At 59.4% G+C, this 57119-nt stretch carries 54 protein-coding genes (1 of these 54 running past the window's edge); 16 read left to right on the top strand and 38 right to left on the bottom strand.

The features are described from left to right. From HA052_RS08895 to HA052_RS08905, 3 genes are all read right to left on the bottom strand, one after another. Positions 1-3646: non-ribosomal peptide synthetase (locus tag HA052_RS08895; RefSeq protein ID WP_166451656.1), on the bottom strand; the 3646-nt coding region annotated here is incomplete at its 3' end. Positions 3647-3851: 205 nt separating this feature from the next. Next, entirely contained in the window at positions 3852-4076 is a 225-nt protein-coding gene (locus HA052_RS08900; RefSeq protein ID WP_081548319.1) for an MbtH family protein, read from the bottom strand. Positions 4077-4368: 292 nt separating this feature from the next. Continuing rightward, a complete protein-coding gene (locus HA052_RS08905) occupies positions 4369-7086 on the bottom strand; it encodes an MHYT domain-containing protein (RefSeq protein WP_166451657.1) in 2718 nt (905 codons plus the stop codon). A 322-nt stretch (positions 7087-7408) separates the two neighbouring features. Here HA052_RS08905 and HA052_RS08910 point away from each other — a divergent pair, with 322 nt between their 5' ends. Next, the gene (locus HA052_RS08910) at positions 7409-10762 is read left to right on the top strand and encodes an EAL domain-containing protein (protein WP_439823235.1); all 3354 of its coding nucleotides are present in this window, start codon (positions 7409-7411) and stop codon (positions 10760-10762) included. 144 nt (positions 10763-10906) lie between these two features. On the opposite strand, the gene groL is transcribed toward HA052_RS08910, so the two are convergent. From groL to HA052_RS08975, 13 genes are all read right to left on the bottom strand, one after another. After that, positions 10907-12523, bottom strand: a complete 1617-nt coding sequence (groL, locus tag HA052_RS08915; protein ID WP_166451658.1) for a chaperonin GroEL — start codon at positions 12521-12523, stop codon at positions 10907-10909. A 29-nt stretch (positions 12524-12552) separates the two neighbouring features. Continuing rightward, positions 12553-12870 carry a co-chaperone GroES gene (locus HA052_RS08920; protein WP_166451659.1) on the bottom strand — a complete coding sequence of 106 codons (318 nt, stop codon included), beginning with the start codon at positions 12868-12870 and terminating at the stop codon, positions 12553-12555. 166 nt (positions 12871-13036) lie between these two features. Beyond that, complete coding sequence (locus tag HA052_RS08925) at positions 13037-13663, bottom strand: diguanylate cyclase (RefSeq protein WP_166451660.1); 627 nt, start codon at positions 13661-13663, stop codon at positions 13037-13039. 97 nt (positions 13664-13760) lie between these two features. After that, positions 13761-13988, bottom strand: a complete 228-nt coding sequence (locus tag HA052_RS08930) for a TIGR02450 family Trp-rich protein (protein ID WP_166451661.1) — start codon at positions 13986-13988, stop codon at positions 13761-13763. Continuing rightward, positions 13975-14511, bottom strand: coding sequence for a lipocalin family protein (locus HA052_RS08935; protein ID WP_166451662.1), 537 nt, complete (start codon positions 14509-14511; stop codon positions 13975-13977). The genes HA052_RS08930 and HA052_RS08935 overlap by 14 nt, the downstream gene beginning before the upstream one ends. Positions 14512-14518: 7 nt before the next feature. Continuing rightward, on the bottom strand, positions 14519-16048 hold the full coding sequence (locus HA052_RS08940; protein WP_206118838.1) for a cryptochrome/photolyase family protein: 1530 nt from the start codon (positions 16046-16048) through the stop codon (positions 14519-14521). After that, complete coding sequence (locus HA052_RS28150) at positions 16045-16203, bottom strand: DUF2256 domain-containing protein (RefSeq protein WP_166451664.1); 159 nt, start codon at positions 16201-16203, stop codon at positions 16045-16047. The genes HA052_RS08940 and HA052_RS28150 overlap by 4 nt, the downstream gene beginning before the upstream one ends. Beyond that, positions 16203-16637, bottom strand: a complete 435-nt coding sequence (locus tag HA052_RS08950; RefSeq protein WP_166451665.1) for a nuclear transport factor 2 family protein — start codon at positions 16635-16637, stop codon at positions 16203-16205. The genes HA052_RS28150 and HA052_RS08950 overlap by 1 nt, the downstream gene beginning before the upstream one ends. Further along, positions 16634-17413 (bottom strand): SDR family NAD(P)-dependent oxidoreductase, encoded by a 780-nt coding sequence (locus HA052_RS08955; protein WP_166451666.1) that lies wholly within the window; start codon positions 17411-17413, stop codon positions 16634-16636. Before HA052_RS08955 ends, HA052_RS08950 begins: the two co-directional genes overlap by 4 nt. Then, on the bottom strand, positions 17410-17943 hold the full coding sequence (locus HA052_RS08960; RefSeq protein ID WP_166451667.1) for a DUF3833 domain-containing protein: 534 nt from the start codon (positions 17941-17943) through the stop codon (positions 17410-17412). Before HA052_RS08960 ends, HA052_RS08955 begins: the two co-directional genes overlap by 4 nt. 2 nt (positions 17944-17945) lie before the next feature. Continuing rightward, complete coding sequence (locus HA052_RS08965) at positions 17946-19148, bottom strand: SAM-dependent methyltransferase (RefSeq protein ID WP_166451668.1); 1203 nt, start codon at positions 19146-19148, stop codon at positions 17946-17948. Next, on the bottom strand, positions 19145-19921 hold the full coding sequence (locus HA052_RS08970; protein WP_166451669.1) for a DUF1365 domain-containing protein: 777 nt from the start codon (positions 19919-19921) through the stop codon (positions 19145-19147). Before HA052_RS08970 ends, HA052_RS08965 begins: the two co-directional genes overlap by 4 nt. Next, entirely contained in the window at positions 19918-21201 is a 1284-nt protein-coding gene (locus HA052_RS08975; RefSeq protein WP_166451670.1) for an FAD-dependent oxidoreductase, read from the bottom strand. The genes HA052_RS08970 and HA052_RS08975 overlap by 4 nt, the downstream gene beginning before the upstream one ends. 120 nt (positions 21202-21321) lie before the next feature. Between HA052_RS08975 and HA052_RS08980 the strand changes: the two genes are divergently transcribed. After that, entirely contained in the window at positions 21322-21957 is a 636-nt protein-coding gene (locus tag HA052_RS08980) for a TetR/AcrR family transcriptional regulator (RefSeq protein WP_166451671.1), read from the top strand. A 530-nt stretch (positions 21958-22487) separates the two neighbouring features. Next, positions 22488-23234, top strand: a complete 747-nt coding sequence (locus HA052_RS08985) for a hypothetical protein (protein WP_206118839.1) — start codon at positions 22488-22490, stop codon at positions 23232-23234. Positions 23235-23296: 62 nt separating this feature from the next. Here HA052_RS08985 and HA052_RS08990 read toward each other — a convergent pair whose 3' ends face one another. From HA052_RS08990 to licT, 5 genes are all read right to left on the bottom strand, one after another. Then, a complete protein-coding gene (locus tag HA052_RS08990; protein ID WP_166451672.1) occupies positions 23297-23605 on the bottom strand; it encodes a DUF1484 family protein in 309 nt (102 codons plus the stop codon). A 68-nt stretch (positions 23606-23673) separates the two neighbouring features. Next, positions 23674-25014, bottom strand: coding sequence for a carbohydrate porin (locus HA052_RS08995; protein WP_206118840.1), 1341 nt, complete (start codon positions 25012-25014; stop codon positions 23674-23676). A 179-nt stretch (positions 25015-25193) separates the two neighbouring features. After that, a complete protein-coding gene (locus tag HA052_RS09000) occupies positions 25194-26591 on the bottom strand; it encodes a glycoside hydrolase family 1 protein (RefSeq protein WP_166451674.1) in 1398 nt (465 codons plus the stop codon). Between the two features lie 22 nt (positions 26592-26613). Continuing rightward, positions 26614-28482: a PTS beta-glucoside transporter subunit IIABC gene (bglF, locus tag HA052_RS09005; RefSeq protein WP_166451675.1), complete on the bottom strand. Its 1869-nt coding sequence runs from the start codon at positions 28480-28482 to the stop codon at positions 26614-26616. A 154-nt stretch (positions 28483-28636) separates the two neighbouring features. After that, positions 28637-29455: a BglG family transcription antiterminator LicT gene (gene licT / locus HA052_RS09010; protein WP_166451676.1), complete on the bottom strand. Its 819-nt coding sequence runs from the start codon at positions 29453-29455 to the stop codon at positions 28637-28639. Between the two features lie 701 nt (positions 29456-30156). Between licT and HA052_RS09015 the strand changes: the two genes are divergently transcribed. The 7 genes from HA052_RS09015 (at position 30157) to HA052_RS09045 (ending at position 35548) form a co-directional block, all read left to right on the top strand. After that, the gene (locus HA052_RS09015) at positions 30157-30732 is read left to right on the top strand and encodes a PAAR domain-containing protein (protein ID WP_166451677.1); all 576 of its coding nucleotides are present in this window, start codon (positions 30157-30159) and stop codon (positions 30730-30732) included. 3 nt (positions 30733-30735) lie between these two features. Beyond that, positions 30736-31581 carry a hypothetical protein gene (locus HA052_RS09020; RefSeq protein WP_206118841.1) on the top strand — a complete coding sequence of 282 codons (846 nt, stop codon included), beginning with the start codon at positions 30736-30738 and terminating at the stop codon, positions 31579-31581. Next, positions 31566-32030 (top strand): hypothetical protein, encoded by a 465-nt coding sequence (locus HA052_RS09025; RefSeq protein ID WP_166451678.1) that lies wholly within the window; start codon positions 31566-31568, stop codon positions 32028-32030. Before HA052_RS09020 ends, HA052_RS09025 begins: the two co-directional genes overlap by 16 nt. Positions 32031-32097: 67 nt before the next feature. Then, entirely contained in the window at positions 32098-32562 is a 465-nt protein-coding gene (locus HA052_RS09030) for a hypothetical protein (RefSeq protein ID WP_166451679.1), read from the top strand. A 43-nt stretch (positions 32563-32605) separates the two neighbouring features. Then, a complete protein-coding gene (locus tag HA052_RS09035) occupies positions 32606-32977 on the top strand; it encodes a hypothetical protein (RefSeq protein WP_166451680.1) in 372 nt (123 codons plus the stop codon). A 78-nt stretch (positions 32978-33055) separates the two neighbouring features. Next, on the top strand, positions 33056-33712 hold the full coding sequence (locus HA052_RS09040; protein WP_166451681.1) for a hypothetical protein: 657 nt from the start codon (positions 33056-33058) through the stop codon (positions 33710-33712). A 591-nt stretch (positions 33713-34303) separates the two neighbouring features. Further along, positions 34304-35548: a peroxidase, FMP-type gene (locus HA052_RS09045; RefSeq protein ID WP_166451682.1), complete on the top strand. Its 1245-nt coding sequence runs from the start codon at positions 34304-34306 to the stop codon at positions 35546-35548. A 172-nt stretch (positions 35549-35720) separates the two neighbouring features. On the opposite strand, the gene HA052_RS09050 is transcribed toward HA052_RS09045, so the two are convergent. The 8 genes from HA052_RS09050 to HA052_RS09080 all read right to left on the bottom strand — a co-directional run bounded on the left by HA052_RS09050 (position 35721) and on the right by HA052_RS09080 (position 40648). Next, the gene (locus HA052_RS09050; protein ID WP_166451683.1) at positions 35721-35969 is read right to left on the bottom strand and encodes a hypothetical protein; all 249 of its coding nucleotides are present in this window, start codon (positions 35967-35969) and stop codon (positions 35721-35723) included. A 294-nt stretch (positions 35970-36263) separates the two neighbouring features. Further along, positions 36264-36629: a DUF1484 family protein gene (locus HA052_RS09055; protein WP_166451684.1), complete on the bottom strand. Its 366-nt coding sequence runs from the start codon at positions 36627-36629 to the stop codon at positions 36264-36266. Beyond that, on the bottom strand, positions 36626-36763 hold the full coding sequence (locus HA052_RS27365) for a DUF2848 family protein (protein ID WP_206118842.1): 138 nt from the start codon (positions 36761-36763) through the stop codon (positions 36626-36628). Before HA052_RS27365 ends, HA052_RS09055 begins: the two co-directional genes overlap by 4 nt. Then, on the bottom strand, positions 36735-37304 hold the full coding sequence (locus HA052_RS09060) for a DUF2848 family protein (RefSeq protein WP_206118843.1): 570 nt from the start codon (positions 37302-37304) through the stop codon (positions 36735-36737). Before HA052_RS09060 ends, HA052_RS27365 begins: the two co-directional genes overlap by 29 nt. A gap of 5 nt (positions 37305-37309) precedes the next feature. Then, positions 37310-38629, bottom strand: coding sequence for an MFS transporter (locus HA052_RS09065; protein WP_166451685.1), 1320 nt, complete (start codon positions 38627-38629; stop codon positions 37310-37312). Beyond that, positions 38626-39282, bottom strand: coding sequence for a DUF4286 family protein (locus HA052_RS09070; protein ID WP_166451686.1), 657 nt, complete (start codon positions 39280-39282; stop codon positions 38626-38628). Before HA052_RS09070 ends, HA052_RS09065 begins: the two co-directional genes overlap by 4 nt. 86 nt (positions 39283-39368) lie before the next feature. Then, positions 39369-40328, bottom strand: coding sequence for a LysR family transcriptional regulator (locus HA052_RS09075; RefSeq protein ID WP_166451687.1), 960 nt, complete (start codon positions 40326-40328; stop codon positions 39369-39371). A gap of 29 nt (positions 40329-40357) precedes the next feature. Beyond that, on the bottom strand, positions 40358-40648 hold the full coding sequence (locus tag HA052_RS09080; RefSeq protein WP_166451688.1) for a hypothetical protein: 291 nt from the start codon (positions 40646-40648) through the stop codon (positions 40358-40360). 400 nt (positions 40649-41048) lie between these two features. Between HA052_RS09080 and HA052_RS09085 the strand changes: the two genes are divergently transcribed. Genes HA052_RS09085 through HA052_RS09095 form a run of 3 tightly spaced genes read left to right on the top strand, consistent with a single transcriptional unit; the run spans position 41049 to position 42922 of the window. Then, complete coding sequence (locus tag HA052_RS09085; protein ID WP_166451689.1) at positions 41049-41621, top strand: PAAR domain-containing protein; 573 nt, start codon at positions 41049-41051, stop codon at positions 41619-41621. Positions 41622-41624: 3 nt separating this feature from the next. Then, complete coding sequence (locus HA052_RS09090; RefSeq protein WP_206118844.1) at positions 41625-42473, top strand: hypothetical protein; 849 nt, start codon at positions 41625-41627, stop codon at positions 42471-42473. Next, the gene (locus HA052_RS09095; RefSeq protein WP_166451690.1) at positions 42458-42922 is read left to right on the top strand and encodes a hypothetical protein; all 465 of its coding nucleotides are present in this window, start codon (positions 42458-42460) and stop codon (positions 42920-42922) included. Before HA052_RS09090 ends, HA052_RS09095 begins: the two co-directional genes overlap by 16 nt. A 110-nt stretch (positions 42923-43032) precedes the next feature. Here HA052_RS09095 and HA052_RS09100 read toward each other — a convergent pair whose 3' ends face one another. The 8 genes from HA052_RS09100 to rluD form a co-directional block, all read right to left on the bottom strand. Continuing rightward, the gene (locus tag HA052_RS09100; protein ID WP_206118845.1) at positions 43033-45309 is read right to left on the bottom strand and encodes an nSTAND3 domain-containing NTPase; all 2277 of its coding nucleotides are present in this window, start codon (positions 45307-45309) and stop codon (positions 43033-43035) included. A gap of 298 nt (positions 45310-45607) precedes the next feature. After that, positions 45608-46687 carry a ribonucleotide-diphosphate reductase subunit beta gene (locus tag HA052_RS09105; RefSeq protein ID WP_048410338.1) on the bottom strand — a complete coding sequence of 360 codons (1080 nt, stop codon included), beginning with the start codon at positions 46685-46687 and terminating at the stop codon, positions 45608-45610. A gap of 19 nt (positions 46688-46706) precedes the next feature. Continuing rightward, a complete protein-coding gene (locus HA052_RS09110) occupies positions 46707-46931 on the bottom strand; it encodes a hypothetical protein (RefSeq protein ID WP_019102820.1) in 225 nt (74 codons plus the stop codon). Positions 46932-46944: 13 nt separating this feature from the next. Further along, entirely contained in the window at positions 46945-47331 is a 387-nt protein-coding gene (locus tag HA052_RS09115) for a hypothetical protein (RefSeq protein ID WP_043631350.1), read from the bottom strand. Between the two features lie 185 nt (positions 47332-47516). After that, the gene (locus HA052_RS09120) at positions 47517-47897 is read right to left on the bottom strand and encodes a DUF6841 family protein (protein ID WP_166451691.1); all 381 of its coding nucleotides are present in this window, start codon (positions 47895-47897) and stop codon (positions 47517-47519) included. A 248-nt stretch (positions 47898-48145) separates the two neighbouring features. Beyond that, positions 48146-51001, bottom strand: a complete 2856-nt coding sequence (locus HA052_RS09125; protein ID WP_166451692.1) for a ribonucleoside-diphosphate reductase subunit alpha — start codon at positions 50999-51001, stop codon at positions 48146-48148. Between the two features lie 631 nt (positions 51002-51632). Then, positions 51633-52388, bottom strand: coding sequence for a peptidoglycan editing factor PgeF (gene pgeF / locus HA052_RS09130; protein WP_166451693.1), 756 nt, complete (start codon positions 52386-52388; stop codon positions 51633-51635). Next, positions 52378-53481, bottom strand: a complete 1104-nt coding sequence (rluD, locus tag HA052_RS09135; protein ID WP_166451694.1) for a 23S rRNA pseudouridine(1911/1915/1917) synthase RluD — start codon at positions 53479-53481, stop codon at positions 52378-52380. Before rluD ends, pgeF begins: the two co-directional genes overlap by 11 nt. On the opposite strand from rluD, the gene HA052_RS09140 reads away from it, so the two are divergent. Beyond that, entirely contained in the window at positions 53480-54271 is a 792-nt protein-coding gene (locus tag HA052_RS09140; protein ID WP_081550604.1) for an outer membrane protein assembly factor BamD, read from the top strand. The two genes, rluD and HA052_RS09140, sit on opposite strands and share 2 nt — an antisense overlap. A gap of 142 nt (positions 54272-54413) precedes the next feature. Continuing rightward, on the top strand, positions 54414-55940 hold the full coding sequence (locus tag HA052_RS09145) for a hypothetical protein (RefSeq protein ID WP_166451695.1): 1527 nt from the start codon (positions 54414-54416) through the stop codon (positions 55938-55940). A 60-nt stretch (positions 55941-56000) separates the two neighbouring features. Here HA052_RS09145 and HA052_RS09150 read toward each other — a convergent pair whose 3' ends face one another. After that, positions 56001-56339 carry a P-II family nitrogen regulator gene (locus HA052_RS09150; protein ID WP_019100167.1) on the bottom strand — a complete coding sequence of 113 codons (339 nt, stop codon included), beginning with the start codon at positions 56337-56339 and terminating at the stop codon, positions 56001-56003. A 148-nt stretch (positions 56340-56487) separates the two neighbouring features. On the opposite strand from HA052_RS09150, the gene purL reads away from it, so the two are divergent. Further along, positions 56488-57119, top strand: the 5' end (the start) of a protein-coding gene (gene purL, locus HA052_RS09155) for a phosphoribosylformylglycinamidine synthase (protein ID WP_166451696.1). 3328 nt of this gene lie beyond the right edge of the window; only the first 632 of its 3960 coding nucleotides appear in the window; it begins with the start codon at positions 56488-56490; the stop codon falls past the right edge of the window.

A 57119-nucleotide genomic window follows, 5' to 3' on the forward strand; every position in this document is an offset into this window, starting at 1 on the left:
AGCCGGAGGTGTAGATGACGTAGGCCGGATGCCTGTCGTCGCCGGCGAGGTCCAGCGGCGCGTCGGATAGGGTCTCGAGCGCATCGTTGATCTGGTCCAGGCACAGTGCGCGTTCGACCGGCAGGCCGGCCAGCAGCTCGGAACGGGACAGGACCACGGCGGGCTGGGCGTCGGCCAGCATGAAGGCGATGCGCTCGGCCGGATAGTCGAGATCAAGCGGCAGATAAGCGCCGCCGGCCTTGAGCACGGCGAGCAGGGCCACGACCAGATCGATGGAACGGGGCAGCGCGACGGCGACCAGGGTTTCCGGGCTGACGCCGTCGGCGCGCAGGCGGCGGGCGAGGCGGTTGGCGCGTTGGTGCAGCTGGCGGTAGCTGAGGGCGACATCGTCGAAGCGCAGCGCCTCGGCGTCGGGGCTGAGTTCCGCCTGGCGTTCCAGCAACTGGGTCAGGGTGGCGGCGGGCAGCGCGGCGTCGGTGCGGTTCCAGGCGGCCAGCGCGTCTTGCTGGGCCGGGGTGGCCGGCGGGATGCGTGCAAGCGGCAGCTCGGGCTGTTCGGCGATCAGGCGCAGCAGTTCCAGCAATTGCCGGGCGATGCCGTCGACGGCGTCGGCGGAGAAGAGATCGGGCCGGTAGCCGAAGCGCAGCTCGAGCGCGGGTCCGGGGACGGCGCACAGGTTGAGCGGATAGTGCGAGGTGTCCACGCCCTGGCCGCCCAGGTAGCCGATGGACAGTGTGTCGTCCACGCGGCGATCGTCATCGGCGATCGGGTAGTTTTCAAAGACCAGCAGGGTGTCGAACAAGTCGCCAAGGCCGGCGGCCTGCTGGATTTCGGCGAGGCTGAGGTGCTGATGCTCGATCAACGCGGCCTGCTGGGTTTGCAAGCGTTGCAGCAGGGCGGCCAGGGTTTCCTCGGGCTGCAGGCGCAGGCGCAGGGGGACGGTGTTGATCAGCAGGCCGACCATGCGTTCGACGCCGGGGAGCTCCGGCGGGCGTCCGGAGACGGTGACGCCGAAGACGACGTCGTCGGCGGCGGTGAGCCGGGCGAGCAGGATGGCCCAAGCCGCTTGCAGCAAGGTGTTGAGGGTGAGGCCTTGCCGGCGGGCCAGCCGCTCCAGCGCGGCGTAGACCGCCGGGTCCGCCGTCACATTGTGGTTGCGCGGCAGCTGCCGGCTTTTTTGCGCGCTGGGCGCCAGGCGCGCCGGCTGCTCCAGCCCGGCCAGATGCTTGATCCATTGGCGTTTGGCGGCGTCGCGGTCGCGGTTGTGCAGCCAGGCCAGGTAGTCGCGGTAGGGAATGGCGGGCGGCAGCGTGTCGCCGCGGTAGAGGGCGAACAGTTCGCGCAGCAGCACCGGCACCGACCAGCCGTCGAACAACAGGTGGTGGAAGCTCCACAGCAGCTGGTGGCGCTCCGCGTCCAGCTTGACCAGGGTAAAACGCAGCAGCGGCGCGCGCGCCGGGTCCACGCCGGCGGCGTAGTCGTCCTCGCGCAGCCGCTCGAGGACGCGCTGCTGTTCATCGGCCTGATGCGCCGACAGGTCCAGCTCGCGCCAAGGCGTCTCCACGCGCTCCAGTACGATTTGAGCCGGCTGTTCCAGCCCGTCCGCGGCGAAGGCGGCGCGCAGATGGTGATGGCGTTGCAGCAAGCCTTCGGTGGCCGCCCGCAGCTTGTCCGCGTCCAGCGGGCCGTCCAGCTGGAAGCCCATCTGTATCAGGTAGACGTCGCTTTGACCCTCGTCGTACAACAGATGGAACAGCAGGCCCCGCTGCAGCGGCGACAAGGGCAGCACCGCGCTGACCGCCGGATAGCGGGCGCGGATGCTTTCCAGGTCCGCGGCGCTGGCCGGCGGCAATTCGCCCGCCGCCGCGTCGGGCTCCGCCGGGCGGACCCGGAGCGCCAGACGCTCGATGCCGGGATGGTCGAAAACATCCTGCGGGCTGAATTGCAGGCCGTGGGCGCGGGCGCGGCTGACCAGCAGAATGGCGCTGATGCTGTCGCCGCCCAGGTCGAAGAAGCCCTGGCCCAGACCCACCCTGGATAGCCCCAGCACTTCCGCGTACAGCTTGGCCAGCGTTTTCTCCAGCCAGTCCCGCGCCTCGCCGGCGTCGGCATTTTCGAAATCCGGCGCGGGCAGCGCCTGTTTGTCCACCTTGCCGTTGGGGGTCAGCGGCAGGCGCTCCAGCGGCACCACCGCCGCCGGCACCATGTAATCCGGCAGTTGCTCGGCCAGCGCCGCGCGCAAGGCCGCGCCGTCGGCTTGCAGGCCGGCGCGGGAAACGACGTAGGCGATCAGCTGCTTGATGCCGGGCAGGTCTTCGCGCAGGCGGACCACGGCCTGGCTCACGCCGGCTTGTTGCGTCAGCAGGTGTTCGATCTCGCCGGGCTCGATGCGGTAGCCGCGCAGCTTGAGCTGTTCGTCCGCCCGTCCTAGGTAGTCCAGCGAGCCGTCGGCGCGCAGCCGCGCCAGGTCGCCGCTGCGGTACAGGCGGCTGCCGGCGGGGCCGAAGGGATTGGCGACGAAGCGCTCGGCGCTCAGCGCCGGCCGGCCCAGATAGCCGCGGGCCAGCCCGTCGCCGGCGAGATACAGCTCCCCCTCCACCCCCGGCGGCAGCGGTTGCAGGGCTTCGTCCAGCACGTAAGCCTGGACGCCGGGCAGCGGCGCGCCGATATCGGCGGGCTCGTCGTCCCGCATCTGGCCGCTCATCGTTGCGCATACGGTGGCCTCGGTGGGGCCGTAGGCGTTCAGCATGGTCCGGCCGGCTGACCAGCGCCGCACCTGGGCCGCCGGGCAGGCCTCGCCGGCGACGATCAGGCCGCAATGGGGAGGGATGCCGCCGTCCGGCATGAGGGCCAGCGCGCTGGGTGGCAGCGTCAGATGGCTGATTTTTTGACGGACCAGCAAGTCCGCCAGCGCCGCGCCCGGCGTCAGTTCCGCCGCCGGCGCGGTGACCAGGCAGGCGCCGGAAAGCAGGGTCATGGCGATTTCGGAGAAGGCCGCGTCAAAACTGGAAGACGCGAATTGCAGCACGCGGGCGCCGGGGCGGATGCCGAAGCGCCGGCTCTGGGCGCGCGCCAGAGCGCTTATGCCGCGGTGAGTCACCGCCACGCCCTTGGGCTGTCCGGTGGAGCCCGAGGTGTAGATCAGATAAGCCAGCTGGTCCGGGGAATCTAGAAGCGGAAGCGCCTGTTCCGGCTGCGCCTGCCACATCGGCTGTTCGGTGTCCAGTTCCACCACCCGCGCCCAGTGGACCGGCAGTTGCTCGGTCAGCGCGGCCCGCGTCAGCAGCGCGGCCGGCATGGCGTCGTTGAGAATGTAGGCCAGCCTTTCCCGCGGGTAGTCGGGGTCCAGCGGCAAATAGGCGCCGCCGGCCTTGAAAATGGCCAGCATGGCGATGATTTGTTCGGGCGAGCGGTCCAGGCACAGTCCCACCGGCGTTTCGCGGTCTATGCCCAGTTCCCGCAGATAATGGGCCAGACGATTGGCCTGGCCGTCCAGCTCGCGGTAGCTGAGCGCGCGCGCGCCGTGTCGCAGCGCGATGGCGTCGGGATGGTCCGTCGCGCTTCGGGCGAACAGGGCGGCGAAGGTTTCGGCGGGAGCGGCCGCGGTGTGCGGATTGCGGGAGGGGAAAACGGCGTTGTCGTTCATGTCGCACCTTGGATGGCTTGCGGTACAGGCGTGAGGCCGCAACCTTCCGCGCATGCGCGGCCGGCCGGCGATTTTTTCGGTGTGGAGCGGGATGACTGTCGAGGGGCCGCGGCGAGCGCGCCGCCGCAATACGGGAAGAGAAGCGCCGCGCTTTGTCTTCAAAGCGGGCGCGTCCCGGCATGGCCCCCTTGAGCCGGGGCGGGAATCAGCCGGTGGAGAGCAAGGCGTCCTGAGCGCGAGCCAGACTGGCGGGCCGCATGTCTATCCAGTTTTGTTCGATATGCTCAAGGCAGGACTGGCGGTCGGAGGGGCCGAAACAGGCTTGCCAACCCTCCGGAACAGGAGCGAACTCGGGCCAGAGCGAGTACTGGCCCTCATCGTTGATCAGGGCGAAAAAAACGCCTTCCTTATTGTCGAACGGGTTCGCCATGACACTTCTCCCTGTGACTGTCTTATGAGATTTGTCTGCATCAAAGTGCAGAAATATCCTATAAGCATATCAATACAAAATGAATATGTCATTAAATAAATATGGTTTTATCGCAATAAATGAACTATGGCGAGGTGGAACCAGCAAAAACGAAAGGGGCCGACGGCTCACATCCTGCAAGCGGTTCAAAGTCCGGCGAGCCGGTGCGAGGAAGGATGTAAAGCCCTGGGGGAGCGGAAAGCGCACGCGGCGCAGAGGGTTCGAAGCGGCGCTCATCGTGCAATGCCGGCGGCTAGCCCGCCATGCGCTTCATCACGCGTTCGATTTCATCCTGCAGCCGGACAACGTCTATGGGTTTGGTCATGAACCCATCCATGCCGGCGGCCATGGCCGCTTCGCGATCCTCCTGAAACGCTCCGGCCGTCAAAGCGATGATGGGCGTGGCGCGCTTGTCGCTGTCGGGGTCCACCTGACGGATGAACTTGCAGGCGGTGATGCCGTCCATCACCGGCATCTGAATATCCATCAAGATGAGGTCTATATCATGGTGCTGCCACGCGTTGATCACTTCTTTCCCGTTGGAAGCGGTGTAGATCCGGTGCCCGTATTTTTTGAGCAGAATGGTGACGATGTCCAAATTGATTAAATCGTCATCGGCCACCAGGATGTTCAAGGGAGACAGGGGGGCGGACGTGCGTTCCGCATCGGGCGGCTCCAGGCAGGGTAAGGCGTCAAGCGGCGCAGGGCGCAAGGGAAGGTAAACCTGAAAGACGGAGCCTTTGTTGAGGGTGCTTTGCACCTCGATCCGGCCGCCCATTTTCTGGGTCAGTTGCAAGGCGATGGTGGTGCCCAGGCCGGTACCGCCAAAGCGGCGGGTGGTTGAGGCGTCCGCTTGGGAAAAGGGTTCGAACAATTTGGCCAGGGTGTCCTGGCTCATGCCAATGCCGCTGTCCCGGATAATGACGACCACGTATTCTTCCGCGGACAGCACCGTCAGCCAGACCCCGCCCTGGGCGGTGAACTTGATGGCGTTGCCCACCAGGTTCATCAAGATCTGCCGCACCCGGAAAGCGTCGCCGATAAAGGCCTGCTGGATAATGGCCGGGTATTTCAGCTGCAAGGTGATGCCTTTTTTACTGGCGCTCAACCGCAGGATGTCGATCACGTGCTCCGCCACCTCGCGCAATGAAAAGGGCGCTTCCTCCAGTTCCAAGGCGTTTTGTTCGAGCTTCGCGGTGTCGAGGACATCGTTGAGCAGGCCCAGCAAGCTTTTGGCGGAGTGGTTGACGGTTTTGAGCATGCTTTTTTGCTTGTCGTCCAGCTCCGTGTCTTGCAGCAAATCGGTATAGCCGATGATGGCGTTCATCGGCGTTCTGATTTCATGGCTCATATTGGCCAGGAAGGCGCTTTTGGATTTAACGGCCGAAAGCGCGCGGTTTTTGGCTTCAATCAAAGCGAACTCCGCCGCTTTTTTCTCCGAAATATCCAGGATCACCCCGTCTATCAAGCGCAGCGCGCCGTTGTCGTCGTATACGCCGCGGGCGCTTTCCAATACCCAGCATTCTTCCTGATTCAGGCAGAGCAGGCGGTATTCGACGACATAAAGCTGATGCTGCTCCAAAGCGTAGCGGATGGTTTCGCGCACCCTTTCCTTGTCTTCCGGATGAATGATGTCCAGTAGCTGAATACGGCCGTCCAGGAAAGATTTGGCGGGCCAGCCGCATAGTTTTTCTATGTCTTCGCTGATGAAGATGGTTTTCCACGGTTCCTGGGAATGGCTGCGAAAGGCGACGCCGGGGATGTTGTCGATCAAGCTGCGAAACTGGCTTTCACGCTCTTCCAGCTCCTTTTGGATGCGGTGGCGCGCGCTGATGTCGCCGATGAAGCCGACATAAATCACTTGCTCGGGCAGCAGCACCTTGCCTATCGATAGGCGGATGGGAAACTGGCTGCCGTCCTTTTTGAGCGCCACCTCCTCGCGTTCCCTGCCTACCAATTTCTCGATCTGGGTTTCCATATAATCGGCAAGAAAGCGATCGTGTTTGGAGTGGTGCGGCTCCGGCATCAACAAATTGATGTTCTTGCCCAGCAACTCCTCCACCTTCCAGCCAAACAGCCGCTCCACCGCGGGGTTGGCGCTCAAAATGCGGCCCTTCTCATCAATGGTGATGATGCCGTCCAGCGAAGTGTTGAACGTGGCTTGCAGCTTCAGCTCGTTGCTCAGCGTTCTTTGATACAAGGGGCGGTAGCGCAACAACACATTGCCCACAAAGACGATATTGCCGAGCAGGAGCACCGTGATGGCGATGGCGACGGCCAGGTTTTCATTGTCTTCAAAGGCGCTGCGGAAAGCCGGGTCCGGCGTGCCGATGAAACGGGCGGCCTCCATGCCGAAATAATGCATGCCCGCAATGGCGACCCCCATGACCCCGCCGCTGAGCAGCGTCATCCCTCCCTTGCCCATTTTCTTTTTGTCCAGACCAAAACGTATCCATAGCGACAAGGTGCTTAGCAGCACGGCGAGCAGGATGGAAACGGCGAACCACGAGGGATCGTAGCGCAGCAGCGGCGTCATGCGCATGGCCGCCATGCCGGAGTAGTGCATGGTGCCGATGCCGCTCCCCACCAGCACCCCGCTGATCAACAGCTGTTTTCCGTCGATTTTGGGCTGAGACAGCAAGTGCAGGGCAATCAGCGAGGCGGCGACGGCGGGTAGCATGGACAGGAGGGTGGGAAGCAACGCGTATTGGATTGTGCTGCAAACGCTGAAGGCCAGCATGCCGACAAAGTGCATGGCCCAGATGCCGCCGCCCATCGCGCAAGAGCCAGTGGCAAGGGCGACCCGGCGCAGCCAGCGATCGCTGGCCTCGCGAGCCAGGCCGGCTATCTGCAGCGCCAGACAAGAGGTGAAAACGGCGACCAGCAAGGAGAGCGCCACCAGCCACAAGTTGTATCTGGTTGGCAAAAACAAATAGGACTGGTAAGCGTCAATGAAAAACGAGCTGAGCATGACCTCCCCATTTTCAATAGCTTCTTCACGCTGTGCCAATTAGCCGCAGGGGCTTTCCTCCGGTATAGACAATGGAGACATTGTCGCGCCAGCGTTGTGCAGGAAGGTTATTCCAGCCGCCACCCCGCGCAATGCGGGAATCTAGCGCTGCCTTGGCAACTGCAGCGACTAGATTTTGCCCGCGGAGAGTGAATATCGCCAAGACCGATATCTGAGGTGCCTACGGAAGCCGGAGCAGTCCAAAACCTCTACCCGAAGTCTTGTTTTACCGGGGCGGACTTTACTATCTATAGAAGATATCGATGGGTGTACGTATGCCGGGGTGGATATCTTGCCAGACCGATTTGAAGCCAAGTTGCGAGTAGCCATTGCCGTTTCCATGGTGTTTGTAGCCGTGCTGTCGCTTTCCATCTGGAAGGTTGTCGACAGCGCTAAGCAAGCAGCACACTGGCTGACGAACAGCGTGATGGTCGCGGACCAGTTGGCGCACATCCGCGGTTTTACCGTGCATGCGGAAATCAGCACCCAGAACTTTCGCCTGACGGGTGATGAAGCCAATCTGAAGGAGCGCGATAGGGCAATTGAGGCACGCGAGGCATTGCTGACGCAGATCCGCACACGAATCGGCGACAACCCCAGGCAGCTTGATCGCTGGATGGCCCTGCGCCGGGTCGTCACTCAGCGGGTGGCAATCTCTCGCGAGGTGGAGCGCTTGTACCGTCAGTATGGTGGAGCCGCGGCCAGCGCCTACGTCACGAGCGCACCGCTACGCGCCACCCGCACGCAGGTGTATAGCTTACTGGACGAAATGGACCATGAAGAGCACCGCGTGCTTGAGGGGCGGCTGGTCGATTACGAGCATTCGCAGCAGTGGCAAATATGGTGGAACAGCCTGAGCGGTATCACGCTCTTCTTGCTGCTGGGCGGGACTTATTTCATGGTGCGGCGGCAATGGCGGGCGCTGAGCGTCAGCCAAGGGGCCCTTGTGTCCAGCGAGGAAAATCTGGCCGCCACGCTGCATTCGATTGGGGACGCGGTAGTCTCCGTCAACGCCAATGGCTTGATTACTCGTTGCAACCGGGTGGCCGAATTCCTCACCGGTTGGCCTGCCGCCGAGGCTGTCGGCTTGCCGTTGTCACAGATATTGACCGTGAGGCGGGATAAAGACGATCAGCCTATCGATTTGTTTGCATGCGGTACAAGAATGGTCGCGCAGGCCCAGCACATCCCGGAGTCCTGGCATGGGGAACTGGTGGCGCGCGATGGCCAGCAGTGTCCGATCAGCTACACCGTCGCCCCGATTATTGCCGGTAGCGGTCTGCTGAACGGCGTGGTGGTCGTATTCCGCGATACCACTGCCGAGCGGGACGTCCGACTGACCATCCTTGCGCAAAATGCCCTGCTTACCGAAAGAGTCCAGGACCGGTCCTTGCGTTTGCTGGAAAGCGAGGCGCACTTGGACGCCATTCTCAGCGCAGTGCCGGTGCTGATTGCCTATGTCAATGTTGATCGCCTTTACGTGTATGTCAATGAGCAGTATCGGCTACGCTTTGCGCCTGATCATGCGAACATCACCGGCTACGCCGTGAGCGAGATACTAGGGACGGAGCGCTACGCCATAGCCTGTCCGTACATTGACAAAGTGTTGGCCGGCGAGCCGCTGAATTATGATTGGCAGCCTTTCCCTGGGGTTTGGCAGAACATCCGCTATGTGCCCAAGCGCAACGAACTGGAGGAGGTGATCGGTTATTACGTGCTGGGCATCGACGTCACCGAGCGCAAGGCGGCGGAAGAGCATATCCAGTTGCTTAACAGCGAACTGTCTCAGCAAGTGCGTGAGCTAGAGCATGTTTCCCGCGCTCTGCGTACCCTGAGCGCCGGGAATCGCGCCATGTTGCGCGCAAGGGATGAGCGGCAATTGCTGGATAGCAGCTGCCGGGCCATTGTTGAGGCCGGCGGTTATAACACGGCGGTGATTTGGTATGGCGACGGGGATGCGCAAGAACTAAAGCCGATGGCTCAATGCGGCTTTGCCGGTGAGCTGAGCGAGCTGGCAGATATCGTTCTGGGCAGGGCGGACGCCGCCGGCGGCATCAGCATCACGCCCACTGCCGTGCGTACCGGCAAGGTGCAACTGGCGCGCGATATGCAAAGCGACAGCCGGTATGAGGCGCTGCGGACCATGCTGCATGGGGCGGCATCCGGCTTGGCTTGCCCGTTGCAGGTGGATGGCCGCGTTATCGGCGCATTGGCCATTTACGACAGGCAGGCGAATACCTTTGACGACGACGAGATTGATTTGCTGATCGAGGCCAGTGCCGACCTGGCATTCGGCATCGGCTCCTTGCGGGCACAGAGGGAACGAGAGCAGGCCCGCGTCGCCATGCAGCAAATGCTGCGCCATGATCAACTGACTGGCTTGCCCAATATGTTGCAGTTTGAAGAGGCGCTGACGTTGGAGCTGGTGCACGCAAGCCAGGAGGACCGCACGCTGGCCGTGCTGCAGTTCAATATCGAGCGTTTGGGAGAAATCAACGAGGTGCTTGGCTTTGCGCAGGGAGACCAAGTATTGCGGGAGTTTGGCGCTCGCCTGACGGCCTGCCTGCCGACTGCCGCGTTGGCCGCGCGCGTGCGAGGCGACGAATTTGCGGTACTGCTTCCCGGTGCGGACGGACAGGAGGCATTGGTGCTGGTCACTGCGGTCAATTGGGCGATGACCACGGTTTTTGAAGTGGCGGGGCTGACGCTGGATGTCGCCGTAAGAGTGGGCATGGTGCTGTTCCCCCAACATGGGAGGAACGTACACGATTTGTTGCGCCACTTGGACAAGGCTACACAGCAGGCCAAGCAGCGAGGGGTGGCGTATTACTTGTACGAGCCGGGCAAAGCCGAGACGCAAGCCGAGCGGCTGGTGCTGGCCAGAGAGCTACGCCATGCCATAGCGCAGGGCGAGCTGCGGCTATACCTGCAGCCCAAGGTCAGCCTGGCCGATGGCAAGATCTGCGGCGCCGAGGCCTTGGTGCGCTGGCAGCATCCACAGCACGGCTTGTTGGCGCCCAGCGCCTTCATCGATATCGCGGAACGGTCCGGGCTAATCCACCCATTGACCGAGTGGGTTGTGACGGCAACGCTGGATTTACTACAAGCTTGGCAGGGGCAGCAGCTCATGCTGCCCATCGCCGTCAACCTATCGGTGCGCAATCTGCAGGACGACACCTTGCCGGACAAGCTGCGACTTTGGCAGGAGCAGCGTTCGATTCGCACCGGTTTGTTAGAGCTGGAAATCACGGAAAGCTCCATGATGTTGGATCCGGAATTGGCGCTGGCCTTGCTGAATGAACTACGATGCGCTGGCTCCGCATTGTACGTGGATGATTTTGGCACAGGCTATTCATCGCTGAGCTATTTACAAAAATTACCGGTGGATTACATCAAGATTGATCAGTCTTTTGTAATGAATATGTCGCAGGACAAAGACTCCGCCATGATCGTGAAATCCACCATCGAACTTGTGCACCATCTGGGACGGCTGGTGGTGGCGGAGGGCGTTGAATCCGCTGCGGATTGGCAAAGCTTGCGAGAGATGGGATGTGATTATGCGCAGGGGTTTTTCATCGCCTCGCCAATGCCGGCAGAGGAGTTTGCCGCCTGGACTAGCTCTTTCCGGGCGCCATAGTGTCGGGAGGCTGAGGGTAGGCGTATTAAGGTAAAACGGAAAGAGGGCCGAGGTCGCCGTGGTCATCAGAACACGGAGATTTTGGGGATAAAAAAGCCCGCGCGTGAGCGCGGGCAAATGATGGAAGAGGACCAGGTCTGCGGATTAGTAATCCAACTCGGTCGGGACTTTCTCCTTGCTGTCCTTCGGCGCTTCGGCCACGGTGGCGTCGGTGGTCAGGATCAGGCTGGCGATGGAAGCGGCGTTTTGTAGCGCGGTGCGCGTCACCTTGGTCGGATCGATCACACCCATTTCCACCAAGTCGCCAAACTGGCCGCTGGCAGCGTTGTAGCCGTGGCTGCCCTTGCCCTCCAGAACCTTGTTGACGATCACCGACGGCTCGTCGCCGGCATTGGCGGCGATAGCGCGCAGAGGCGCCTCCAGCGCGCGCAGCACGATCTGGATGCCGGCATCCTGATCGGCGTTGTCGCCCTTCAAGTCACCGATGTGGGTACGGGCGCGCAGCAGGGAGACGCCCCCGCCGGCAACGATGCCTTCTTCCACTGCGGCGCGGGTGGCGTGCAGTGCGTCGTCCACGCGGTCTTTCTTCTCTTTCATTTCCACTTCGGTGGCCGCGCCAATGCGGATGACCGCCACGCCGCCAGCTAGTTTGGCCACGCGCTCCTGCAGTTTCTCACGGTCGTAGTCGCTAGTGGCCGCATCGATCTGGGTGCGTATGGTCTGAACACGAGCATCAATCTTGGCCTTGTCTCCTGCGCCGTCAATGATGGTGGTGTTCTCCTTGCCGATTTCCACGCGTTTGGCGCTGCCCAATTCTGGCAGGCCGGCTTTTTCCAGCGTGAGGCCGGTTTCTTCGGAGATGACAGTACCGCCGGTTAGGATGGCGATGTCTTCCAGCATGGCCTTGCGGCGGTCGCCAAAGCCTGGAGCCTTCACGGCGGCCACCTTGAGGATGCCGCGCATGCTGTTCACCACCAGGGTGGCCAGCGCTTCGCCTTCCACGTCTTCGGCTACGATCAGCAGCGGCTTGCCTGCCTTGGCCACTTGCTCCAGCACCGGCAGCAGATCGCGGATATTGCTGATCTTCTTGTCGTAGAGCAGCACCAGCGGGTCTTCCAGCACAGCGGTCTGCTTTTCCGGATCGGTGATGAAGTAGGGCGACAGATAGCCGCGATCGAACTGCATGCCCTCGACGATGGCCAACTCGTTGTCCAAGGATTTGCCGTCCTCGACAGTGATCACGCCTTCCTTGCCCACCTTCTCCATGGCGTCGGCGATGATCTTGCCGATGGCCTCGTCGGAGTTGGCGGACAGCGCGGCGACTTGGGCGGTTTCCTTGCTGTTGGTCACCGGCTTGGACAGGGTTTGCAGCTCTTTCACTACGGCATGCACGGCTTTATCAATGCCGCGTTTCAGGTCCATCGGATTCATGCCGGAAGCGACGTACTTCATGCCTTCCTGCACGATGGCTTGGGCCAGCACGGTGGCGGTGGTGGTGCCGTCGCCCGCCACGTCGGCGGTCTTGGACGCCACTTCTTTTACCATCTGGGCGCCCATGTTCTCGAATGGGTCCTTCAGTTCGATTTCCTTGGCAACCGACACACCATCCTTAGTGATGTGCGGCGCGCCGAAACTGCGCGCCAACAGTACGTTGCGGCCTTTCGGACCCAAGGTGACTTTGACGGCATTAGCCAGCACATTGACGCCGTTGACGATGCGCTCACGGGCGTTGTCGTGGAAGCGGACTTCTTTCGCAGCCATGGTTTAACTCCTGTGATGATTGTGGGGAATCAGGCAGCCTTACGGCCGGATTGGGAGGCGTCTTCAACGACTCCGAAGACGTCTTCTTCGCGTAGCACCAAGTACTCCTGATCGTTTAGCTTGACGGTCTGGCCGCCGTATTTGCCGAACAGAACCAGATCGCCCACCCGCACCTGCATCGGCAACAGTGTGCCGTCTTGCAGGCGCTTGCCAGGGCCAACGGCGAGAACTTCGCCTTGCTCCGGTTTTTCAGCGGCGCTATCGGGGATGACGATGCCGGAAGCAGTCTGGCGGACCTTCTCGATCCGCTTGACGATAATCCGGTCGTGCAGAGGACGGATTTGCATATCAATCTCCTGTGCGATTCAGATCATTGGAAACAGTAGGTAAGACCGAGTGGCAGGCGCGAAAAGGCCCGCTCTTACCGGTCAAAGTCAGTCGGAAAGGCTGACGAAAGACGAAGTAAGGGCGGGCCAAAAACTTTTCAAGAGGTTTTTTGCAGAAAAAATGGAACTACAAAATGATGCGCTCGACACGGCCAAAACGGTACTCCGTTCTGGTCGCCTTGCCGCCATGGCAGGCGCGCGGCCTAAGGGGGCAGGGTGGTTTGCGCAGGCCTTCCTCGCCCAGGGTGTCGTCTTCGGCCAGGTCGCGCCATAGTCCGCCGTGTACGGGGCGGAACTGCCAGGAAACATAGCCTCGGCGGGAGGCCAGCCGCATCAGGTCCGGGCCGTCGGGCGCTTCCGCCAAGACACTTTCCTGCCCAGCGATAGGGGGCAGATCGCCGAAAGCCTGGCGGCAGGCCAGCTCTTCCCCAGCGGCCGCGCCTATGGTGTTGCAGCCGCGCCGCTCGTCGCGCAGCAGGTTCCAGGCGCCCAGCTGCCAGGCCGCGTCCAGAATATCTTCTTCTATCAGGGAGAGCGCCCCCCATCTGCGCGTCAGTTGCAAGGCCGACGCCGGCACTTGCCGAAGCAAGGGCTCGCCATTTTGGCCGCGGCCGGGCTCAGGGCGGCGGAAACCATGCCAATGCAGCATCAACAGCAAGGGCGTATCGGGAAAGGGGACCGCGCTGAGACTGACCGCGAATAGCGGCAGACGCATATGGCGGATTTGAGCGGACAAGGTATCGAACAACTCCACGGCAACACTCCATGACAATGGACGCGAAGACATGCATTAACGATAAAAAGATTGCCGGCACGAGGCAAGCGTCAACCTTGTGAATAGGGCTGGGCGTTTATTTCCATCCTTGCCGCCATTGCTCGTCGTCGCGCAGAGCCTGCCACGGCACGGTTCGCTGGCGCCGGGTGTACACCGCCTCCAGCGTTACCGTTTCTACCGGGCCGTCGGGCGCGAGCCGTCCCAGCGCCACCACCAGGAAGTGTTTCTCCTTGTCGCGCGGCGCGGCGGCGGTCCACTTGCTCAGCAGCAATTTTTCCGGATTGAGCCGCCTAGTTGTCGTCACGATCCTGACTCACCCAAATCAACTTCTCCGCGGGTATGTCCAACTTGGCCGCCACCGCCAACAGAGCGGACTTGGCCTCGGGGGCGGGCTGCTTGTCGCGCGACAGCAGCCACAAATAGTCCTTGTCCGGTCCCACCACCACCGCCCAGCGATAGCCGGGGTCCAGCGCCGCCACGTGGTAGCCGCCGTAGAACGGGCCAAAGAACGACACTTTCAGCGAGGCGACATCGGTGCGGCCGTTGAACCAGGCCTTGCCCACGGCTTCGCGCCAACTGGCGGCGGCGGTGTCAAAGCCGCGGTTGACCACGCGGATGCTGCCGTCGGCATTGCGACTGTAATCGGCGCTCACCGCCTGCAAGCCCCGTTCGAAGCGGTGGTCCAGGCGGGCGATTTCATACCATCGCCCCTGATAGCGTTCCAGCTGGAAGCCTTGCACTGGGATGACGTCCGGCGGCGGCAGGGTGTTGCAGCCGGTAAGCGGCAATAGGGCAATAGCCAACAGAACGAGGGGTATTTTCAACATATCGGGCTCACAGTGTGTCGAGATTGGCTTGCAGCGCCGCCGCGTGAGCGGCGATAGCGGCTTGTTCGGCATCCGGCAGCTTGTCCAGCTGGCGATAGACCAGGCTGAGTCGCGGATTGGCCGCCAGCCGCGCGCGGTGGCGCTGGAAAAAGTTCCAGTAGAGGGCATTGAAGGGACAGGCGTCCCGGCCAATGCGCAGCTTGGGCTGGTAGCGGCAGCCGGCGCAGTAATCGCTCATGCGGCCGATATAAGCGGCGCTGCCGGCGTAGGGCTTGCTGCCGAGCAGCCCGCCGTCGGCGAACTGGCTCATGCCCAGAGTGTTGGGCAACTCCACCCATTCGAAGGCGTCGATGTAGACGCCCAAATACCATTCATGCAGCGCCTGCGGCGACAGCCCGGCGATCAGTCCGAAATTTCCGATCACCATTAGCCGCTGGATGTGGTGGGCGTAGGCGTCTTCCAGCGATTGGCCGATGGCGTGCGCAAGACACCGCATGCCCGTTTCGCCATCCCAGAACCAGCGCGGCAGCGGCAGATCGTGCGACAGGGCGTTATTGTCCCGGTAGCTGGGCATCTTGGCCCAATAGACGCCTCGCACATATTCGCGCCAGCCCAGTATCTGCCGCACAAAGCCCTCTACCGCGGCCAGTGGCGCGCGGCCTGCGAGCCAGGCGGCGATGGCGGCGTCCACCACCTCGCGCGGATTGAGCATTTTCACATTGAGGGCGAAGGAAAGCTGGGAATGAAACAAGCGCCGTGCATGCCGGCTCATCGCGTCCTGATAAGCGCCAAAGTGCGGCAGAGCCCGCTCGATAAAGTCGCTCAGCAGGGCCTGCGCCTCGGCGCGCTTGAGCGGCCAGCGCAGCGCTTCGGCCTGAGGCTGACCGAAGCTGCTCACGCCGGCCTCGTTTATGGATTGCCACAGCTTGCGGTGGTCATGCTCAGGGCGAGGGTCATGCGGTTCCGGCGGGCCGCCGGACCAGCGCTGACGGTTCTCGGCATCGAAATTCCAGCGACCGCCGGCGGGTTCGCCGTTTTCGCCAATCAAAATGCCGTGCTGGCGCCGCAGGTGACGATATAGGGTCTCCTGCCGCCATTGCCGCCGCGCGCCGAAAAACGCGGCGGCGTCGCCGCGAGCGGTGTAGAAATGCTCGCTGTCCGCCATGTGGCATGGAATGGATAAATCCGCGCCCCAGTTGGCGAGTTGATGATCCAGCCGCCACTCGTCCGGAGCCTGGTATTCCACCCTCGTCGCGCCGTAGTGGCGAATCAGCGCATCCAAATTGCCGATTAACGATTGGCGGTTGCTTCCGTCGTCGATGGCGATGTAGCGCACTCGATGCCCCAAGGTCTTCAGCTGGCGGGCAAAATCACGCATCGCGGCGAAGATGGCCAGGATTTTCTGCGCGTGGTGGCGTACGTAATCCGTTTCCTGGCGGATTTCCATCATCACATGCACCACCTTGGGGTCGGGGGCGGTGAACCAGCTATGATTGGGGTTGAGCTGGTCGCCCAGAATCAGCCGCAAGAGGGTCATTGGGCCATGTCCTTCTGACGGCGGCAGCGTTCTGAGCAGTATTGGACGGCATCCCAATGGTTGCGCCATTTTTTGCGCCAGCTCATGGGATGACCGCAGGCGGCGCAGCGCTTGGATGGCAATGCCGCCTTATTGCCCTTGAATATCCGCGCCATCACGCTACCTTGAGCTTTTTGCGCAGCCAGGCCACCGGCAGCCCAAGCAGGGGGATTTTCTCGAACAATTCTTCGGCCGCGTCCCAGTAATCGCGGTGCAGCGTGATCTTGCCGTCGGCATCGAATTGCAAATGGCTGCCGCCGTGAATGTTGACCTTGCGTCCGGCATAGGCAAAATCGAAATCCCAGGTGATGAAGGCCTGGTCGCCGTCGCGCAGCGCGTGGATGACCGTGAATCGGGGCTGCTCCAGCGTCTTGAACATGTGGTGAAACACCGCCTGGATTCTGACCACGCCGCGTACGTCGTTGAACGGGTCCTTGAAGCGCGCGTCTTCCGCGTAGAAATGACCAATGTCCGGCAAGGTTTGCGGCGTCAGCGTTTGATACCAGTCGAGCAAAGCTTGCCAATCGGCTTGAGAGGGGATGCGTTTCATGGTCGTGCCAACCTCGCGAGCAAAGGCAGCCGCAGCCGGTAAGGCAGCAGCCGCAGTAGTTTGAGCCATACGGTGAAGCGCAGCGGAAAGTGGATTTCAAACGCGCCGCGGGCCAGCCCGCGCATGATGTCGCGAGCCGCCCGGTGCGGCGTGAGCAGGGCCGGCATGGAAAAATCGTTCTTGGCGGTGAGGGGCGTGGCCACGAAGCCGGGATTGATCAGATAAACCGCCACGCCATGCGGCTTGAGTTCCGCGTAGAGGATTTCCGCCAGATTGATCAGCGCCGCCTTGCCGGGGCCGTACACCGCGGCGCCGGGCAGGCCGACATAACCCGCCACGCTGGCGATCAGCGCCACGCCGCCGCGGCCTTGCCGCGCCAGCGCCGGCAACACCACTTCCAGGCCGTGGTAGACGCCCAGCAGATTGGTATCGAGCAGACCGCGGGTTTCATCGGCGCGCAGATCCAGGCAAGTTTGCGGACGGTAGTCCGCCGCGCAGAACACCACGAGGTCGGGCAGCGCGCCGGCGGCTTCCAGGCGCGACCAGACAGCCCGCCAGGCGGCCGGATCGGTCACGTCCAGCGTTTCCACTTGCGCGCCCGGGCGCTCTGCCGCCAGCATGCGCATCGGCTCGGCGCGTCGGGCGGAGAGGATGACTTGGGCGCCGGCCGATAGCAGCTCGTCGGCCAATGCCGCGCCGATGCCGCTGGACGCGCCTATCACCCATACCCGGCGCGCGCGCCAATCGGCGATGCGAGGGTTAAGGCGGAGTGTCATGATCCTAACTCCGGTTTGTGGAAAAACAGCGTGACCTCGCCCAAGCGGAAACCAAACTTGCTCATGACCGCGCGGTTGAGCAAGCTGCGCTCGTCTTGCAGGAACATCCAGTCATCGAACTGGACCAGGTATTCCTCGCCCTCCACCGGCAACTTCAGCGTGTAGCGCCAGCGCAGCGCGTTGCCGGCCGTCTCGCCAATGGCTTCCCCCTCCACGTCGTCCGCCAGGCCGCGCCAGCGGCCCTGGCCGATGGACTTGAGCCGCCACACGCGCTGCTGACGGTTGCCGTCGCTGTAAAGAAAGCGCTCGGTCAACACCAACTCGTCGCCGTGGCGTTCGCCGTCCATGTCGACGGTGAAGCGTTTGAGCAGGCGGCCTTGCCGGTCCTGGTACATGCCCCAGGCCTTGGTGTGGCCAAGGAAAAACCGGCCGGGGTCTAGCAGCGGGCGGTTGGCGGCGTAATCTCCAACCGTTGGAGCGGCGCAGCCTGCCAGCAGGAGCAGGGCGACGAGCCAGAGGGGGGCGCGCATGGCTACGTCCTTTGCAGCAGAAACTGCGACACGCCGATGCGTCCCGCATCGAAACCCGCTTCGCAGTAGCACAGGTAAAGCCGCCACAGCCGAATGAAGGCCTCGTCGAAACCCTGGCCGCGAATGGCGTCCAGTTGGGTCTCGAAAGCCTCGCGCCAGCGGCGCAGCGTTTCCGCGTAGTCCGCGCCGAAATCCAGGCGCTTGCGGCTGGTCAGCCCGCTTTGATGCGCCGCGCGCTCAAAACGCTCGCGGCTGGGAAGCATGCCGCCGGGGAAGATAAAGGCCTGGATGAAATCGGTGCTGGCGCGGTAGGCCTCGAAACGCGATTCATCAATGGTGATGCTTTGCGCCAGCGCTTGGCCGCCCGGCTTCAGGCAGCGACGCAGGGTGTCGAAATAGCCGCGCCAGTAACGCTCGCCCACCGCCTCGAACATTTCGATCGACACGATGGCGTCGTATTGGCCGCTCAGGTCGCGGTAGTCGCGGTGTTCCAGTGTGACCAGCGGCTCCTTGGCCAGGCGGCGGCGCGCGAAGCTCAGTTGCGCGTCCGAGATGGTGATCCCGTGCACGGAGACGCCGAGACGGGCTGCGTGTTCGGCGAAGCCCCCCCAGCCGCAGCCGATTTCCAGCACCCGCATGCCGGGGCGTAGTTGCAGCTGCTCGCAGATGCGTTGGTACTTGCGCGCCTGCGCTTCGGCCAAGGGCTGGCTGTAGTCGCCGTCGAACCATGCGCTGGAGTAAGTCCAGCTGGGGTCCAGCCACAGCTTGTAAAAATCGTTGCCGATATCGTAATGGGCATGGATGTTGCGGCGGCTGCCGCGGCGGCTGTTGACGCGCAGGAGATGGCGCAGCCTGTGCCACAAACGCGCGGCCCAACGGCCCAGCTCCCCCAATGGCAAGGCGTCTTCATTGCGCAGCATCAGTTGCAGCAGCCCGGTCAGGTCCGGGCAATCCAACCAGCCGTCGCGATAGGCCTCGGCAAAGCCGATGTCGCCGCCGGACAGGATGCGGGCGCAGGAGCGCCAGTCCCGTAGCGTCAATTCCGCGCTGACGTGCGTCTGGGCCGCGCCGAACCATAAGGTCTCGCCATCTGGCGTGACCACTTTAAGGCTGCCATGGCGCAATTGAGCCAGCATGGCGAGCAGCGCGCGCCCCGCCGCCGGAAACGTGGGGTGGGACAAGGAGATAGGTTGGCTCGCGCTCATGGTTTCAGCTCCTGGCCACGGCTGAGGGCGGTGGCGGGGGGATGTGGCTTGCGGAAAAAGGGTACGCGTTTTAGCCAAAGCTTCAGCGCCTGCCAGTGAATGCGGGCGATGACGCCCAGGGTGAGCAGAGGCTGGCGCAGCAAGGCGGCTGCCGCTGTGGCCGAGCTTAAGGGGTGCAAACGGCCGGATATTGAGGTGTGAAGCAGAGCGCCGTTGGCATCGTGATAATCGATCCGCGTCAGCGAGCGGCCCGCTTGTTCCACGAAGCGGAATCGATAATGGCCTTCCACTTGGCAAAACGGAGAGACATGCAGCAGTTTGCGGCAGACCAACTGGCTGGAGGCGCTAATCGGCCCTCCGTCGGTTTGGCTGAGCAGATAGCCATGTCTTTCGCCAAAGGTGTTGTTGACCTCGGCCAGCACGGCGATCAACTGGCCAGAGGCGTCGTGGCAATGCCAGAAACTGACCGGGTTGAACACATAGCCGAACACGCGCGGAAAGGTTTGCAGCCAGACCTCGCCGTCGGCGGGCAGGCCGGCCTCGGCCAGCCGCGCGCGTATCCACGGCAAGAGCGGCGAGCCGTCGCGCGGGCCGTAGTCGCGTGTGCGCAGCGACAGCGGCCGGCGGCAGTCCACGCCAAACCATGGCCCGTGCATGTTTTCCAGCGCGGACAGCTTGAGCCGCAAGCAAAACACCGGGTAGACGAAGCGATTGGCGGCCGGGCGTAAGCGATGGTGCATCACGTGTCCGGTCAGCAGATAGGCTGTGCTCATGTCGACAGCCTCGCCCAGGCGGGTGCCAGGCCAAAATCCTGTGCCACGCGCAAGGCCGATTTCAGGCCATCCTCATGAAAGCCGTAGCCAGTCCAGGCGCCAGTGAACCAGCAGCCGCGTCGCCCCTGGATTTCGGATAGCGCTTTCTGCGCGGCTATGGCGGCGTTGTCCAGCAGCGGGTGTTCGTAATGGTAGCGGCCCAGCACCTTGGTCGGATTCGGCTCTTGCGTCGGATTAAGCGTGACCATTACCGGGGTTTCCACCGGCAGCGGCTGTAAGCGGTTCAGCAGATAGCTCACGCTCACGGCGCGTCCATCGTCCTTCCCTTCGGCCAAGAAGTTCCAGGCCGCCCAGGCGCGAGGGCTTCGCGGCAGCAAGGAGGCATCGGAGTGCAGCACGGCCTCATTGGCTTGATAGCGCACCGCGGATAGCAGCGACCGCTCGCGCTCGTCGGCATCGGCCAGCAGCGCCAGCGTTTGAGGGGCGTGGGTGGCGAATACCACGCTGTCGAAGCATGCCTCGCCATGCGTGGTCTGCACGCGCACTCGGCCATTTTCCCGACTGACGCGCAGTACCGGGGTGGACAGCCGAATATCATTCAAGCCGGCCGCGATTTTTTCCACATACTGGCGCGCGCCATCCCGCACCGTCCGCCACTGCGGCCGGTCGCTCAACTGCAAGAGGCCGTGATTGAGGCTGAAACGCAGAAAGGTTTCCGCGGGGAAAGACAGGATATCGCGGCAGGGGCTGGACCAGATGGCTGCGGCCATCGGCAGCAGATAGTGATCGCGGAAGCGTGCGCCATAGCGGTCCGTTTCAAGCAACTGGCCCAACGTGAGCGGTGATTCGACGGCCCGTTTCAGGTTGCGGGGCGCGGCGCGGTTGAACCGGACAATGTCGGCCAGCATGCCCCAAAACCCAAGCGACAACAGATTGCGGCGTTGGGCGAACACCGTGTCCAGATTACTGCCCGCCCATTCCAGCTGGCCTTGGTCCAGTGAAACGCTGAATGACATGTCGCTGGGGTGGCTGACGATGCCCAGCTCGGCAAACAGCGCGATCAGCTTAGGGTAGGTGCGATCGTTGTACACCAGAAAGCCTGTGTCGACGGCAAAGCGGACGCCACCCATTGTGATGTCCACGGTATGGGCGTGGCCGCCCAGGTAATCGCCAGCCTCGAATAGGGTGATGTTGTGACCGCGGGCCAAAAAGTGCGCGCAGGCCAAACCGGAGATACCGGCGCCAATGACGGCGATGTGTTGTCGCTGCTGAGTATTCACCGATGCGTCCTATGGGCGTATGGGTTGAGCGGGTTAACTTGGCAGCCGCTGGGCGGTGCTTTATATTCAGGATATAACCGGTTTGGAAAAAATGCTACCAATCAGTAAAAGGTGTTACCAATGGGTATTTTAGGCAGGCTCAGCTTCAAAGATCAGGCTTTCAAGCTGCGCGAACAGGCGGTGTTGGACGCGACGACGCGCATGTTGGCGAGCAAGGGCTTCGACCTGATGACCATGGACGATGTGGCAAACGAAGCGGGTATTTCCAAACCCAGCCTGTACAAGCATTTCAAATCCAAAGATGAGCTGGCCACCGAGGTGATGATCCGTTTACTGGACGATGCTCTGCACTATTTGGCGCAACAAGACTCAAGGCTGAGCCCACTGGCCCGCCTGCGTGATCTCTTGGCCTGGGCGCTAAGGGTTCGGCTTGCTGGCGGGTTGCCTTTCTTGCCGTCAGCCAGCCCGCAAGTACGCGGCATGTTGACGCGCAGCATGACTTACGTTGGCCGGGTCATTAAGTTGCACAAGACCTTGCAAGGCATTGTTGAGCAGGCCAAGAAGCAAGGCGAACTGAAGGCGGAGATGCCAACGGATGTGATTCTTTTCAGCTACTACTCTCGAACCTGTGATCCCGCGGTGGAGTATCTGCGCGTGTATGGGAAATACCAAGATGAAGACATCATCAAGCACATTCTGCAGGTGTGTTTTGAAGGGATGTCCGCTGGAGCCGGGGCGGCCCAATCAGGCTCTTGAAGCTCTGCATCGCATCTTGGTTTCCACCAAGCAGCGCAGATGGTAGTCGCTCCGGCGTTTCAGGATCGCCCAGCCCAATCGCTTAGCGCCGCTAACAAAACCTCCCAGAAAACCTGAGCCAAGGCGCGCCGACGCAGGATCAGGGGTTTTGTTAGCGGGTCTAAGAGCCTGTTCGAGCATGTTCAGTGAAAAGCCTTTCCATGGCCAGGCAGATGGACAGGGAGCCACGCTGGATTAGAGCTTGTAGGTTTTCTCATTGGGTGCTGGGGGCTTACCAAGTTACAGTGCTGGCGGATTGGTGCAACAGAGCCATCCCACGATAATAACCATCGTCCTTTAAATAACTGTGTCAATAAGAAATATATTCTGAAGAATTAATTTAGTACCCGTCCTATAAAATTTAGGAAAAATTGAGAGTAGGGTTGCGTCTGGCATGATTCATGCCAAAGAGATCGCGGTGCGTTTGAATGGCCGTACTTTTCGATCGTTTACTGGCGCAGCGGGTATTGATTAAATTCGAGGAATAATGGATGAAAATAAAACAAGGGATTTTCGGTTTCGTGGTGTTGACAAGCCTGTCTTGCACGGCTTATGCGGAGATATTGGCGGATCAGACCATGCCCAATGGAGACCCCAGCATAGCCTATCCGCAAATCTGCATTAGAACCAACCGCACCCCGGAAAAGACGGACATGGCTCCCATCATCAAGAAGGCGGATGAAGTAGCCAACCAATTTCCACCAGAGGATTACATCAATCGCTCCAGAGCCGTGATGACGCACCTGACCAAGGAGTTTGGATCGGGCAAGTTTGGCCATACCTGGATTAATGTGTTCCATGACCGGATCGGTACCAACACTCCCTCGTCTTATAGTTACCGCGAAGGCAAAGGTTATGTTAAAAATAATTCGCAAGATAGCCCGACTAGAAAATTCCACCTTCAAAGATGTGTGCATCTGAAAAGCCCGCAAAAACAAATCAAAATCCTTGAGCAGGTGATTGTGCCCGAGCTGAATATGGCGAGCTATTTTGCCGGCTTGGCCATGGGGGTGCCCAATGCCGATCCACAGAATGGCGTCTATACGCCCATTCACAACTGCGCATGGTTTGGCGGGATTGTGTGGAATGTGATGATGCAAGAGGAGCATGTGTTTGCGCAGCCATTCAATGGCGCCGCGCATGCCAATGTGTGGGGCATGCCTTTCATGAAAGCGGTGAAATCCATTTATGAACCGGGAATGATTGCCGAAGGGCTTAAAAAAGCCGGCAGTCGTTAAGGCGACCGCGTTTGCCCCGCGCCTGAGCCCCAAGGAACGCGGGCGCTTCTTGGGGCTTCAGCCTACACCAGGCGGTTAATGCAGCTTAAGCCCTGACGTAAGCGCTGCTGTACCGGCTCCAACAGCGCCGCGGCTTCCTCGCTGCTCAACAGCAAGGGTTCGTCGCGGCGTTGCAGCAGGGTCAGGATGGCCTGCAGGCCGAGATGGGCGGCGCGGATGTCGATCAAGCCTTGCATCAGGCGGGCGTCCATCTCTTCGCATTGCCGGGCCAGTTGGCGGGCAAGCTGGGACAATGCGTTTGGGTCCTGAGCGTTGCACAGGTTTTGGTTCAAGCGTCTTAATTGCTCCATGGCGGGCAAGTCAGTACTCATCGTGGCATTCCTTTGTTTTTACCCATTTGGAAAAGCCCCGTAAGGGGCGTAATTCTTTGGGTTCCACATTAGAAATTGATGGCGGTTTTTAGGCCCACGACCCAGGCGTCGGAAGTTTGGGCAATACCGCCGGGGCGTCCCCAATATTGGATCAGGGGCTGTAACTCCAGCCACGGGGTTGCTTTGAAGCGATAATACAATTCGGCATTCACGGAAGACTCCGGCAGCGGCGCGTAACGCGGATCGCTGTAGTCCTCGGCTTCGTTTTGCTGGTTCAGGAAGTTTTGGCCACGGCGAAAATTGGCGCTGCCTTGCATTTTGGCTACGCCTAGCGCCAGCCAGTCGTTTGGCCGAGCGTCGAAGGGGCCGCGATAACGCAATGCCAGAGAGCTGGAATAACGCGACTTATTGCTGCGCTGGTCCGCCAAGCTCAGGCTCCAGGACATACTTAGCCCACGATTAACGTTATCGGCATGGCGGGTCAGCTGTTGGTTGAAGCCGGTATACAAGAACCACGTGTTGCGGTACTGGCGATAGCCCGCTGGATCAACGGCGCCGGGGCCGCCGGACTGACCAAGATAGAGGTCGGTTTGCTTGGCATTGGTGTAAAGCAGACCCAGGCTGTAAATGCCCGGCAGCCCGAAGCGCCGGGTGCGCCACTCGGCTTCCAGCGGCAGCAGAATGCCCCGGCTGCCGTCGGTGGATACGCTCCAGGCGTGGCTGCGCGACGGCGCTTGCGGGTTTTGCTCCAGCAGGCCGGTCAAGAGGGTTAGCTCCGGCGTGAGCCGATACTGCACAGTGCTACCCCAGTAATGAACATTCCAGTTATACCAGGTGCCTGAGTCCGCTGATTTGCCGCCGCACAGGCTAAGCATCTGGAAGTCGCAGGGAATGATCTGGTCAAAGTCTTGCACCTTGTTCATCAGCCCAATCCGCCACTGCAACTTGCCGTCGAGAAAGCTCCTCCTGAAATTCAGCCAGCCCAGCCGGGTAATGGACTGGCCGCCCCAGCTTTCCTGCGCCAGGTCATTGAAGCCGACACGAGGATCTTGCAGCCGCGTGCTAGTCAGGTTGTTGTCATGGTTGCGGTTGACAATATTGCCCTCAATCGCGGCATCGGGAATGCCGGTCAGCATTTCCAAGTTTTGGGTGAAGGTCAGCGAAAACTGGTCGATGTATTCGGCTTTCTTGTCCGTGTTGTAACCGCCTTTGGCGTTGTAGGCGGTTTGGCTGATATGGGCCAATTGGTACTCAAAGCCAAAGGCCTGCAATGCCTGGCGCAGTCCAAGGCGGCGGCTTAGCAAGTCGCCGGCCTGTGGTTCGAAGCCTAGCACCGTGCCATTCCATGCGGGGATGTCATCGCGGCCGCTATCGGCTTGCGCGATGGCCGGGCTTAGCAAAACGCCCAAGGTCAGGCCCAAGGCCAGCAGGAAGGGACGCGGGTTGGTAGAGAACAGGGTAGGCATGTTTGTCTCCTGATGCTTCCGGCGTCGGCATAGGCGCAGGCAAAACCAGCCCCTGGCCTATGGCAGCGCCTGTTGTGGGTTTGGCCTGCCGCTGACAGGCCTCGGGATTTTCGCTGCGGGGTTTAACCGGCCGGCTTCAGCGTTTGCCCCCGGCTGCGGATCACGTCGCGATACCAGTAAAAGCTGTCCTTGCGCCGTCTCTCCAGGCTGCCATGGCCCTGGTCGTCCAGATCGACGTGAATGAAGCCGTAGCGCTTGGACATCTCCGCCTTGGAGGCGCTAACCAGATCAATAGGCCCCCAACTGGTGTAGCCGAGGAGGTCGACGCCATCGTCCAGGGCCTCGGCCACTTGGATCAGATGATCGTTGAGGTATTGGATGCGGTAGTCGTCATGAATGCGGCCGTCCGGCGTTACCTCATCACGCGCGCCCAGGCCGTTCTCCACGATAAACAGCGGCTTCTGGTAGCGGTCGTAGAGCAGGTTGAGCAGGTAGCGCAGCCCTTGTGGGTCGATCTGCCAGCCCCAGTCAGAGCTTGGCAGGTGAGGATTGGGCACCATGCCCAGCACGCCGCCTGCCTGTTGGGCAAAGTCAGGGTTAGCGCTGGCGCAGCCGGACATGTAGTAGCTGAAGGAGATGAAGTCCACGGTGGTGCGCAGGTCCACTAAGTCGGACGCGTGGATGTCCAACTCAATGCCTTCCTCGCGGAAGAAGCGCTGCATATAGGCCGGATAAGCGCCTCGCGCCTGCACATCGCCCAAAAACAGCCAGTCGCGGTTGCGTTGCTGGCAAGCCAGCAGGTCTTCCGGCCGGCAGCTTAGCGGGTAGACGATATCGCCCAGCAGCATATTGCCGATCCGGGCATCCGGCACCAGCTCGTGGCAGGCTTTCACCGCGCGCGCGCTGGCCACCAATTGGTGATGGATGGCTTGGTAGATGGCTTGCTTGCCGCTGTCCGGCGGCAGGCCGACACCGGTAAACGGCGCGTGCAGCGCCATATTGATTTCATTGAAGGTCAGCCAGTATTTGGCCTTGTCGCGATAGCGGGCAAACACCGTGCGGGCGTAATGCTCGAAAAAGCCAATGGTCTGGCGGCTTGCCCAGCCGCTGTAACGCTGAGTCAGCGCGTAAGGCATTTCATAATGCGAGAGCGTGACCAGCGGCCTAATGCCGTGCTTGGCCATCTCGTCGAACAGGCGATCATAAAACGCCAGCCCGGCCTCGTTGGGCGCGTCCTCGTCGCCTTGGGGAAAGATGCGGCTCCAGGCGATGGACACGCGCAGGCAGCTAAAGCCCATCTCGGCGAACAGGGCGATGTCTTCCGGATAGCGGTGGTAAAAATCGATGGCCTGGTCCTTGAGGCAGCTGTCGCCGGCCTCTCGCTGGGTGATAGGGCCAAAAATCCCCTGCGGCAGCACGTCCGAGGTGGACAGGCCTTTGCCATCGGCCAGGTAAGCGCCTTCCACCTGATTGGCGGCCAAGGCGCCGCCCCATAAAAAATCAGCGGGAAACAATGTCATTTCTCATCTCCTGATACTGTGGTTAACGGCTGACGGTCAGTAGGGGAGCCAACTCCTCTACCTCGGCCGTGGGGATGGACTGCACTTGCGTACAGCCGGGGTTGCAGATCAGCACTAGGCTGGTCATATCGAAGCCGGCCTCTGCAATGGCGGCGCGGTCAAACTCCAACAGCAGATCGCCCGCTGCGATGGAGTCGCCTGTCCGTACATGGGCGCGGAAGTGGCGGCCATCGAGCTTGACGGTATTGATGCCGACATGGATCAGCATTTCGGTGCAGTCGTCTGCGACGAGCACCAGGGCGTGGCAAGATTGGAAGAGGGATTTGACGTGGCCACCAAACGGCGCCACCACCCGCCCGCTATGCGGCAGGATGGCCACGCCATTGCCCAGCACGCCGCTGGCGAAGGCGGGGTCCGGCACCGTGTTGAGCGCTTGAGTCTGGCCGTGGATAGGGGACAGAACTTGGAAAGTCGATGTCGGTTCGGCTACAACCGGGGCCTCTTCCGCCGCCGTCGAGGCAAGGCCAGCCGTAGCTTTGGGTAGGCCGAAAAAGAAGGTGAGCAGCGCGGCGAGGCCGGCTGCCAGCAGGCTGCCGACAATGGCGCCCCAGACGGTGAAATCGACTCCGCTGGAAGGAATCAGCTGGGAGAAGGTAAAAATGCTGGGCAGGCTGGGCGAATAGACGCGGCTGCGTGCGTAACCCAGGATCAAGCCTCCCAAGGCGCCGCTGATGCAACCAAAGAGGAAGGGGCGTTTTGCCGGCAAGGTCACGCCATAAATGGCGGGCTCCGTAATACCGAATAAACCGGAGCTCAACGCTGAGCCCGCTAATGACTTCATGCGCGTATCGCGGGTGCGTAGGAAAACCCCCAGCGTAGCGCCCACTTGCCCCATTACCGCCGGAAGCAGCAGCGCGCCCATGGTGTCGTAACCCAGCAGAGCCAAGTTGTTGTACATCAGCGGCACCAGGCCCCAATGCAAGCCAAAGATCACCAGAACCTGCCACAAGCCACCCAGCGCCGCGCCAGCCAGCATCGGAGCCAAGTCATATAGGATTTGAAAACCATCCGCCAGCAAGCGTCCCAGCCATGTAGCGGCCGGGCCGATCAGCAGGAAGGTCAAGGGTAAGATCAGGCTCAAGCACAGCAGCGGGGTCAGGAAGTTTTTGATGGCGGCGGGCAGGATTCGGTTGCAGCGGGCTTCAAGATGGCTGCTGGCCCAAGCGGCGAGAATGATGGGGATCACTGAGGAACTGTAATTGATGAAGACGATGGGAATGCCGGCAAAGTCCAAGGACGGTGCACCCGTTTGCTGCGCGGCATTAAAGGCCGCGATGGACAGCGGGTGAGTGAGCGCGCCGCCCAGGGCCATCGCCGTGAAAGGGTTGCCGCCAAACTTCTTGCCGGCGGTATACCCCAAGGCCAGTGGGAAGAAGTAAAACAAAGCATCGCTGGCCACAAACAACAGTAAATAGGTGCCGCCGGTTTCGCTCATCCATTCATTCACCAGCGCCAGCGACAGCAAGCCTTTCAGGATGCCGGAGGCGGCCAAGATGCCGAGGGTGGGCGTAAAAATAGCGGAGACCACGTCAATGAAACGGCTTAGCAGCCCCTCTTTCTTGGTCCCGCCCGCTAGCGGAGCCTCATCGTCCAGATCAATGACTTGGCAAATGGCCTGATAGACCTCCGCCACCCGGTTTCCAATCACCACCTGGAATTGCCCGCCGCTCTCCAGCACCATCAGAATATCGGGCAGATTGTTCAAGGTTTCCGCATGGGCCCGCCCGGAATCGCGCAACTTGAAACGCAGCCGGGTGGCGCAATGCACCAGGCTCAGAATATTGTCCTTGCCGCCAACTTCCGCGACGATTTGTTTGGCGAGTGTGTCCATTGTTTTCCTCCCTGCGGCGAGCGAATGCTCAAAAAAAAACCCGGCCACACCCACCCGCAATCGGGAAAGCGTGGCCAGGTTTTGCCTGTTCTAGACAGTAACAACCCTGTTGATGCCTTGGCTGGTCAAACCAGCCGGCGAGTAAAGATCAGACTTATAGACGGCTGATATGGATGGCGAGGAACATCATCTCGTCCAACCCAAGCTCCTTCTGGTACTGCTCCCAAATAAAGCCGCCAACGCTTTCCGCGCTGCGCCATGCCTGCGGATAGCTTGCCTTCACCGCCGCATGCAAAGCGGAGTCTCCCGCGGGTAATTGCTGCTGAGACAGCACGCGTTGCGCAAAAAACTTTAGGTGGGCGATGAAGCGGTGGTAGTTCAGTGCTTGCTCGTCAAGTGGATGCCCTTGCTGGTAGGTGACGATCCGCAGAACCTGTTGCATCAACTGGGTAATGGCTTGCATTTCAGAGGCTTCGCCATTCAATTGGGCATTCGCCAAATGCCAGGCGATGAAACCAGCCTCATCCTCTGGCAGGCTCAGCCCCAGCCGCTGTTGGATCAGCGTCAGCGCTTGCAGGCCAATGGCGAATTCTCTTGGGTAAAGCCTGCGCATTTCCCATTGCAGCGCATTGTGGAGGGTAATGCCCAGGCGCTGGCGTTCAATCGCGAAATGGCAGTGATCCAGCAGCGCTAGATAAACCTCCTCGGGCAGTCTGCCCAATTGTTTTTTCGCCAGCTTGAGGATGTCGGCGCACACCGCCATCACCTCTGTGGGAATGGTGCTCAAGACTTCGCTCAAGCGGGATGTGAGTTCATGGTTTTGCAAGGCGAAGAGTTTTTCGATCCGGGCCGGGTCCAGCGCGTCTCCCGGCCGCTTTTGGAACCCCAGGCCGCAACCCATGGCCACCAGCTCATGCTGGTGTTCATCCAACACGAGGGCGGCATTGTTGTTCAAGATTTTGCTGATTTTCATAGCGCGCACCCTGAAAACAAAAAAACCTGACGGCTTGGCCTCAGCCAAGTCATCAGGTTTTGCCTGCTTGCGCAGTAACAATCCTTGAGCACAAACATCTGGTTTGACGACGCAGGAGCAAAGTCACTGCTTCGATCCACTGCGTTGCCAACGGATGAAACCATAGGGCAGTAAAAAATACAACTTAATTTGTTAAAAATATATCGCTTCGAAACAGGCGGGTGCAGACATCCGGCAGGATGGGCCGTGGGAGGCGGTTTTGCGGCAGTGGCGAAAAAGAGGGGAGGCGTCATTGCGGTCTCCAAGTCAGCGTTGGAAACCTGTCCGGCGAGGCATGGACAGGCACGTGACAAGGTGGCAAGACCGGAAACCTTTCAGAACCGGCAGCCCGTGAAGGCTCCCTGCCACGGCCTGTCCAGGAGTGGGGACATGCGTGGCACCAGACGGGCCGCGGTCTTTTGGACTTAGCTGGTCTGGGGAAAGGTTTTGTGGGCTTGCCAGCCCTACGCGGCGTTATTGGGCGCAGCGCGAGCACAGGGTACTGAGGCGGGGGTGGGGCGTCAAGCCGCCGACGGAGGAGATTATTGTCTCCGCATGGATGACTTGGAGTAAGCGACTGTGTTTAGTTGATATCTTAAGAATAATTGCCGAGAATGCCCGTGGCGTGCCGGAAGCTAGTTTCTTGAATGGAAAGGAAAACTATGGCTGCGCGCGCAATCGTCCGGGAGGGCGATACCACTTCACATGGCGGCACCGTGCTGGAGTCATTCCCCAACTTCAATATCTATGGCAAGAACGCATCCGGCATCGGCCACCGTGGCTACTGTCCGCAGTGCAGGACAGAGTTCGTCATCGTGGCCGGGGCGCAAAACGTCATCTTCATGGGCAAGAATGTGGCGGTGGAAGGGATGCTCACTTCCTGCGGCGCAGTCCTGATTGCCTCCCAGTCTCAAGCCACGGTAGATACCGACCCTGGCGCAGCCAAGAGGGTGCCCGGGCCGCTGAGCGCGATGATAGCGGCGGGGGCGCCCTTGCCGGCGGTTGGCCAGCATTGGATTGGTTTCTCGCTTCCCGCAGAGGAAAATTATGCAGACTTGGTTTGTTTGGTTAACTTCAGTGATGGTAGCTTAAAAGAGGTTAAGTTTGGTCAAGATGGCTGTGTCAGGATTGATGCTATTGCTGAGATCACCGGGGTTAAAGTCGAATTGAAAAATGATATCGATGTGGATAGTAGCGAGAGCATGACTCGCACCCTTGCCAATTTGATTGGAGTTTAACCAATGACTGACGTGACTTATGGTCGAAGTAGAAGTGCAGGTACTTCAACGATTGGTGGGGTAAGTATCCCATCGCATAAAATAGAATACTTAGGGCAATATCAAGTCAATAGAAATCATGAACTCGAGTCGCCATTAAAGAGAAGCATTGCGGACATGAAAGGCGCAGCGGCACGCTTTGCGGCGGATGCTATTAATGATGCGAAAATAAGAGTTTCTTATGAGGGAAATATACAAAGGATGGCGCAAGCTGTTTTAGACGAGGTTCATGCGGGCAGTATGACGGCCAAGGAAGGCATGGAGTTTGCTACCGATATGCGGAATAAGATTATGATGGAGCACCGAGCGGTCACTTCGGCACAAGGTGTTGCCGCAGCGGAAAAACATAAATTAAAAGGACGGACTATCAAGGAGTTATTGGATAAGACTGCTGGGAAAATATTTAATAAAGGTTTCGATAGTCTAACGTCTGTTGAACAAAATAAGGTTTACTATGCGATTATCGAATCTTCAGCACGACCAAGTGGCACAATAAATACAAGAGTGAAAGTAATAAATGTGATGGGGAAAGTGGGGTGGGTTGTGACGGCAACCTTGGCTACTTATGCGATTGCTAATGCAGGGGATAAAAAGAAAGAGATAGTGAGGCAAGGGGCTATTATTGGTGGAGGTATGGCGGGTGGCTATCTGGCAGGTATTCTTGTGACGCCAATATGTGGGCCGGGTGCGCCAATTTGTGCAATTGCTGTTGTCTTGGTAGGTAGTGTTATTGGTGCGGGGGTGTCAGAGCACATAGTTGATAGTATTGATGAAGAAATGGAGGAGTTTGCAAAATGGAATATGCAATAACTGCCTTCAGTTTGCTTAAGGATGATAAGCCATCAAACGATGGGAATATTTATTACTTCCTATTGTTTGATGGAAATAAAACGGGAGTGAGGACGTATTGTGAATCGATTTTTGCGCAATATCATCTAGTTAAAAGCAATAGATATTTAATAGTGTTGGAGAATAGCTATTGGGAGGGGGATGATTATGTTTTTTATCTGCTAGATGCCCGTTGTGAAGTGCTGGATTGTATGAATGTTATTTGGTTTGAGGGGGACCCTGGGCATATACAGCACTATCAGTTGAGTGATGATGAGTTTTGCTTTGAAAAGTATGAGAACAATAAAAAGTATACGCTGAGGATTAGTGATGAGGGGGAGCTCCGTTACTCGGGGGCAGATTTCAAATATAGGGCATTGCTCGACTTCATTAAGCCGCGTAAATTTCTGGCCCTGGCTGTGCAGGGGTAATGCCTGCGCCCCTATTCATCTGCTGGGAATGGTAGAGTATGGCCTAGTGAGGGGGAGAGGGAGCTAGATGGCAAATGCAATAAAAGAATTTGATGTGATAGAAAGCCCAAGAAAGCCAGGGTGTGTGATTGTTTACTTTGATCTTTTGCATAACGGCCAGAAAACAGGCGTCAAGGTAATGAGCGAGTCGGTTTTTGCTCAGTACTGGATGGAAGATTCTGAACGTTATTTTTTAGTATTTCAGAATGCTCCCTGGGAGGAAACTAATTATGAATTTTATCTTTTAACAAAAGATTTTCTGGTTTTGGATCGCGTGCATCTATTTTCGCCTGATGGCCGTGATGATGAATTGATTGATAGTTACGAGCTGAAGGATGGTGTCTTTTCCTTTAGAAAATACGAGAACGGTAATAGGTATAATGTGCTGATTGATAAGAAGGGAAAGATTCGATATGCCTTTAGTGATTTTAAGTATCGATTAATATCAGGGGCGCTAAAACCGGTCAAGTATCTGCAGTTAACCCCCTTGTGAATTATCGGAAGGGGAGTATTTTTGGTTGTGCCAGGGAGGTGGTATGGGGTTTTTGTCTCGATTGTTTAAGTGGAAGTCAAGACGAGCCGTGGAGAAGGTTGTGTTTGATGAGAGTAAAATTATCCATAGCCCATTGAAGGGTGAGGATATTGAGTTCCATTGGGCCGATCTGAGCGAGGTAAGTATCGAAACCACGGATCAAGGGCCGTTTGTAGATGACGTGTTTTGGGTGCTTGCTGGAGGTGGTCGGTTTTGTCGCATTTCAAGCAATGCGGAAGGCATGGAGGAACTCTTGGAGAAATTGGGTGAGTTACCTGAGTTTGATCACCAGATGGCTATCGTTGCGATGAGCGTAGCAACAAACGCAAGGTTTGAATGTTGGAAAAAGCAGGGATTGGTTCCTGTTGAAGCGTAAAGTGCTTAGTTCTGAAACCTATGCAGGCTAAGTGGCGCTAGAACGGCTTGTTTCTGCTGACCTTGTAATGATATGCGCATGAATCATTTCGCGGTTTTACTGTTTCTGCCAACATTGGCCTTGGCTGCTGAGGTGTTTAATGGTTATGAGACCTATTATAGCCGCTTGCCAAATCGCTTATTCCCGTCTCCTAGTGTCGAGCTAGAGCCTTTCAGCCTGGAGGGGGAACCGGAGGTCCGATATGTTTGGCAGGGCATGGCAGCGGGTCGCCATCATAAGGTAGAGCTGAAAGAGGGCAAGATCATCCTGGATGGGCGGACATGGTTGGCCAAGTCGATCAGAGCCTTTCCCGGCGAGGTGGTTAATGCAGGCGATCTGGGGAGAGAGGCCGTAGCCTATTTCGCCACCGGTTGGGCATGTGTGGAAAATACCCCAGCATCGGCCTCGGGTACGGCGGCGAGGCACAAGTCGGTCTACCTGTTGCGCTTGGGCAGATCCAAGCCTCAAGGATGGAAGCTACCCAGCCTGTTTGCATCCTGTCAGGGCCTTAGGTTTTTGAACGGCCAAGTACGGTTCGACAAGCTTGAGTATCGCTATCGGAGTGGCAAGGATGAGCCGGCTGGGGTGGTACTCCATGAGTACGCGATTAAGTCCGGCCGATTTGTGCCCTTGGCGGGCAAGCGTTTCGCCTTCTTTGTAGAGGAGGGGAATGTGTATAGATTTTTGCTTGATTGATTGCTGTGGAAGAGCCTGCACCAATCAGTTACGTGCCCCGTTTTCTATCACACCGATGCACGCAGTCCCCCGCATAGGTGTGCACATCGCTCCAGTTGCATGCTCCCCCGTTTCTAGTCTTCGCAAGCGCTCGCCATAGGCAAGGAGTGGCTTACGGGCTGTTGTTGTTTGGCGAAAGCGAAGTGCGGATGGAAGGCGGCGGCTGTACCGCAATCGCCCGGGAGGGCGATATCACCTCCACTGTGCTTGGGTTTCGGTTCTACCGTCCCCATGACCGCATTCTCTCCAAAGATGGTTTCTCAGAAAATTTCGCCTAACTTAGACGTTCTCTATTCATAATAAAATAATCAATAGAATTTGCCTTGACATTGTCATGTCTGGTGCTAGGATTTTTGTATGGCGAAATTTACTTCATTTTATGGCTGGAGATTTGCAGAGTATTTCGGTCATACAAATACAAATTTTGCTAGAAAACCAGTCTTTCATTGACGTGTTTTTATTTGTACAGCAAGTCCCGTAAAGCTGACACGGCTTTTATCGTCTTTTCGCTGCACCGCCCTTTATCAAAATGAATGATCATGCGAGGTGTGTATGCCTGAAAACAATGTGGTTCAAACGCCAGCTCCGCCTTATCCGGAATATTCGGATAAAGTACTGGATCAGCCGGCTGATTATGGTGTGCTGAAGCAGCTGGAAGGCACATGGGTTAACTACAATCCGGATAAGACGAATCTGGGGTGGGGCTTGCATACCACCTGTATGCCGTCGCCGGGGACGAATTCTGAAACCATTTTCGGTATATTCCACTTCCTCTGTGAAAACTATACCGAAGAACTCACGTTTTCCCTGGTGGATGGCGGGGTGCGGAATCGGGGCGGCACCAACGAGCAGTTTGCGGGCGCGGTGAAATACAATCAAAGCATACAACGCGTTAGTGACGGCGTGGGCATTCACGAAGAAGATGGCATGTATTTGTGGATGAACCCGATGTACAACCATGCGGCTACTGAAGAATCCGTTATTTCCGATAACGGCTTCCCTGGGATTGCCATTGGCGCCGGCGCCAACGGACCAAATTACGTGCCGCCTTATTCCATTGCGCGTAGCGGGACCATACCCCATGGCAGTGCGATCATGATCACCGGTGGATTTCAGGCGGATATTCCTGGCAAACCGGAATATCCCACCGGCACCGACTGTTGGACTCAGCCTTTTACCAACTCGTGGCCAACGACTCCGCCGCCGCAAGACAATAATACGGTGCCGGCTGCCGTTGCTGCCAACCCCGTGCCCCTGGCTGGGTCTCCGCTCGCGATTTCACCCAGCATGGGCGCAGCCGCACTGCTGTCGGTTCAGGAGGGCACGCCGGCCGCGCCGCTTAATCTGGATGAACCCGCGCCGGCTTGGGCGTTTGACAAGTCATTGCCGGCCACCCAACCGGACAGCAATCTGACTTATTTCCAGCGGATTGTCGCTGACCCAAACTACCCATATTCCGTTCGCCCGGATTTGCGATTGCGTGATGTGATCAAAGATCAGCGCATCAAAAAATATACGCTGATTCAACTCAGCAGCAAGCACAACGGCGGGCCGCAAGGCGGGATTTTAAATACGCCATTTGTGAGCACCTTTGCCAATGTTACGGAAATGAATCTGAATTTATGGATACAAACCGTGATAGACAGCGACGGCTGTGAGGTATTGCAGCTTCAATATGAGCAGGTGCTGTTTTTTGAGTTCATGTTTGGCTCCAATGGGCAAGTGACGCGCTGGCCGCATATCCAAGTCAATACTTTGAGAAAGAAGCCGACGGGTAGGTCGCATTTAAACTACTAGGACTCTTTTGACGAAAACACCGCTTCGCAACATTGAAGCGGTGTTTCTTATTGCGCTGCGCGATTAGCCAACAAAACTCAGTTTTACGGCTGAGGCAAGGCGCTCCGACGCGGACAGGACCTTGTGTACGGCAAGTCGGCGCAACGCAGCATCAGGGGTTTTGTCAGCCGCTCTAACTGCCTATGCGCTCCACCAAACGCAGCTGGCAGGCGGTGGCTAGCTTCACCAGTTCCGCCTTGCTGACCGGCATCTTGCCAGGCGGGGCGATCAGCTCCGCCAGGCCGCTAAGCGTGGAGACGCTGCTGTTTAGGCCGATCAGCCTGTCGTGCGGCCAGTGCTGCTGGTTGTTGGGCGCGTAATCCAGTGTCACCACCCAGCGTGAATGCAGCCACGGGCCGGGTTCGCGCAGCACGGTGTCCAAAACCGCGCGGCTGACTTGCTGCGCCGCCTCCGCGGCGAGGGAGAGCGCCAGGTACAGGGCTTCCGCTGTGCCAGCCGCGGCGGCCGCGTTTACTAAGAATCTGTTTACGATCTGCTGCGCGTCGTGGATGTGTTACACGGTGAGTACGCCTTCGAAATGCTCATGTACCACGCGTACATTCCGCTTTCTCAGGCGTTTTCGCCTTGTCTCGCGAGATCGTAAACGCGCTCTAAGCGCCGCTTCTTGATGTACTGGGCGCCAAGGAGTGCAGGCTCTCCTTGGCAGTGCGGCAGACTACACCAGGCGGTTAATGCAGCTTAAGCCCTGACACAAGCGCTGCTGTACCGGCTCCAACAGTGCCGCGGCTTCCTCGCTGCTCAACAGCAAGGGTTCGTCGCGGCGTTGCAGCAAGGTCAGAATGGCCTGCAGGCCGAGATGGGCGGCGTGGATGTCGACCAGGCCCTGTACCAGACAGGCGTCCATCTCTTCGCATTGCCGGGCCAGTTGGCGGGCAAGCTGGGGCAATGCGTTTGGGTCCTGAGCGTTGCACAGGTTTTGGTTCAAGCGTCTTAATTGCTCCATGACCGGCGGCTCGGCGTACTCCATGGGCGAGGCATTTGCCGCTTCATGCTCTATGGAGCCATTGGCGTCTTGCTTCATTCCGCCACCTCCAACACCTTGACGCGGTAAGCGTGGCGCAGGCTGCGCCCCAGCAGCGGGTCGTGAAGTTCAAGCTCGAAGGCCTCGCCATGCCCCAGCGCGGCCTTAACGGCTAAGGTGCCGCCAAACAGCACGCTGCCCGCCGGCAGGGCTGGGCCGCCGCCATAGCGGTCGATCAGCTCCAAGGGGGGGCAACAGGCCTGCGGCGCTGCCTTCCTGATACAACTCGCGCTCGCCGTTGCGGCTGCGCCAGCAGCGCATCTGTAGCTGATCCCAATGCGCGGCCACCTCGTCGAAACGCCACAGCCCGACGCTAAGGGGCTTGGCGCACATTTGCTTTGACACCGTCACATCGTAGGCTTCCACCTGGCGGTCGGTATGGTCCGACCCCACGCCCACGTACAAACCGTCGGCATCGGCCAGCAGCACGTATTCCACTTCGCCGGAGGAATGGGCGCGAGGGACTTCTATCCGGGCGGCCGTGGTGAGCAGCTGGGGCGACAAGGGATAGAAGCAAGGCGTGCTGGCCGGCGGGCTTACTCCCAGCGCCGCCAGTTCATGGATGTGATGTTCCACGGCTTGTCTGTCCCGCCCGGTCCAGCCGGCGATGATCAACCGCCGAGGCTCGAAGCTTAGCGGCACCAGTCCTTCAATCTGAAAAGTCAGCGTGCTCATCTTGTTTACTCCTCCAATGGCTGCTTCGCTGTTTCCCGCGCCAGCAGCAAGGCCAGCAGCGTCAGGCACAGGGCGGCCAGCACATAGGCGGAAACGGCCAGCGTGGAATCAAAGGCCCGGTACAGGCTGGTGATGATCAAGGGCGCGAAGCCGCCGCCTACGATGCCGGCCAGGGTGTAAGCCAAGGACGAGCCGGCGTAGCGGACGCGAGACGGGAACTGCTCGGTGACGAAAGCCGCTTGCGGGCCGTACATCATCGCGTGGACCAGCAGGCCGCCCACCACCGCAACGCCTATTTGCAGCGGCTGTTGGCTATCCATCAACTGGAAATACTTGAACGCCCACAATACGCCCAGCAAAGCGCCCGCAGCGTACACCGGGCGGCGGCCCCAGCGGTCCGACAAGATGCCGAACAGCGGCACGGCCAGCGCATTGACCGCCGCGCCTATCATCGTCACCGTCAGGGCCAGCGAGCGCGGCAGTTGCAGCACCGTGGTCACATAAGTCAGCGTGAACACCACCACCAGCGCGTACAAAACATCGGAACCGATGCGCACGCCACCGGCCAGCAGCAAGCGCCGCCAATGCCCGGTGAACACATCCCGCACCGGCGTGGCCGCCTTCAGCTGGCGGCTTTCCAAGGCCTGAAACACCGGGGTTTCTTCCACGCCGCGCCGCAGCCACAGGCCAAACACCACCAACAGGACGCTGGACAGGAAGGGCACGCGCCAGCCCCATTCCAGAAAGGCGTCCGGGCTTAGCCACCAGGACAGCGCGGCAATCGCCCCGGTGCCCAGCAACGTGCCGCAGGACGGCCCCACCTGAGTAAAGGACGCATTGCGGCCGCGCTGCGTCGGCGCGCCGTGCTCCATGGACAGCAGCACCGCGCCGGCCCATTCCCCACCAATCGCCGCGCCTTGCAAAAAGCGCAGGCTCACCAGCAGCAGCGGGCTCCAGATGCCCCAATCCCGGTAAGTGGGCAGCAGCCCCATCAGGCCGGTAACCACGCCCATCAGCAGCAGGGTGGCGATCAGCACGAAACGGCGGCCCAGCTTGTCGCCCAGGTGGCCAAACACCGCGCCGCCCAAGGGGCGAGACAGATAACCCACCGCGTAAGTGGAAAACGCCAGGATGGTGCCGGTCAAGGGATCGAAGGAGGGAAAGAACAGCACGTTGAACACCAGGGCCGCCATCAGGTTGTACACCGTGAAGTCGTACCACTCCAGCGTGGTGCCCAACATGCTGGCCATGGCCAGGCGGCCCATCTTGGGGCGGGCGGCGGTTCGGCTGTCCGGCGGCGTTGCTGCGGCGCGGGTCTGCGTCATCGTTTCAGCTCCTCGGCAAACAGCTTCCATTTGAGATCGTAACGGGCGGCGTCCTGCTCCTTGCCGTCCAGCAGCAAACAGGCCAGCTCCAGTGCTCGCCGGCGCGCTGCTTCATAGCTGCAGTCCATCAGCAACAAGGGCCGCAGCAGACGATTGCTCAGCGACTCGTTAGGCAGCGGCTGGCTGAGTTTCGCGTCCGGCCACAGCAAGCAAGAGCGGACAAAACCGGAGGACTGAATATGGGCTTGGCCAAAGGCCCGCGCTTGGGCGGTGAGTTCATCGGCCCGGGCCATGATGGACAGCGGCAGCATCAGCAGGTAACGGCCGCTGCCTTGTCCCACTTCCGCCAACACCCGGCAAACCCGACGCATGGGTTGGCGCATGCGCCGCAAATTGGTTTGCGACCACTCGGTCTGATGCCGGAACGCGTCTTGATAAGCATCTGAGGAGAAACAGTCCAGGGACTGCGCGCGGTACAAGCCCAGATAACGGTGTTCCGCCTGTTCTGACTGATAGCGCGCGGCGGAGATAAAACCCGGCAGGCGCACGCGCTCTTCAAGGTGTTCCCGGTCGTACCACTGGTTGAAATCGGCTTCGTCCGCCGCGTCGACATTGGACGCGACCACGAGCATGGCGGGAGAACTGGGGCGCATGGAAAGCCTCCGGAAGGCTGCTGGCATGTCGCGATGATCGCCGCCGAGCCGCAGCAGGACAAACGAGTAATTCTTGCGGCGCTTGATCAGCTTTTCTTATCGGCGCAGCTTGGCCCATCTATCAAGGCCAATTCCGCCGGCGGCGCATAAGGGGCGGGCAGGGCGCGGACAAAATCGTCCGATTCACGGCAAGCCAGCTCCGCCGCCAAGTTGATGGCTTCCGACGCGTCGCGCTCCAGATGGCTCACCACCAACTGCTGGGCTGGCAGCGGCTGCGCGCAGGGAATCCAACGCAAATCCCCGCGCTCTATCTTGTCCCGCACCGGCGCCAGCGGCAGCAGCGCATAGCCAAAGCCCGCCTGCACCAAGCGCGCAAGGGCGGCGATGGAGCTGACGCAATGCACCTTGCCCGGCGGCAGCCGCGCCTTGCGGTACAAATCCTTTACCGCCAAATAAGGCTGGGAGCCACGGCTCATGGTGATGATGGGCGTGCGCAGCAACTGGTCCAGGCGGGCCTCCTCCGGCCGCGCCTTGCCCGGCGGCCCCACCCAGCCCATGGCCAGCGGCAGACAGGGCCGGCTGACAATGCCGTCCCCCAGCGCCGCATCGCTTTGCAAGGCGATGTCGATCTCCGCCGCGCGCAGGCTATGGCGCAGTTTTTCCGTGGTTTCAGAACTCAACTGCACCTCAATGCCGGGGTGCTTGCTTTGCAGGCGTTGGAGGAAACGCACCAGCCAGGTATGCGCCACGCTTTCTATCACGCCAATGCGCACCAGCCCCAGCAAAGGCGCGCCAGGCTGGTCCAGTTGCATGATCTCCGCTTCCAACTCCAGCAAGCGCGCGCCGTAAGGCAAAAGCCGGCTACCCAAGGGCGTTAGCCTCAGCCCACGCGGCTTGCGCTCAAACACCCGGCCGCCCAACTCCTGCTCCAGCGCGGCGATGCGGTGGGAAATGGCGGCCTGGGTCAGAAACAGCCGGTCCGCCGCAGCGCGAAAGCTGCCCAAACGCGCCACCCAGATAAAGGCTTCAACAAAGCGAGTATTCATCCCTAGCTCCCATGAAGTTCCGCCGAACCTCAGCGCCGCGCGGTGTCTGGGTTTGTCTGCTTCTCACCTGGCGGGCTGGGAAGGGAATCATAGGAAAGGCTGTGCAACTGGCTGGCGCAATCATCCAGCACCGCGGTGGCGGCGCAGGCCAGATGCTGCAAACGGGGTTGATGTGTCTGTGAGGCATGGGACTGGAAAGCGTCAAGCGCGTGACGCAAGGTGACGAGGCAATTCAAGGCCAGGGCGCAGGCGGCCAGGGATTGGGTCTGTGGATCAGGCGGTGGTTTGGCGAAAGCGGAGTGCGGATGGGAAGGGGTCATTGCGGTCTCCTAGTCAGCTTTGAAGCCTGTCCGGAGAGGCTTGGACAGGCACGTGACAAGGTTGGAAGACCGCGATCTACTACGGCAGCCGTAAGGCTCAATGCCACGGCCTGCCCTCTTGCGGGTACTACGAGGGTACAGCTAGGCGAACCTATACAGCGGCGGTGCCGCTAGGTTCAGTAGATCACGGGCTTCCAAACCCGACGCGGCGTTATTGGGCGCAGCGCGAGGCACAGGGTACTGAGGCGGGGATGGGGCGTCAAGCCACTGGCGGAGGAGATTAATGTCTCTGGGTGGACTAATCGGGGTAGGCGGTTTCGTTTAGTTGATATCTTAAGAATAATTGCCGAGAATGCCCGTGGCGTGCCGGAAGCTAGTTTCTTGAATGGAAAGGAAAACTATGGCTGCGCGCGCAATCGTCCGGGAGGGCGATACCACTTCACATGGCGGCACCGTGCTGGAGTCATTTCCCAACTTCAATATCTATGGCAAGAACGCGTCCGGCATCGGCCACCGTGGCTACTGTCCGCAGTGCAAGACAGAGTTCGTCATCGTGGCCGGGGCGCAAAACGTCATCTTCATGGGCAAGAATGTAGCGGTGGAGGGGATGCAAACTTCCTGCGGCGCGGTTCTGATTGCCTCCCAATCTCAAGCCACGGTGGATACCGAACCTGGCGCAGCCAAGAGGGTGCCGGGGCCGCTGAGCGCGATGATTGCGGCAGGGGCGGCCTTGCCGGCTCAAGGCCCGAACTGGGTCGAGTTTACCTTACCGGGCCAGGAGAACTACCAAGGCTTGGCCTGTACCATCAACTTCGACGACGGCAGTTCGAAGGAGATGACATTTGACCAGGCCAGCTGTTTGCGGATCGACTCCATTGCGGAGATCGCGGGCATCCATGTTGAAATCCCGGAAAATGAAGACGTTAGCGACGAAAACCTCTCCAGTAAAATCCTTAATCTGATCGAGGGCTGAGACATGAGCGATACCGTGACCTATGGCAGAAGCCGCAGTGCCGGCACATCCACCACCAGCGGGGCCAGCGCTCCCGAGTATAAGATCGAGTACCGAGGCTACTACCAGGTGAACCAGAGGCATGAGCTGGAGTCCCCGCTCAAGAAAAGCTTGGATATGTTGGAGGCAGCTGCGGCAAGGTTTGCGACGGATGTTATTAATGACGCCAAGGTGAGAAGTCTTTATCAGGGCAATATTGAACGGATGGGGCAGGCTGTTCTTGAGGAGGTTCACGCCGGCCGTATAACAGCCAAAGAGGGCATGGAATTTTCTATAGAAATGCGCAATAAAATTATGATGGAACATCGAACGTTTACTTCAGCGCAAGGAGTTGCTGCTGCGGAAAAGCACAAGAGAGTAGGACTGACAGTCAAAGAGTTGCTAGAAAAGAAGTCTGGGACGCTATTTAATAAAAGCTTTGATGCACTGACTCCAGTAGAACAAAACAAGGTTTACTACGCAATTATTGAATCTTCTGCGCGTCCAAACGGTCCTATAAATGCCAAAGTAAAAAAATTGAAGGTTATGGGGAAGGTCGCTTGGGTTGTAACAGCGGCTTTGGCTGCTCATGCAGTTGTAAATGCAGAGAACAAAAAAAAGGAAGCCATAAAACAAGGGGCTGTGATTGGTGGTGGTATGGCTGGTGGAGTTCTTGCGGGTCTAGCTATAACTCCACTGTGTGGCCCTGGTGCACCGATTTGTGCGATTGCTGTTGTTCTTGCCGGTAGTCTTGCTGGTGGGGCTTTGACGGAGCATGTGATTGATAGCTCGGATGAGGAACTGGAGGAGTTTTCAAAGTGGCAGATGCAATAACCAACTTCAGCTTGCTTAAAGATGAGAAAACATCAAATGATGGGGGTGCTTATTACTTGCTACTGTTTGATGGCAATAGGACAGGAGTAAGGACATATTGTGAAACTGTCTTTATCCAGTATCGTTTAGGTAAAAGTGAGCGATTCTTTGTTGTTTTGGAAAATGAGTGTTTTGATGCTGTAAATTATGTTGTTTATTTGTTTGACGTCAATATTCATGTCTTGGATTGCTTGTATCTGGATTGGTCTGAATTGGATAGGGGATTTATACAGAGCTATCAGCTGAATGATGGTGTGTTTTGCTTTGAGAGATATCTGAACAATAAAAAATATGCGCTGAAGATTAGCGATGATGGTGAGTTTCGTTACTCGGGAGGGGATTTCAAATGTAGGGCTTTGCTTGATTTCATCAGGCCACGAAAATTCTTAACCTTGTCAGTGCAAGCATAACTTCTCTTATCTGTAGAAGTTCAGACCCGAACTGACAGTCTCCCATTTTTTTTCTGGTTCCCGACTGTCAGATCAAGACTGAACTTTTACATGTAAACCAAGTCATTTGATTACTCATCAATGTCACTGAAAACTGAGCGGCCGCCATGTTCCTGAAGCTGCATAGCTTGGGGAACATGGCTATACAAACTGTCCTCCTCTTCCTCTTGGGATTTTTCGGCTTCTACATCATTCTTGGCTTGTTCCAATTCGGCAATAAGTTCGTTATATTTTTCTTCGAAGACTTTATCAGCCTCAACTAGATATCGGAGGTTTTCGAGGAAATCCGAGACTTCCTCGAACTGACTATCGATGTCGCTGTCTGGGTCTGCGTTTTCTCGACAATCTAGGATTTTTTGTGAAATCTCTGTATCTAGCTTGGCCAGCAGGCCTGCCGTCAGGGACATTAGCTCCAAAGGTCGGAACATCGCGAGAATACTGTCATCAATGATGAATGATGCGTCAGGCGTGTAAAGAGCGCCGTCCTGCAGCATTGTCACCGTCTCCGAGCGCATTTCCTCACCTAGTAACCCCATCTCATGGGCTGTTGCCCGAAGCCTGATATCTTGTCTGCGGCGGAAGCGGGTCCATCTAAAATGCAGGGCTTTCCTACTGAGAATATCGGGGGCCCGCTCCAAAACCTTGCGAATTAATTCCTTGGGGAGTCGATGATTCAGAAACTCAAACAGTTGAGTGTTTGCACTCTCTTCGTCGGGAGCTTCAATCAATCGATCAATTAGTATTTCACTGCGGCTGAGTGGGACAACTACAGCATCGCGAACAGGAGTAGCACCTTCGCAGAGCACTTCTGTAAGAAGCGTGTCCAACCCAGCTCCTCGAACATAGACCTCAATCAAGTCCGGACGCTTGCTCAGAATTTCGCTGATAGCATCGGCAAATGTCGGGTGCCAGAAAGCCCAATATTCTTTATCACCATCGCTTCGCCGGATGATAAATGTACCAGCCAACTGTTGCAGGGCCTGAACTATCTGGGCCTTGGTCACACCATAGCTTATTGTTACCAAGCTAATCTCGCTTTCCGGAAGCACGTTAACTTGTAATCGAGACCTCGTGAGAAACACCAATGTCAGCGCTGCTTGTTGCTCTATCGAAAGCTCCAGGAATGTCTGAACCAAGAATTCCTGAGGATGGGCGATGAAACGCATCAGGTCATCAGGAAGTCTTCGGATGTGCCCAGTGTAATCCTTATCTCCAAGTCGTCGCGCAAGCTCTGGGAGCAGGCCGAATTGTTTAGAAAGATCATGCAGGTGTTCTTTTATCCTCGTCTTCCATCTAGATGGTTGGGTTCCTGCCTTTAAATGGTTGTAGAGAATTTGCTCACGCTCAGATTGCGTTAGATTGCCAACGCTGACAACTGCGGATTCTGACTCTAAAAGCGGGTGATTTCTGGAACCAAGTCGAGGCTTAGCATCCATCCAAATGTGCGTACGTGATGTGAGGATTAAGTGGCAACCATGGTCAAGTGCCGTCTTGAGCTTCGGCATGAACTCAATCCATGCGTTTACATATTCAGGCCGCAGTTGATTGGCACCGAATGCGTCATCAACCCAGAATAGGCGCTTGTTATCATTAGGATTCCAGTGCTGTTTAAGTTCTATTGGTCCATCACACTTAAATACCTGCACTTCGTTCTGGTCGACAGCCATCATGGCAAGGATTGCGGCTAGGGTAGACTTTCCTGTTGCTGGGGCGCCAAGAAGGAGCACCAGCTTGTGTTTCGCCAGGATGTCAACAGCCGCTCGATGTGGCGCCGTTGGTACATACACGTTGAGCGCCTTGCGGTGATCCCCGAGCAAAGCAAGAGTTTGCACGGCACATCGTTCATCAAGAATTGTTGATAGGTCTCCAAGACCATAGACTCGAGGCACCAGCGCTCGCAAGCGGGGGCTCCCTTTGATTTTGCCGAGTAACCACTCCTTGCCAACAACATGGGGCTCGGTTACTCCCTGTGCTGATAGTTTTTCACGGATATCTCGAGCAACATCGGCATCCACCCCCATGCTTGTAATAAAGTAATAGATGGTTGCCATGTTCTTACGAACTAGCTGTTCTACATTGTCAAGTTCACTGGTGATATCAGATGGCCGCAGGCGCTGTTCAGGCTTGCTTGAAAACTTGCATTGCACCGAACCCACCACAGTTAGTTCATCAGGGCTCTTCGCTAGAAACACTGCATCTTGACCGCCATCTTGGGCTTCTCGATACACCGAGACTGTGGTCTTTAACTCCTCCTCCATGATCTGCGCACACAAGTCTTGAAAGGCCTTCCAGCCTAGTGTGTGTAGTGCGAAATCAACGTGATATGCCTGAGCTTCTGGAGTCGACATTTAAGTAAGCTGCCAAGATTAGTTGTTTGTAAAAGTCATGATGAACCGGGGTAGTACTCTTGTCTCACGGCTTGCACTTCATGATGTGCTATTTCAGCCTTAAGAATCAGAGTGTCAGACAGTTGTCATCTTAGCACTGCTATGACCGAGCAACTTTGTGATACCGTCGGTCCCTCCACGGAAAAGGCCCTGTAATGACAGGGCCTTTTCTATATGCCAAGCACAGTTTCATGCTTTGGCTGTCGGAAATTGCAAACTTTGACTACAAAATTTCAATCTTTCCGATTTCTGACACAAATCAATCCCAGCTCAAAGCCCCGCCAGTCTGATATTCCGTAACCCGCGTCTCAAAGAAGTTCTTCTCCTTCTTCAAGTCAATCATCTCGCTCATCCACGGGAAGGGGTTGTTCACGCCGGGGTAGAGCTGGTCCAGGCCAATCTGCTGCATGCGGCGGTTGGCGATGAAGCGCAGGTATTCCTTGAACATGCTGGCGTTCAGGCCCAGCACGCCGCGCGGCATGGTGTCTTCGGCGTAAGCGTATTCCAGTTCCACCGCGTGCTTGAACAGTTCGGTGATCTCGGCCTTGAAGCTTTCGGTCCAGATTTCCGGCTGTTCCAGCTTGATGGTGTTGATCAGGTCGATGCCAAAGTTGCAGTGCATGGACTCGTCGCGCAGGATGTATTGGTACTGTTCCGCGGCGCCGGTCATCTTGTTCTGGCGGCCCAGCGCCAGGATTTGCACAAAGCCCACGTAGAAGAACAGGCCTTCCATGATGCAGGCAAACACGATCAGGGATTTGAGCAGCTTCTGGTCGTTTTCCAGCGTGCCGGTCTTGAAGGCCGGGTCGCACAGTACGTCGATGAAGGGGATCAGGAATTCATCTTTGTCGCGGATGGATTTGATTTCGTTGTAGGCGTTGAAGACTTCGCCTTCGTCCAGGCCCAGGCTTTCCACGATGTATTGGTAGGCGTGGGTGTGGATGGCTTCGTCAAAGGCCTGGCGCAGCAGGAACTGGCGGCATTCCGGGCTGGTGATCTGGCGGTAGGTGCCCAGCACGATGTTGTTGGCGGCCAGGGAGTCCGCGGTCACGAAGAAGCCGAGGTTGCGCTTGACGATGCGCATTTCGTCTTCGGTCAGCTGGCCGGTTTTCCACTGTTCGATGTCACGCTGCATGTTCACTTCTTGCGGCATCCAGTGGTTGGCGCATTGGGCCAGGTATTTTTCCCATGCCCATTTGTGTTTGAAGGGCACGAGCTGGTTGACGTCGGTGGTGCCGTTGATCACTTTTTTGTCCACCACGTTGACGCGGCCGGCGGCGTTGGCGCCCGCGGAGGGGGCGGCCGGTTTGGTTTCGATGGTGTCGTCAAAGTTCAGCATTAAGGGCTCCTGTTTGGATTTATTCCGCGTCCGGCGCGGTGATTTGGGGCGGCAGCGGCTGCTTGTCGCCAGCCAGGCTGGGGCTGAGCGGCAGGCTGCTTTTGCGCAGTATTTGTATCTGGCGCGGCGCGGCGACAAGTGCCGGCACCGGGTCCAGGTCCACGTGCAGGCTGCCCAGTTTGCGGTAGCCTGCGTCTTTGCCATGTTCTCCATGGCGGGCGATACAGAATGCGGTGGCGCTCATGAGCGGCGTCCTTTCAGAAGCGCAGCTGTTGGCTGAGGCGGTGGATCAGCTGGCGTTCGCTGCTTTCCTCCTGCTCCACCTGGCTGCCGCGCGGCTGCCGCAGCTTCAGCAGCTGGCGGTATTGCCGGTTGGCTTGTTCTATGTCTTGCTTGAGCAGCTCTATTTGCTGCTGCAGTTCTTCCGGCTGGCAGTACACCACCAGCGCGTCCGCTTCCACCCAGGCTTTGCGCCACACCTTTTGGCGCGGCAGGCGGCGGGCTTCGTTGAACAGGTCCTTCCATTCGCAGGGCGGGGCCTGGTTCAGCGTCAGGTACATATTGAACAGCACAAACTGCTTGTCGGGGTTGTGGGTTCTTTGTTCGCAAAACCCGTTGATCCGGATATTTTCAAACGCTTGCATCTGACCTCCTGCTGAAGCCTGGCTGGTGGCGGCGGGGCCGTGGGCCTCGTCTTCCTGGAACCCGCCCAAAACCCGCCGCGCTTGCTTGCTTGGTCTTGAGCTGTTTCCGTCTGCCCGCATGGCGGGCCGGCGGCGTTTCCATCCCGAAGCCGCCTGGGGGCAAGCGGCTTGAGGCTGGGCACTACTTACTGCTGCGGCGCGTCCTGATACTGGACCAGGCCGTAAATCTTCCACTGGCCGTCCACCCGTTTCAGGTGGTAGCCGGTGCAGTATTCCCAGGCCGGCTGGTCCTGGCGTTGCACAATCCAGCGCACGCGGGCGCTGGCGGCGTCGTCGCCAAAATTCAGCACGCTGTCCAGCTGGTGGCTGGCGCTGATGAAGCCCTGGCTGCGGTACCACGCCAGCAAGGCGGTGGTGGTGTCGCGCAGCGATGCCATATCGTCCCAGCTGCTCAGGTCTCCCTGGTGGATGGCGGTGAAGGGCACGGTGAAGTGCGCGCTCACTTGGGGCACATCCAGCTGGCTGTAGCCCACGGCGTAGCTGTTGAAAAATTCTTCTATATTCATCCGGTTTCCCCTGGTTTTGCGTGTGTGCTGTGTCCGCTGCCGTTACGGTCTGGCGCGGTTTATTGCTACGTTCCCCATTGGCCAGCCGTCTGAACGGGCAGGCGGCTGGCCAATGGGAGGGGCGGCCGGATTGCGGGGCCATGTCACAGCCGGCTGTGTGCAACGGGCTGTGGCATGGAGCCTGGCGGGGGCCAGGCTAGACCAGCCCCGAGGGGCCGGCCGTTCAAGCCAGGATGGCTGCTTCCGCCTTACTGGCAGCTCTCGCAATCCGGGTTGTCGATGCTGCAGAACTTGGCGTCGGTGGCCGGGGTGTTGTCCACCACGGCTTCCGGAGCCGCGGCCGGTTGGCTGTGGCTGTTGGACACCGCGTTCAGTTCGCCGCCGCGACCGGTGGATTTCTCGGCGCTGGTGGCGGCCAGGGTGCGCAGGTAGTAGGTGGTTTTCAGGCCGCGCAACCAGGCGTGCTTGTACAGCTCGTCCAGTTTCTTGCCGGAGGCGCCCGCCATGTACAGGTTCAGGGACTGAGCCTGGTCGATCCATTTCTGGCGGCGGGAGGCCGCTTCCACCAGCCAGCGCGGGTCCAGTTCAAAGGCGGTGGCGTAGAGGGCTTTCAGTTCGGCCGGCACGCGGTCGATCTGGCCCAGGCTGCCGTCAAAGTATTTGAGGTCGGCCACCATCACTTCGTCCCACAGGCCGGCGGCTTTCAGATCGCGCACCAGGTATTCGTTGGTGACGGTGAATTCGCCGGACAGGTTGGATTTGACGAACAGGTTCTGGTAGGTCGGCTCAATGCTCGCCGACACGCCAATGATGTTGGCGATGGTGGCGGTGGGCGCGATGGCCAGGCAGTTGCTGTTGCGCATGCCGTGGGTTTTCACGCGTTCACGCAGAGCGTTCCAGTCCATGCGTTCGCTGCGGTCCACTTCCAGGAAGCCGCCGCGTTCGGCCGCCAGCAGGTTGATGCTGTCGTGCGGCAGGATGCCGCGGTCCCACAGGCTGCCCTTGTAGGACGGGTAGCGGCCGCGTTCTTCCGCCAGTTCGGTGGAGGCCCAGTAAGCGTAGTAGGCCACCATTTCCATGGATTCGTCGGCAAACTCCACCGCGGCGTCGGAGCCGTAGGCCACGCGCTTCTGGTGCAGGCAGTCCTGGAAGCCCATGATGCCCATGCCCACCGGACGGTGTTTCAGGTTGGAGTTGCGCGCCTTCTTCACCGGGTAGAAGTTGATGTCGACGACGTTGTCCAGCATGCGCAGGGCGATGCGGATGGTGCGCTGCAGTTTTTCGGCGTCCAGGCTGCCGTCCGCCTTCAGGTGGGCGGACAGGTTGACGGAACCCAGGTTGCAGACCGCGATTTCGTCCTCATTGGTGTTGAGGGTGATCTCGGTGCAAAGGTTGGAGCTGTGCACCACGCCCATGTGTTGCTGCGGGCTGCGGATGTTGCACGGGTCCTTGAAGGTCATCCACGGGTGGCCGGTTTCAAACAGCATGGTCAGCATTTTGCGCCACAGGGACAGCGCCGGGATGCGCTTGTACACCTTGAGCTCGCCGCGCTCGCCCATGGCTTCGTATTCTTTGTAGCGCTTCTCGAAGGCCGCGCCGTACAGGTCGTGCAGGTCCGGGGCTTCGGACGGGGACAGCAGAGCCCAGTCCGCACCTTCCATCACGCGCTTCATGAACAGGTCCGGAATCCAGTTGGCGGTGTTCATGTCGTGGGTGCGGCGGCGGTCGTCGCCGGTGTTCTTGCGCAGCTCCAGGAATTCTTCGATGTCCGCGTGCCAGGTTTCCAGGTAGGCGCAAACGGCGCCTTTGCGCTTGCCGCCCTGGTTCACCGCCACGGCGGTGTCGTTGACCACTTTCAGGAAGGGCACCACGCCTTGGGATTTGCCATTGGTGCCCTTGATGTGGGAGCCCATGGCGCGCACGGAGGTCCAGTCATTGCCCAGGCCGCCGGCAAACTTGGACAGCAGGGCGTTTTCCTTGATGCCTTCGTAGATGCCGTCCAGGTCGTCGGCAATGGTGGTCAGGTAGCAGCTGGACAGCTGGCTGCGACGGGTGCCGGAGTTGAACAGGGTGGGGGTGGACGACATGAAGTCGAAGCTGGAGAGTACGTTGTAGAACTCGATGGCGCGCTCTTCGCGGTTCACTTCGTTCAGCGCCAGGCCCATGGCCACGCGCATGTAGAAGGCTTGCGGCATTTCAATGCGGTTGCCGTCCACGTGCAGGAAGTAGCGGTCAAACAGGGTTTGCAGGCCCAGGTAGCCAAACTTCAGGTCGCGGTTGGCGTCCAGCGCGGCGCCCATTTTTTTCAGGTCGTATTCGCCCAGTTTTTCATCCAGCAGTTCGGCTTCGATGCCGTGCTTGATGAAGGTGGGGAAGTACAGCGCGTACTGCTTGGCCATTTCTTCCTGGCTGACGGCTTCGCCCAGGATTTCCAGGCGGATATTGTTCAGCAGCAGGCGGGCGGTCACGTAATCGTAAGCCGGGTCCAGCTCAATCATGGAGCGGGCGGCCAGGATGGCGGATTTGTTGACTTCGTCTTCGCTGACGCCGTCGTAGATGTTCTTCAGGGTTTCGCTGAGGATGGCGTCGATATCGATGCCGGCCAGGTTTTGGCTGGCGGATTCGATGGTGGCGCGTAGGCGGGCCACGTCCAGCGGCAGCTTGCGGCCGTCCTTGCGCACCACGTTGATTTGCACCTGGGTCAGGGCTTCGCCGCGGGCGGCGCGTTCTTGGGAGCGTTGTTCGCGGTACAGCACGTAGGCGCGGGCTACATCATGCTCGCCAAAGCGCATCAGAGACAGTTCCACCTGGTCCTGGATGTCTTCAATGTGGATGGCTCCGCCTTCCGGCTTGCGGCGCATCAGGGCGCTGGCCACTTGTTCGCTCAGCTGGGCGACTTTTTCGCGCAGGCTGGCGGAGGTGGCGCCTTGATGGCCCATGACGGCCAGGAAGGCCTTGGTCATGGCGATGGAGATCTTGACGGGCTCGAACGGCACCACCGCACCGTTGCGACGGATGGTTTTGTACTGGCTGAAATCGGCCTTGGGCGCGGCTGCGCGGCCGAGTTCTGCGGCGGTCTGCCCTTCAAAGGTGGTCAATTGCATGTAGCCCTCGATAAGGTGGGTGGTTGCGTCCTTCCGTTACTGCGTTTCCCGAAGGGCAGGCCGGCTGTGGACAAATCTGTTGAAAAGCTGTGCGCGAGCTGTGGGTAAACACAATATGTATTGTTTGTAGCTCGCGGAACACCCAAATTCTAGTGTTGAGTATGGGGCAGTACAAGTCTTGACAGCGGAAGATTTAATGGCTGTTTTGGCGGGGGCGGGGGGCGAAAGCCCGTGGTTGCTGGCTTTGCGGGGCATGAGATTTTTTTTGGCCGGCTGACACATTTCACTCTGTAGCCAAGAAAGCTTGTTGAAACAAGCCGCAGCGGGGTGGGCGGCGCAGGCCACTAGATGTTGTGGATTTGCATCATGGCGCGGGCGGCGCGGTTTTGGGGGCAATTGGTGCGTAATTGGTGTGTTGGGTTTTTGGCCTGTCTGACTGCGCAATCAATGAAAAGCCCCGCGCTCGGCGGGGCTTTGGGGCGGGCGTCTTGGAACGTGTTTACGATCTCGCGAGCTAAGGCGAGACAAGGCGAAAACGAGCGAAAAAGCGGAATGTACAGGTGGTACATGAGCATTTTGAGCTCGGTTTCAACGCCGTATCGCCGACGCGCAGCAGATCGTAAACAGGTTCTTACTCCAGCCAGATCAGGCTGGCCATGCGTCCGGTCTGGCCGTCGCGGCGGTAGGAGAAGAAGCGGGCGCGGTCTATCACCGTGCATTCCTCGCCGCCGTAGATCTGTTCCACGCCGGCGGCGTTCAGGCGCTGGCGCGCCAGCGCGTAGATGTCGGCCAGGTATTTGCCGTCGCCGATATCGCTGAAGGCGGCCGCGGCGGCCGGGTCGCGTTCCATGAAGGCGACGCGTACTTCCGCGCCCACTTCAAAGGCGTCCGGGCCGATGGCGGGGCCCAACCAGGCCATCAGCCGCGCCGGACGCTCGTTGCAGGCGGCCACGGCGGCTTCTATCACGCCCTCGCACAGCCCGCGCCAGCCGGCGTGGGCGGCGGCCACTACGGTGCCTTCGCTATTGCACAGCAAGAGCGGCAGGCAGTCCGCTGTCATGATGGCGCACACCGCGCCGGGCTGGCGGCTGAAGCTGGCGTCGGCGTCCGGCGGCTGGGCGCCCACCTCGGCCGCGTTCAGCACCGTCACGCCGTGCACCTGGTTCAACCAGGCGGGCTCCGCCGGCAGTTCCTGGCGCAGCAGCGCGCGGTTGGCGGCCACGGCGGCCGGGTCATCGCCCACGTGCTGGCCCAGGTTCAGGCTGTGATAGGGCGCGACGCTGACGCCGCCGTTACGGGTGGTGATCAGGGTGCGCACATTGGGCGGCGCCGGCCAGTCGGCTTCCAGCCAGTCCGGCGCTGGCTCGGCGGACAGCTCAGCGGGCATAGATCACCTCCACATCGCCGTCGTCTTCGTCGTCCTCATCGTCCCACTCTTCCTCTTCCGTCTCGTCCAGCAACTGCGGCAGCGGCGCGGCGTCGGCGGTGTCGCCGTCTCCGCGCAGCACGTTCAGCAGGTGGCGCAGGTCTTCCGGCAGCGGCGCTTTCCAGTTGCGCTCCTCGCCGCTGGCCGGGTGCACCAGGGTCAGCGAGTAGGCGTGCAGCGCCTGGCGGCCCAGCGCCTTGACCACGGCGGCGATGTCTTCGTCCATCTTGTGGCGCAGGTTGCCGTAGATCGGGTCGCCGGCCAGCGGGTGGTTGGCTTCGCGCATATGCACGCGGATCTGGTGGGTGCGGCCGGTTTCCAGCTTGCACTCGATGTAGGAGTGGCTGGCGAAGCGCTCCAGCACCCGCACATGGGTGATGGCCTGTTTGCCGCCAAATTTCAGCACCGCCATTTTCAGGCGGTTGTGCGGGTCGCGGCCCATCTGGGTTTCGATGGTGCCGTCAAACGGCACGTTGCCGTCGGCGATGGCGCGATAGATGCGCTTGACGGTGCGCGCCTGCAATTGGCGCACCAGCTCGGTCTGGGCCGGCAGCGTCTTGGCCACCACCATCAGGCCGCTAGTGTCCTTGTCCAGCCGGTGCACAATGCCGGCGCGCGGCACGTGGGCCAGCGCAGGGCAGTGGTGCAGCAGGCCGTTGAGCAGGGTGCCGCTCCAGTTGCCGGAGGCGGGGTGTACCACCAGACCGGCCGGCTTGTTGATCACCAGAATGTGGTCGTCTTCAAAAATGATGGGCAGGTCCATGGCTTCCGGCTGGAAGGCCATCTCCTCGTTGCTGCGCATCAGGGTGACGTCCAGCTTCTCGCCGCCCAGCACCTTGGTCTTGGGCGCGGCGGTCTTGCCGTCCAGCAGCACGTGGCCGTCCTTGATCCATTGCGTCAGCCGGCTGCGCGAGTATTCCGGCATCAATTTCGCCAGCGCGGCGTCCAGCCGTTCGCCGCCCAGCGACAGCGGAACATCAAGTTGTTGTGTAGCGGATATCTCGTTTTCCGAGATGTCGCTATAATCGTCCGGGTCAAAGTAAGGATCAGTCATGAAAAGATACGTTGTCGCTGCAATGTTGGTGATGGGGCTTGCCGGTTGTGCAACCACGGAAACCTACGATGAGACTCGCGGCTGGACCGTGGAAAAGCTGTATTCGGAAGCGCATGATGAGTTGAACAGCGGCAATTATACCCGCGCTGTCAAGCTCTACGAAACGCTGGAAGCGCGTTTTCCTTACGGGCGCTACGCCCAGCAGGCGCAGATGGACCTGGCTTATACCCATTACAAGGATAATGAGCCGGAGCAGGCCATCGCCTCCGCCGACCGTTTCATCAAGCTTCATCCCACCCATCCAAACCTGGACTACCTCTATTATCTGAAAGGCTTGGTGTTTTACAACGATGATTCCGGCTTGCTGGCCAAATGGGCCGGCCAGGACATGAGCGAGCGCGATCCGCGCGCCGCGCGCGAGGCCTTCACCGCCTTCCGCGAACTGGTGACGCGCTTCCCCAACAGTATTTACAAGGAAGACGCCTCCAAGAAGATGGAGCGGCTGCTGGACGCGCTGGGCGGCAACGAGATGCACGTGGCTCGCTATTACATGAAGCGCGGCGCTTACCTGGCCGCGGCCAACCGCGCTCAGGGCGTGGTGAAAAGCTACGCCAACACCAAGTACCCGGAAGAGGCGCTGGGCATCATGATGGCGGCTTACGACAAGCTGTCCATGCCGCAACTGCGCGACGACGCCAAGCGCGTGCTGGCGCTGAACTACCCCAATAGCGAATACCTGAAAGCAGGCTGGTCCATTGAGGACATGCCGTGGTGGAAGCTGTGGAAGTAAGCTGGCCTTGAATGGTTCGAAAGCCCCCGGATTCCGGGGGCTTTTTGTTTGATGCCGGACAGGTTGCGCGGGGCCGTGGTTTGAGGGAGATGCCTTTGGGATGGTAGGATTCCATTCTTTAAGCTGATAATCATAATTAGTCATGTTCAAAACCTTCGCTTCCCTGTTGGCGCTGGCCGCCTTGTGCGCGCCGCTTGCCGCCGCCGCAAAACCAGACGTCGTCCTACTGAAAGAGCGTTACCCGGAAAAGCTGTCCTACGACGGCTCGGCGCAACTGCTGAGCGCTGGCGACGGCGAACTGAACGATTCCGTCATGGGCTTGATTGATGCGCTCAAGCTGCGTTTCCCCTGGCATGAGCTGTGGGCGCTGCGTTCGGCCAACGGTTTGACCTTGCGTCAGGGGCGAACAGAGGCGGCCTTGCCTTTGCCCAAGGGCAGTTATTTCACCGCCAGCTATGTGGCGATGTCGCGAGACGGCCTGACCTTGGCTTTTGGAACTGGCCGGGACGGCAAACTGGAGGCTGTGCGCTGGCGGCGCGGCGGCGCGCTGGAGACGCTGGTGCCTGCGGGCCAGGCCTGGTTGTCCGGCGTCACCGGCATCAGCGCCGACGGCCGCACGGTGATTGGCTGGTTGCTGAGCGACGAAAAGGCCATGCTGCGTGGCTTCCAATGGGTGGAGGGCAAGGGGTTCAGCTTGTTGCCGGAACCCATGAGCTTGCCGCTGGCGCTGGGCGCGGATGGGGGCCTAACGGCCGGTCTTGCCTTGCGCGGCAATCTGGACATGCTGCGGCGGATGCGGCGGATGCAAGATTTCATGAACGAAAGCCCGCTAATGAGCGAGGGCGAGGTGACCAAGCTGCGAGTTTCCGGCGTCCATGCGGGGCGCGGGGATGTGGCTGGCTACTTCAAGCATGCCGACACCGGCGTTTGGTACGGCTTTGTCTGGAATCCGGACGAGGGCAAGCCAAGCCGGCGCGAGCCCTTGCCGTGGCCGACCGAGGCGGAAGGCAAGGCGACTGGCGCGCAACGCGACGCGCAGGTGCTGGCCTGGGCCGGAATGAGCGGTGAGGATGGCAATATCTTCATGGAGAGCGACGTCGTGCGTTGGCGTGCGGGCGAGGGCGTCAGCGTGATCCGCGCTAAGTCCGTGTTGGAAGGCTTGTCCGCGGATGGGCGCACGGTTTTTGTGTCCTTTAACCGGGAAAGCGACCATAGCCGCGCCTTCGTGCAAATCTCGCCGGAGGGCGAGGTGGATCTGGAGGCGGCGGTGCGCGCGGAAACCCGCAAGGAGAGCCTGGAGATGTTCTTGCGCTCGGTCTCCGAGGATGGCCGCTACTTATGGCTGAACTCGTTCACGGCAGACGGGACGTTCCCGCTGCGCTTGGAAAACGGCAAGCTGGCGCCGTTCTCGCCGGTGATGGGCGATCTGACGTTGACCGCTTTTAGTCAGGACGGCCGCGTGTTGGCGGGCACCTCCACCCAGCCGGAGCAGGGCGGCTACGCCACTTTGCGCTGGCGTTTTGGCGCGCCCAAGACGCAGCGCCTGTTCTGCCCGGGCGAGGAGAGGAGCAGCAGCCATATCGTCATGTCCGGCGACGGCAAGGTGGTGGCGGCGGGCCAGGAGAAGCACGGCAGGGTGCATACTTGCCTGTTCGGGCCTTTGGATTAAATGACAAGGCCCCGCGGAAGCGGGGCCTTGGAGAGTGGTTCCAGCGCTTGCCGGCGGGGCTCAGATCGCTTGTTCGTTGGTTTCGCCGGTGCGGATGCGCACCACTTGCTCCACCGGGGTGACGAAGATCTTGCCGTCGCCTATCTTGCCGGTGCGGGCGGTGGCGACGATGGTTTCGATGGCGCGTTCCACCAGGTCGTCCGGCAGAATCACTTCCACTTTCACCTTGGGTAAAAAGTCCACCACGTATTCGGCGCCGCGGTAGAGCTCGGTATGGCCCTTTTGGCGGCCAAAGCCCTTGACCTCGGTGACGGTCAGGCCGTTGATGCCCAGTTCGGACAAGGCTTCGCGCACCTCGTCCAGTTTGAACGGCTTGATCACGGCTTCAACCTTTTTCATGCTGGAAGCTCCTTGTTGATGAGATGAAATGCTATGCGGATGAGGATTATTTTATTAAGCGGCGGGCATCCGGGCAATTAGCCGCTTAAAACAAACAGTGAATTGCTGTATTATGACGCGCTTTCCTGATACTTGTCGCGGGTGTCTAATGTCTTACCTTACCAAGCTCCGTGGCGGCGTTGCGCTGTCGCCGTTCCGTCTTGAAAAACTGCTTGCCGCAGCCGCCGAAGCCGGGCTGTCGGATCTCAGCATCAGTGCCGAATTCTGGCATTTCGCCGAAAGCGAAACCGAACTGACGTTGGAAGAGCAGGCCACCTTGGGCAAGTTGCTGAGCTACGGCGAAGCGCCGCTGGCCGGCCAGCCGGATGGCGAACTGTTTCTGGTGACGCCGCGATTGGGCACTTTGTCGCCCTGGGCCTCCAAGGCCACCGATATCGCCCAGCACTGCGGGCTGGGAGGGATTCACCGCATCGAACGCGGCACCGCCTTCTGGGTTAAGTCCGCAAAACAATCTTTAAATGAAGAGGCTCGTCATATTTTGACGGGCCTCTTGCACGATAGGATGACGGAAACGGTGCTGCCGTCGCTGGACGACGCGGCCCGCCTGTTTGTCCATCAAGATCCGCAGCCGATGACGTCGGTGGACATCCTCGCCGGCGGCCGCGCGGCCCTGGAGGCGGCCAACGCCGATCTGGGCCTGGCCCTGTCCGAGGACGAAGTGGATTACCTGGTGGAAAACTTCACCAAGATGCGGCGCAACCCCACCGATGTGGAGTTGAT

The organism is Chromobacterium fluminis (assembly GCF_011602385.1).
GTDB lineage: Bacteria > Pseudomonadota > Gammaproteobacteria > Burkholderiales > Chromobacteriaceae > Chromobacterium > Chromobacterium fluminis.

Excerpts from the sequence above, each read along its gene's own strand:
- HA052_RS09120 (WP_166451691.1), bottom strand. The coding sequence starts at position 47,897 with ATGAATATAGAAGAATTTTTCAACAGCTACGCCGTGGGCTACAGCCAG.
- HA052_RS08985 (WP_206118839.1), top strand. The coding sequence starts at position 22,488 with ATGAAAATAAAACAAGGGATTTTCGGTTTCGTGGTGTTGACAAGCCTG.
- HA052_RS08900 (WP_081548319.1), bottom strand. The coding sequence starts at position 4,076 with ATGGCGAACCCGTTCGACAATAAGGAAGGCGTTTTTTTCGCCCTGATC.
- HA052_RS08990 (WP_166451672.1), bottom strand. The coding sequence starts at position 23,605 with ATGAGTACTGACTTGCCCGCCATGGAGCAATTAAGACGCTTGAACCAA.
- HA052_RS08950 (WP_166451665.1), bottom strand. The coding sequence starts at position 16,637 with ATGAAACGCATCCCCTCTCAAGCCGATTGGCAAGCTTTGCTCGACTGG.
- HA052_RS28150 (WP_166451664.1), bottom strand. The coding sequence starts at position 16,203 with ATGGCGCGGATATTCAAGGGCAATAAGGCGGCATTGCCATCCAAGCGC.
- HA052_RS09030 (WP_166451679.1), top strand. The coding sequence starts at position 32,098 with ATGGCAAATGCAATAAAAGAATTTGATGTGATAGAAAGCCCAAGAAAG.
- HA052_RS09085 (WP_166451689.1), top strand. The coding sequence starts at position 41,049 with ATGGCTGCGCGCGCAATCGTCCGGGAGGGCGATACCACTTCACATGGC.
- rluD (WP_166451694.1), bottom strand. The coding sequence starts at position 53,481 with ATGACTGATCCTTACTTTGACCCGGACGATTATAGCGACATCTCGGAA.
- HA052_RS09070 (WP_166451686.1), bottom strand. The coding sequence starts at position 39,282 with ATGCGCCCCAGTTCTCCCGCCATGCTCGTGGTCGCGTCCAATGTCGAC.
- HA052_RS09045 (WP_166451682.1), top strand. The coding sequence starts at position 34,304 with ATGCCTGAAAACAATGTGGTTCAAACGCCAGCTCCGCCTTATCCGGAA.
- licT (WP_166451676.1), bottom strand. The coding sequence starts at position 29,455 with ATGAAAATCAGCAAAATCTTGAACAACAATGCCGCCCTCGTGTTGGAT.
- HA052_RS08955 (WP_166451666.1), bottom strand. The coding sequence starts at position 17,413 with ATGACACTCCGCCTTAACCCTCGCATCGCCGATTGGCGCGCGCGCCGG.
- HA052_RS08940 (WP_206118838.1), bottom strand. The coding sequence starts at position 16,048 with ATGACCCTCTTGCGGCTGATTCTGGGCGACCAGCTCAACCCCAATCAT.
- HA052_RS09025 (WP_166451678.1), top strand. The coding sequence starts at position 31,566 with ATGGAATATGCAATAACTGCCTTCAGTTTGCTTAAGGATGATAAGCCA.
- HA052_RS09055 (WP_166451684.1), bottom strand. The coding sequence starts at position 36,629 with ATGAAGCAAGACGCCAATGGCTCCATAGAGCATGAAGCGGCAAATGCC.
- HA052_RS08980 (WP_166451671.1), top strand. The coding sequence starts at position 21,322 with ATGGGTATTTTAGGCAGGCTCAGCTTCAAAGATCAGGCTTTCAAGCTG.
- HA052_RS09150 (WP_019100167.1), bottom strand. The coding sequence starts at position 56,339 with ATGAAAAAGGTTGAAGCCGTGATCAAGCCGTTCAAACTGGACGAGGTG.
- HA052_RS09065 (WP_166451685.1), bottom strand. The coding sequence starts at position 38,629 with ATGACGCAGACCCGCGCCGCAGCAACGCCGCCGGACAGCCGAACCGCC.
- HA052_RS09035 (WP_166451680.1), top strand. The coding sequence starts at position 32,606 with ATGGGGTTTTTGTCTCGATTGTTTAAGTGGAAGTCAAGACGAGCCGTG.
- HA052_RS09020 (WP_206118841.1), top strand. The coding sequence starts at position 30,736 with ATGACTGACGTGACTTATGGTCGAAGTAGAAGTGCAGGTACTTCAACG.
- HA052_RS09140 (WP_081550604.1), top strand. The coding sequence starts at position 53,480 with ATGAAAAGATACGTTGTCGCTGCAATGTTGGTGATGGGGCTTGCCGGT.
- pgeF (WP_166451693.1), bottom strand. The coding sequence starts at position 52,388 with ATGCCCGCTGAGCTGTCCGCCGAGCCAGCGCCGGACTGGCTGGAAGCC.
- HA052_RS08905 (WP_166451657.1), bottom strand. The coding sequence starts at position 7,086 with ATGCTCAGCTCGTTTTTCATTGACGCTTACCAGTCCTATTTGTTTTTG.
- HA052_RS08920 (WP_166451659.1), bottom strand. The coding sequence starts at position 12,870 with ATGCAAATCCGTCCTCTGCACGACCGGATTATCGTCAAGCGGATCGAG.
- HA052_RS09080 (WP_166451688.1), bottom strand. The coding sequence starts at position 40,648 with ATGACCCCTTCCCATCCGCACTCCGCTTTCGCCAAACCACCGCCTGAT.
- HA052_RS09105 (WP_048410338.1), bottom strand. The coding sequence starts at position 46,687 with ATGCTGAACTTTGACGACACCATCGAAACCAAACCGGCCGCCCCCTCC.
- HA052_RS09000 (WP_166451674.1), bottom strand. The coding sequence starts at position 26,591 with ATGACATTGTTTCCCGCTGATTTTTTATGGGGCGGCGCCTTGGCCGCC.
- HA052_RS09015 (WP_166451677.1), top strand. The coding sequence starts at position 30,157 with ATGGCTGCGCGCGCAATCGTCCGGGAGGGCGATACCACTTCACATGGC.
- HA052_RS08965 (WP_166451668.1), bottom strand. The coding sequence starts at position 19,148 with ATGAGCGCGAGCCAACCTATCTCCTTGTCCCACCCCACGTTTCCGGCG.
- HA052_RS09145 (WP_166451695.1), top strand. The coding sequence starts at position 54,414 with ATGTTCAAAACCTTCGCTTCCCTGTTGGCGCTGGCCGCCTTGTGCGCG.
- HA052_RS09100 (WP_206118845.1), bottom strand. The coding sequence starts at position 45,309 with ATGTCGACTCCAGAAGCTCAGGCATATCACGTTGATTTCGCACTACAC.
- HA052_RS09090 (WP_206118844.1), top strand. The coding sequence starts at position 41,625 with ATGAGCGATACCGTGACCTATGGCAGAAGCCGCAGTGCCGGCACATCC.
- bglF (WP_166451675.1), bottom strand. The coding sequence starts at position 28,482 with ATGGACACACTCGCCAAACAAATCGTCGCGGAAGTTGGCGGCAAGGAC.
- HA052_RS08960 (WP_166451667.1), bottom strand. The coding sequence starts at position 17,943 with ATGCGCGCCCCCCTCTGGCTCGTCGCCCTGCTCCTGCTGGCAGGCTGC.
- HA052_RS08970 (WP_166451669.1), bottom strand. The coding sequence starts at position 19,921 with ATGAGCACAGCCTATCTGCTGACCGGACACGTGATGCACCATCGCTTA.
- HA052_RS09040 (WP_166451681.1), top strand. The coding sequence starts at position 33,056 with ATGAATCATTTCGCGGTTTTACTGTTTCTGCCAACATTGGCCTTGGCT.
- groL (WP_166451658.1), bottom strand. The coding sequence starts at position 12,523 with ATGGCTGCGAAAGAAGTCCGCTTCCACGACAACGCCCGTGAGCGCATC.
- HA052_RS09075 (WP_166451687.1), bottom strand. The coding sequence starts at position 40,328 with ATGAATACTCGCTTTGTTGAAGCCTTTATCTGGGTGGCGCGTTTGGGC.
- HA052_RS09110 (WP_019102820.1), bottom strand. The coding sequence starts at position 46,931 with ATGAGCGCCACCGCATTCTGTATCGCCCGCCATGGAGAACATGGCAAA.
- HA052_RS09060 (WP_206118843.1), bottom strand. The coding sequence starts at position 37,304 with ATGAGCACGCTGACTTTTCAGATTGAAGGACTGGTGCCGCTAAGCTTC.
- HA052_RS09115 (WP_043631350.1), bottom strand. The coding sequence starts at position 47,331 with ATGCAAGCGTTTGAAAATATCCGGATCAACGGGTTTTGCGAACAAAGA.
- HA052_RS09125 (WP_166451692.1), bottom strand. The coding sequence starts at position 51,001 with ATGCAATTGACCACCTTTGAAGGGCAGACCGCCGCAGAACTCGGCCGC.
- HA052_RS08935 (WP_166451662.1), bottom strand. The coding sequence starts at position 14,511 with ATGTTGAAAATACCCCTCGTTCTGTTGGCTATTGCCCTATTGCCGCTT.